Origin of the sequence: Arenibacter troitsensis, assembly GCF_900177645.1 — a bacterium.
Classification (GTDB): Bacteria; Bacteroidota; Bacteroidia; order Flavobacteriales; family Flavobacteriaceae; genus Arenibacter; species Arenibacter troitsensis.
In genome coordinates this window covers 215,124-271,060 of sequence record NZ_FXAO01000004.1, presented here as the reverse complement: position 1 = coordinate 271,060, position 55,937 = coordinate 215,124, and the positions used below count along the sequence as shown (strand labels likewise).

The window sequence follows — 55,937 nt, the reverse complement described above, 5'->3', positions numbered from 1 at the left end:
AATTTTGCAATATGATTGCGGTACGCATTGAAAATATCTTTGGTAAACTGCAGGTTTTGATTGAATATTTCCTCCTTGGCGGAAGGATCCGTAGATAAATTGACAAACCCGGCCGAGTGTATAAAATAATCCAGAGTATTGTTTCCTAAAAAAGAGGGCGGATTTAACAATTCTTCCGCATCTACCGTGACTATTTTTTTTTGTACATCTACAAGGTTCTTCTTTATGAAATCCGTTGCGTATTCACTTGATACGACATTTTTAATACGTTGTTCCGGGCTAACCGAAGTTTTTTTTCGAACAGGGAGGTAAATGGTGTCAATACCTTGAAAGTGTAATTCCAAAAGTGAAAATAATACCCTAGAACCTAAGGTTCCAGTGGCTCCCGTTAAGAGTATGTTCATTAAGTTGATGTAGGAATTAAAAAATCAAAATCCTTATCGGTTTGAGTTTGATAAGGATTTTGATTTTGTATTAAAATGGATTCTTAAATCTTTCCAAACAAGAAAGGAATCTAGTATCTGTAATAATCGGGCTTAAAAGGACCCTCAACGGTTACTCCAATGTATTCTGCCTGTTCAGGTCTTAAAGTTTCCAGTTCCACTCCCAATCGGGCTAAGTGCAAGGCGGCCACCTTTTCGTCCAAATGTTTTGGAAGCATATATACATCGTTGTTGTATTTGTCGCTATGGTTCCAAAGTTCTATTTGTGCCAGGGTTTGGTTGGTGAACGAGTTGCTCATTACAAAACTTGGATGACCGGTAGCACATCCCAAGTTTACCAATCTACCTTCTGCCAAAACAATAATATCTTTTCCGTCCAGGGTATATTTATCTACCTGTGGTTTTATTTCATCCTTGGTATGGCCGTAATTCTTGTTCAGCCATGCCATATCTATTTCATTGTCGAAATGGCCAATATTGCACACTATGACTTTGTCTTTCATGGCTTTAAAATGATGCGACTGTATAATGTCCTTATTTCCAGTAGTAGTTATAACGATATCGGCATTTCCAACAACAGTATCCATTTTCTTCACCTCAAATCCGTCCATAGCTGCCTGTAGTGCACAAATAGGATCAATTTCGGTAACCGTAACAATAGAACCTGCCCCCTTGAAAGATGCGGCTGTACCTTTTCCTACATCGCCATATCCGGCAACTACAACCCTTTTACCTGCAAGCATTGTATCCGTAGCCCTTCTGATGGCATCCACTGCACTCTCCCTACAACCGTACTTGTTGTCGAATTTGGATTTGGTGACAGAATCGTTAACATTGATGGCGGGCATGGGCAAGGTTCCTTTTTTTACCCTCTCATAAAGTCTATGAACACCAGTGGTAGTCTCTTCGGAAAGGCCTTTGATGCCTGAAGCCAATTCTGGGTATTTGTCCAATACCATATTGGTAAGGTCGCCCCCGTCATCCAAGATCATGTTTAAGGGTTGGCGATCTTCACCGAAAAACAAGGTCTGTTCAATGGCCCAATTAAATTCTTCCTCGTTCATTCCCTTCCAAGCGTATACGGGAACTCCGGCAGCGGCAATAGCAGCAGCGGCCTGATCTTGGGTAGAGAATATATTGCAGGAACTCCAGGTTACCTCGGCGCCTAGGGCTACTAAAGTCTCAATGAGTACCGCTGTCTGTATGGTCATATGCAAACATCCGGCTATGCGGGCGCCTTTAAGAGGCTGTTCTTTTCCGTACTCTTCCCTTAAGGACATTAGGCCGGGCATTTCGGCTTCCGCAAGTTCAATTTCTTTTCTTCCCCATTTGGCCAAGCCAATATCTTTTACTTTATAGGGTACGTAAGGAATGGTTTTAGTACTCATAAACTTTTTTTGTTGTAGTTAGCTGTTCGTATTCTAATGCAAATAAATCGGAGGAATGGATCAAAAGCAATATAAATGAAGAATATCTTCGATTAGCCTATTTCTTCTCCTTTTTTATTTTTATTTTAGTAATAGAACAATATTCTTATATTTTGCATTTGCAAAGGTAGTAATAACTTAAATAATCTAATGCCTCTTTACAAAACAATAACAGTTAACGACGGTACTAAAGTGCTGATTTGGAAAGTTGAAGAGTCGGAATCCCAACTTTCTGAAGGGGTTGTGCTTACCTCTCATTGCCAAAAGCGAATGATGGGCATGAAGTCGGAATTGCATAGAAGGGGGTTTTTGAGCATTAGGCATTTAATGGCGATAGAGGGCTATGTTGACCATGATCTATTTTATGACGAGTCGGGCAAACCTCATTTGACCGACGGCAAGTTTATCTCCATTACACACTCCCATGAATTTACGGGCATTATTATTTCAGATAGCAAAGAGGTAGGGATCGACATTGAAATGCAGCGCGATAAGATTCTAAGAATAGCCAACAAATATACCCCTCTGGAGGAATATAAAACCGTTGCAAATGCGGATGCCTTGGTAAGAAAACTTACTATTGTATGGGGTGCCAAAGAATCCTTGTACAAGATATATGCCCAACACGGCCTAAGTTTTTTACATCATATAGATATTACGGATTTTTCCTTGTCCGACTCCGAGACTACCGGTACCATTCTTTACAAAGGTAAAACCTCCCATTACAATATTATATTTTTAGAGTTCGAAGGATATACCTGTGTGTATGCCATTAAAAATTAGTGGTCCGGAATCCAACTTGGGCTGCCCTTTCCTAGCCAATTTTAATGCTTCATAATCTTGGTACAAGTTGATGGTCTTGGGTGTTGATCCATATAATAAAATTGGTAATTGAAAAGTAATTTTCCTGATAAACCTTAAGAGTTTTAAGGGGAAAAGTTATTTTTGATCCATGTCATCAATATTGTATATACATGAAAATCCCGAGAGTAATAATGGGAAATACTTTGGATTGCAAGTTGGAAGGGAAATACGTTCCTCTAAACCGAGGTGTATGGAAGGTAAAGGTTTATTGGGGTTTTTGGCAATGGGGTTTGATAAGGATAACAATTTTATAATCTGACCGCAGTAACTATGAGTCCCATTTTTGATTGGATTTTTGCCCAGTACCAAGATACTCCCACCCTTTTGATAATTTTGGAAATGGTAGGAGTATTTTTCGGGTTTTTAAGTGTTTGGTACTCCATGCGTGAGAATATATTGGTTTTCCCTACGGGTATCATTAGTACGGGGCTGTTCGTATACATTCTTTTTATTTTTGGGTTATTGGGAGATATGCTGATCAATGCTTATTATTTCGCCATGAGTGTCTACGGATGGTATGTATGGACAAGAAAGGTAGATGAGACCCATTTTATTCCTATTACAACAACGACAGCCAAGGAGAAAAAATGGACAGTTGTTTTATTCGGTTCAACTATTTTATTCGTTGTTTTGGTATACCTAGTATTTGATAAGTTGGATAGCTGGACAGCTTATGTGGATACTTTCACCACTGCCGTGTTCTTTATAGGAATGTGGCTCATGGCTAAGAAAAAACTTGAAAATTGGGTATATTGGATCATTGGCGATGTAATATCGGTTCCACTATATCTTTATAAAGGACTTATATTTACATCTCTGCAATATTTATTGTTCACTATTATTGCCATTTTCGGATACCTTGCATGGAAGAAAAATTTAAACAAGAGCCCTCAAGTATTATTAAAGTAGTATTGTTTGGTCCGGAATCTACTGGGAAAACAACTTTGTCCCAGGAATTGGCCAAGCATTACAATACCGCGTGGGTACCTGAATATGCCCGTGAATACCTTCAGGATAAATGGGATAAGGAAGGTAAAACCTGTGAGCCAAAAGATTTGTTGCCCATAGCTGAAGGACAGATGAAATTGGAAAATTCCCTTACCAAAAAGGCCAATGAAATTTTAATATGCGATACGGATCTTTTGGAAACCAAAGTTTATTCCGAAGCCTATTATTTGGGATATTGCGATCCGGTTTTGGAGGAATACGCCTTGAGGAATAGTTACGATCTCTATTTTCTGACCTATATAGACATTCCGTGGGAAAAGGACGATTTAAGGGATAAGCCAAATGACCGTGAACGAATGTTTCTTTATTTCAAGGATACATTGGAAAAATATAACAGGAATTTTATTATCTTAAAGGGTGATAAAAAAACAAGGCTAATAACGGCCCAGAACTACATTAACCAACTACTAAGAAAATAATGGAATTAACGGAAGCAGACAAAAAACAATTAGAAAAGAAGGGTATTTCTAAAGAGAAAGTTCTTGGTCAAATTGAGACATTTAAGGAGGGTATTCCTTTCGTGAGATTGGAAAAGGCCGCGGTAGTATCCGATGGAATTTCTAAATTTTCCGAGGCAGAGGAGCAAAAGCTTATTCAAAAATTTGAGGATGCAAAGAAGAAGATTTCACTTCTGAAATTTGTGCCGGCTTCGGGTGCTGCATCCCGAATGTTCAAGGCTATGTTCAATTTTTTGGATACCTATGATCCCAAAGCCGAAAAGTTCGAGGCCTATTTGGATAGGACTAAGGATAAGGACGTTAAAACCTTTTTTGATGGGTATAAGAAATTTGCCTTTTATGAACTTATTCAAAAAAGGATAGCGGGAAAAACTAGCTCCAAGGATGAGGAAAAGTACCTTTTTGTAAAGGAGATGTTATTGCCGGAAGGCTTGGATTTCGGATTTTACCCAAAAGGTCTTTTGCCCTTTCATGATTATGGCAAATATAGCGCTACGCCTTTTGAGGAACATTTAAAGGAGGCTGTTGCCTATGCGCAGGTGAATAATGAGGCAAATTTACATTTTACCATATCTGAGCAGCATGGAGAAATGTTCAACAAGGAATTCAAGACAGCAGGGGAACGTGTGGCAAAGGACACTAAAACCTCCTTTACGGTAAACTATTCCTTTCAGAAACCATCAACGGACACTATCGCAGTAACATTGGACAATAAACCGTTCCGAAATACCGATGGTTCCCTGTTGTTCAGACCGGCAGGACACGGGTCATTGATAGAGAACCTTAACGAACAGGATGCTGACATTATTTTTATAAAAAATATCGATAATGTGGTGGTTCCAAGATTTTCCGACGATGTTGCCAGAAGCAAAAAGATCTTGGCCGGACTGTTGTTGGAATTACAAAGCAAGGCATTTGAATATGCCAAGGTTTTGGACGGGGATAGTTTAACTTCCGAATTATTGGAAACTATAAAATCGTTTTTGGAAAAGGATTTAAATGTCCGATTCTCAGATAAATTCGGTGGCTTTAGTATAGGACAGCAAATAGAAATATTAAAGGATAAGATCAACCGTCCCATTCGAATATGTGGTATGGTGAAGAATGAAGGCGAACCTGGAGGTGGTCCGTTTTGGATTAGGGATGCCCATGATCATATTTCACTGCAAATCATAGAATCTGCACAAGTCGATATGGATAATCCAGCCCAGCTCGAAATCTTAAAAAACTCTACCCATTTTAATCCGGTAGATTTGGTCTGTGGGGTTAGAAATTATCAGGGAGAGAAATTTAATCTACTCAATTTTGTGGATGCCAAACAGGGTTTTATTACACAAAAGACCAAAGAAGGTAAGGATCTTAAAGCTTTGGAGCTACCGGGTCTATGGAACGGTGCCATGGCCTTTTGGAATACCATATTTGTAGAGGTTCCCTTGGTGACCTTCAATCCAGTAAAAACAGTAAACGACCTACTGAAACCTGCCCATCAGGTAAAATAGATTTGCGATAATCATTTTGGATCATCTTCCGCTTTTTGTCCGGTTGTTTTTCCATTATAAACACATAAAGCAGATATCGTACCCAAAAAGTGTATAAAAATTATACACTTTTTGCGGTACTATACATATTTATACATACCTTATAGATAGTAAAAATTATTTAAACATTTGAATATCAGTATATTGAAGATGTAATCGTGTTAATGTTTATGTTGGCACAATTTTCCTTCTATGTTCTGTGAGAAAAAAAATAGTATTCACACAAAATATTAGAGATATGAAAAATGATATGAAAAGTTTGGTTTTCGCCACAGCATTGGCAATGGGTAGTTTAAGTCCAGTTTTGGCGACCCCTCCTATTTTTCACGATGGAATTATGGAAGTAATTATTGCACAGGATTTTACCGAAATAGACCTTGATAAATTGCCCGAAACTATTTCAAAAGCTTTGGAGAAAGATCATGCCGGTGCCGTTATTAACAAGGCATATGTAAATGAGGAAGCCGAATATAAGTTGGAGGTTACTTTTGCCGATGGAACGAATTCCGAATTGTACGCCGATGCTGAAGGCAACTGGATAGACATGTAATACATTGGTCAAGTGAGTTATAAAAGTTATTTGAATTAGCAGGGCTGCCGTTTGGTGGCCCTTTTGTTTTTTCATGGGAATTAGTCCCAATTCCATTATTGGGATCTTGGTAAGCGAGGGGAACAACTATACTGCTTATGACCCTATTCACAGGTTTTCTGGTTGGTGTTTTGGTCCTGGAATAAGGGAATGTTGTGTAATTTTAACACAATCCAAACGTTGAATACCCATTATTACACAGTTCCAGTACAATAACAAATATTATTTAAATCATTGAAAATCAATTAAATAAATACTTAAATTGAGTTCGGTATCGTTTTTTCATAGGTAATGGTAATAATTATTAAAATTAGGATCATGAGAAAACTATTTTTTGGAATTGCCTTATCAATAACAAGTTTAACCGCCTGTGCACAGGAGAACAAAGTAGTAAAGGGGGCGGTTACGGAAATGAGCGTTGCCCAAGATAAGTTCTCGGAAATAGGGGCAGCAGAATTGCCCGAAGCAGTGACCAAGGCAATAAACACCTATTACCCTTCTGCGGTTATCAATAAAGCATATGTAAACAATTCCCAACAGTTCAGGTTGGATATAATTTTGAAGGAAGGGAATAGTGGTACTATATATGCCGATAAAGACGGGGATTGGATAGAAAGATAAGATGTGTATATATTAATATTATTGGTATGCCCAATGATAATGGGATCGTTTAAACGATCCCATTTTTTGTTTTTGCTATTTCTAATGCGAAGTAATGATGCCCAACTAAATAGTATAATCATTATTATGGCGGCTTTTATTACTTAAAAATTAAGTAAGCTGGAATCTGTCTTTGAAATATTAATGGGATTCAAAGTATGGAGTGTTTAGTTTTTACCCATTAAATGGGTTTGATACACAAAAATACACAGTTCAATTTTTTACATACGTTTTGTAACCCATACGTTTACAGCGAGTTATGCTCATAATGGGTGTTATTTGAATTTTGGTATCATATTTTCAATAGATATAACAAGTTTAACTATTAAAATGAAAATCATGAAAAAATTATTTTTTGTAGCAGTATTATCATTCGGAAGTCTAACCGCATTTGCCCAAGGTGAAGATGTAGCCCTAGAAACTACTCAAACCGCAATAGCTCAGGACGACTTCTCTGAAATAGAAACAAGTGATTTGCCAGAAGCGGTTTCAACAGCGGTTTCAACTGACTATCCTTCCGGTAGTATCAGCAAGGCTTATGTGAATAAGCAAGAGCAATATAAGTTGGAAGTAACCTTGGAGGACGGTACTACAGGTACTTTGTATGCCGATAAAGACGGTAATTGGATAGAACTATAGTAAAACTTGAATTATTTGTTTTGTATCAAGTTGGTTTGGTAAGAGGGGGATTGTTTTATACAATCCCCCTCTTTTTTTATGAAAATTTTTAAAGGCAACTAACTTTCTTATGGTATTTTTACTATCTATAGAAAATTGTAATAGAAAGGTATGCCCAAACTCCTTATCATTGAAGATGACGCCGCTTTTTGTCAAATGCTTCAAAAGTTTTTGATTAGAAACGGTTACGATGTCGAAGTTAGTTTTACGGCTCAGGATGCCAAAACCAAATTCAAGGCAACCACCTATAATCTGGTATTGACAGATTTGCGTCTCCCCAATTATGATGGGCTGCAATTGTTGTCTGATATAAAGGAAGTAAACCCAAAGACCCAGGTTATTGTAATGACGGGTTATGCTGAGGTAGGTTCTGCCGTGGAAGCCATGAAAAAAGGTGCCTACGACTATATTTCCAAACCTTTTACTCCTGAGGAAATTTTAATGCAGATCAAGAGTGCCTTAAACCAAGAGGCCGATAGGCAATTGGTTAGAGGGACACAGGAAAGCCATGAGTTTAAAAATACGGTAGTTGAGCCCCAGGACAATAGGGTTGTTATTGGAATAAGTGAGGCTTCCAAAAAATTACACGAGTATATTAAGCTGGTGGCCCCAACGGACATGTCCGTTTTAATTACCGGGGAAAGTGGTACAGGGAAAGAGGTAACGGCAAGGGCAATACACGATAATAGTAAGCGGAAAGAACACAGTTTTGTGGCTGTAGATTGCGGGGCCATTCCCAAGGAAATTGCCACGAGTGAATTTTTTGGACATGTTAAGGGTAGTTTTACCGGAGCCGTGGAGGACAAGAAGGGGCATTTTGAAGCAGCCAATGGGGGTACCCTGTTTTTGGACGAAATTGGGAACCTTTCTTATGAAAACCAAATACAGTTATTAAGGGCCTTACAGGAAAGGAAAATTAAAAGAGTGGGTAGCAACAAGGAGATAGAGGTAGATATTCGAATTGTAACCGCCACAAACGAAGACCTTACAGAGGCTCTTGAAAACGGTAGTTTTAGGGAAGATCTTTTTCATAGGATCAACGAATTTTCTGTGGAAATTCCGTCCTTGGAGGAACGCTTTGAAGACCTGCCACTTTTCGCGGACTTCTTTTTGCGAAAGGCCAACCGATCCTTAGGGAAAAATGTAGAGGGTTTTTCAGAAGATGTAAAAGATATATTTAGGCAATATCATTGGCCCGGAAATCTACGGGAATTGCAGAACGTTATTAAAAGGGCCGTATTGTTGACCAGTGGGAATACGGTGGAGAAGGAAGCTCTGCCCAAAGAAGTATATAGAAGTAAGGAAAGCAATGTTAATGTCGATAACTTTTCCAAAGCCGATTATGAGAAGGAACAAATCGTTAAGGCCTTAAAACAATCAAATTTTAATAAGTCCAAAGCGGCCAAATTGCTGCAGATTACCAGGAAAACGCTATACAACAAAATTAATCACTATAATTTGGACTTGTAGCCAAATACGATTTAATTGCCAGGATCAAAACAGTAGACTTGTTTTGGAGGTCCCTATACGTTTGTTTTAAAACCTTAGGTTCCCATTGGTCTATTTCCAAAATCTCCATTTGTTCTAGAATAGGAACTATTTCCTTACTATTTAATTGACGGAACATGGGGAGCATTCTGTGAGACACAACATTCACTTGTTTAATGTCCAAGTCATCTACAGCCACTTTCAATTTTTCCATATTGGTTTTGGTGTCGGTAATAAAGGTTTGCAGAACATCGGCTATACCCTCTTCATCATCGCCTAAAAACGAGGAAATAACGCCAAGGTGGAATAGGTTGGAACCGGAGGTGATGAGAGGTTTCGTTTTACTTTCGGCTTCTTCATGAACTGCCTGTGGGAATAAGTTGGTCAATACTTCCAGGAACATATCTTTGGTAAAAGGCTTCTGTAGGATATCCGAAAAACCTGCTTCCATATACTGCTCTCTTTTTAAATCCTTTCGCCCGGTCATGGCTACTATGGGTTGCCCGGCATAATGGGAATAGGTGCCGCTCTGCAGTTTGCCCAACACTTCAAAACCAGTAATATTGGGCATTTGTATATCGGTCAATACCAAGTTGTACTCCAGTGTCCCTGTTTTTAAAACCTCATAAAAATTATTGTAGGTATGGGAAGAGAGTCCTAAATGCTGACAAACTTCCTTAAGTAGTTTTAACATAGCAGGGTCATCATCTATGATCAGGAGGGACAACTCAATTTTTGGGCTAATTTCTATTTTCTTGGGAGAATTCAATGGTTTTTTTGATATCTCCAATGGAATTTCAACCGTAAATGTACTGCCTTTGTTTTCCTCGCTTAGGAGACTAATTTTTCCGCCTAAGAGTTCGGTGAGTTTTTTGGAAATGGTAAGGCCCAGTCCATAACCGCCATATTTTTTGTCCATATGGTCCTCCGCCTGGGTAAACTCCTTAAAAATATGCTCTTGTTTTTCTTTTTTAATACCTATGCCAGAATCTGTTACCTGAATTGAGGTTAGGTAGTTGCCTTTGTCCCCACCTATTACTTTGGCTTCAACTTTTATGAAACCTTCGTCGGTAAATTTATAGGCGTTGCCGATGAGGTTGGTCAAAATTTGTCTAATCCTAAAAGGATCTCCCAAAACGGGATGATCCAATTGCCTGTCTATTTTTAGCTGGAGATCTATAGGTTTCGTTAAATGTATTTCCTTAAGGTTTTCAGCAGTTTCCCGAATAAGATCGGAAAGAATAAATGCCGTCTGGTCTATCTTGATTTTACCTGCCTCCAATTTGGAAAAATCCAATAGATCGTTCACTAGGCTATCCACATATTTTGATGCGGATTTTACATTCTTTAAATAGGATACCTGCTTGCCCGAGAGCCCTGTGTTTTCCATTAGTTCGGAATAACCTGTAATAGTGTTCAATGGCGTTCGCAGGTCATGGCTAACCGTAGAAATTAATTGTTCCCGACTTCTTAAAAGGGATTCGGAAAATTTCTTTTCTTTCTCCAGCTGCTGTCTGTACAATTGTACCTTCCAATAATCTTTGGTAATCAAAAAAGTAAAGAGACCCACAATGGCTATGCCCAGCAAGCTGGCAAAACCGGCCACACGTAAGCTTCTTTTTAGGGCAGTTTGTTTTTTTAGGTTGTCATTGTAGGACTTTGTTATTACTTCCTGTTCAAAGGCAGAAATAATACTTCGTAGCTGTTGGGAAATTTCCAGATCGGCCCTGCTTAATTGCAATTCTTTCTGTGCTACAGATCGCAAGGCCTTGGTATTGCTCTGTTTGGCCTCTGCCAAAAGCGATTTGGAAACCGTTAAAACAGAATCTACTCGTTGGGAAACAGGAATGTTACTGGTGTCTTTGGGGACGTTTTCACTTAGGTATTCTGCCCATTTTTTTAAGGTATTCTGTGCATCGGGAGGTAAGTCCGAATAATTGGGATTAAGGCTTTCAGGAGTAATTTTTCCAAGGGATTCCTCAATTTTACTAAATTCCTTTAGGGCATTGTCTATAGAATTGTTGGTTTCGCTTTTTCTTTTTAATCGAAGTAGTTCATTGCTATTGAATACCTTTTTTTTAAGAAGTCCCTGCACGCTATCCAACATTTCCTTTTGATAGTCATTAACCGTGAGTAGCTTAAGGGAGTCTATGGTGATAAAAATGGAATCTATCTTTTGGGCATAGGCCGTAAAACTTTTTGGAGTCTTTTTTTGGAGTGCCAGTTTGGAAAGACTTTCCGCCTCATAAAGTTCGGTTAGCAGGGAGCCTGTTTTTAGTAATTTGGCATCGTTTTCCGTTGCTGTGTCTGTAGATACAAATACCTTTATTTCCGAAAATATAAAATAGGCCACGACTAGGGTCAAAATCCCAAGCATTAGGTAGCTGAACATTATTTTAAAGGTGAATTTGTTCTTAGTCTTGTTCATTAATAATTCCAGTTTTTATGGCTGTTATTCTAATTTACGTATTTCAAGGCCCAATGGTCTATAAATTATAGTTAATTATTTATTGCTTTTTATTATGATATTAGAATGGGCGTATGTAAATTTGCGCCCGTCTCAAAGGGGTGCTTGTTAGGTCAGGCTGAGATTATACCCAAGGAACCTGGGCAGGTAATGCTGCCAAGGGATGCGAAAATCGCGTTTTGGAATTTCCAACGTTTTATTTTCGATACAATTTTGTAATCGGAAAAAAACAAAAATCAATTTTTAACAAGAATAATAGCCCCTTTTATTCGTAACAAATGTATTACGGATGAAAACTATGTTCACAACCGTCGCTATCGTAGTGACTACGCTTTTAGCGATTGGCCAAGAGAAACCCAAAGATTCTTTGGAAGGAAAAGAAATTGCCTTGGATGAGGTATTGGTATCCGCCGTTAGGGTTACCAAGCAATCTCCGGTAACCTTTACCAACCTCACCAAAGAACAGATCAAACCCAGAAATTTAGGGCAGGATATTCCTATTCTAATGAATTTTCTTCCAGCCGTGGTTACCACTTCCGATGCCGGTGCAGGTGTTGGCTACACAGGTATCCGGGTTCGTGGAAGTGATGGTACACGCGTAAACGTTACCATTAACGGGATTCCCTACAACGATGCCGAATCGCATGGTTCGTTTTGGGTAAACATGCCCGATTTTGCCTCTTCCACAGAAAGTTTGCAACTGCAACGTGGGGTGGGAACATCAACAAATGGATCGGGAGCCTTTGGAGCCAGTTTAAATTTGTTGACCGATGCCGTTTCTGACGAGGCTTTTGGTCAGATTTCGTCTTCCATAGGTAGTTTTGGAACACTTAGGAACAATTTAAAGTTTAGTACCGGATTGTTGAACGATCATGTGGAAATTGCCGGGCGCTTGTCCCGAATTACCTCTGACGGCTACATTGACAGGGCTTCTTCCGAATTGGATTCCTATTTTTTACAAGGATCCTATGTGGATGACAATACCTTGGTGAAAGCATTGCTCTTTGGTGGGCATGAAATAACCTATCAGGCTTGGAACGGAATAGATGCCGAAACCTTGGAATCTGACAGGACTTTCAATTCCGCGGGAATCTATACCGATGAAAATGGAAATACCCAGTTTTATGACCACGAAGTGGATAATTATAGGCAGAATCATTTTCAATTGCATTGGAACGAACAAATTGCGGATAATTGGAATACCAACCTGGCATTCCATTTTACGAAAGGAAGAGGTTTTTTTGAACAATATAGGGAAGACGATGACTTTAGTACCTATGGAATTGAGCCAATAATGGTAGATGGGGAAGTAGTGGATGCAACCGATCTAATACGCAGACGCTGGCTGGTAAATGATTTTTACGGAACCACTTTTTCCGCAAATTATGATAAAGAGAGTTTGAACTTAATTCTTGGAGGAGGTTGGAACAAATATGAAGGAAGCCATTTTGGTGAAATTATTTGGGCCCGTTTTTCCAACAATAGGGATTATGAGGATAGATATTATGATGACAGTTCCGTTAAAACGGACCTAAACCTTTTTGCCAAGGCCAATTACAAGTTTAACGACCAATGGAGTGCCTATGGTGATATACAGTATAGGACCATTGGTTATGAGGCCAATGGGGAAGACACAGGGCTCGTTGATGATACCTTTAATTTTTTCAACCCCAAGATTGGGATTACCTATGATCTCAATATAAATAATAATTTTTACCTCTCCTATGCCAGGGCCAATCGTGAACCCAACAGAAATGATTATGAAAACGGTAGCCCCAAGCCCGAAAAGTTGAACGATTATGAGTTGGGATGGCGCTATATTTCTCCAGATGTACAATTGAATACCAATGTGTACTTTATGGGGTATAAGGATCAATTGGTGCTCACTGGCGAATTAAATGATGTTGGAGCCCCTTTACGTGCCAACGTTGGGGACAGTTACCGTTTAGGTTTGGAAGTAGACGCTACCATAGCCTTGGGAAATCGGTTTAAAATACGTCCCAATGTGGCCTTGAGCAGAAACAGAAACAAGGATTTTGTGTTTCAAAGGAATGGCGAACTGCAAGAATTGGGGGATACCCATATTTCCTTTTCACCAGATATTATTGTAGGAAACGTTTTAACCTATCAGCCTAAGGAAAATGTCCAATTAAGCTTGTTGACCAAGTTTGTTGGAGAACAATATATGGGTAATATAGATTCCGAAGGATCTAAGTTGGATTCCTATTCTCAAACCGATTTTAATGTGCAATACGAAATAAACACCAGCGGTTTTGTTAAGAGCATAGTTTTATCTGGATTGGTCAATAACATATTCGATTCCTTATATGTGTCCAATGGATACTTTTATACCTTTGATGATGATTATTCAGTTCCCGGAACCGTTACCACCTATGAAGGAGCTGGTTATTATCCGCAGGCAGGAATTAATTTCCTTCTTGGGGCATCTATCAGTTTTTAGGAGGCCATTCTGTTAAATTGCAAAACTTTAAAACCCCTATGTTTGCTTATTCAGCTAACGTTGGGGTTTGTTTTTATATTCCTTTTTATAATAGAACTATACCGTTTAAGAGAACTAATTCTTCGGAAGAAGATTATACATTTTCTGGCACTATATACGGATATCGGTACTTTCTGGTAAGCATTAGATCGGCTTCTTCATTATTAATAAATTTTTCGAACTCTCCATTAAATTTTAAAGTTTCCCCTACACGGTAAGCTATATTGGCAATCAAGGGAAGAACGGTGGACATATGCCCTGTCTCTATATCGCAATTTAAAACATGATGGCTTCCTGAACGCACCCCGTCTATAAAATTTCCATAATGGCCCTTGCTGTCAGGAGCGGTCAAAAAGGAGGTATCGCCTCCAACGGCAGCGCTACCGGCCATTTCAGAACCTGCAAAGGGTTCTGTTTCCTTTCCTCGGTACGCTTTCCAGGTAGAGCCGTTTACTTCCATCCAACCTTCCGTTCCGTAAAACATATTACCAATCTTAATGCCCAAATTGGCCTCATGGTTGGTATATCTGCCGCGGGTTTCAAATTCCAATATTTTTCCATCCTCATATTCAAAAACCGAAGTTTGGGTGTTTGGTGTTTCTTGTGAACATTCCTGGGGTGTAAATCCAAAAATACCTCCCATAGATTGCACTTTAACAGGGTGTACTTTTTTGTTGAGACCCCATCTGGCGATATCAAATTGATGTGGCCCTTGGTTGCCGGTGTCACCATTGCCGGTGTCCCAGTGCCAATGCCAATTATAGTGCCCCTTTTTTTCATTATAAGGCCTATAGGATGCCGGACCCAGCCAAAGATCGTAGTTCAAAGTTGATGGTGATACGCTGTCTGGGGAAATTCCGAAGGAATCCCTAGGTTTAAAACAGGTGCCTCGGGATAAAAATACCTCTCCAATGCCCCCACGATGCAAGAAATCCATGGCCTGCATTATATTGCTTATGGATCTGTTTTGAAACCCTACCTGTACCACTCGATTATATTTTCGTGCAGCCTCTACCATTTTTCTTCCTTCCCAAACGTTATGGGAGCTAGGTTTTTCAACATACACGTGTTTTCCTGCCTGGCAGGCCCATATGGTGGCCAGTGCGTGCCAATGATTGGGAACTGCTACTACTACGGCGTCTATTTCCTTGTCCTCAAATACACGGCGCATATCTTCCTCCGTGCCTGGTTTGTTGCCTTTTTGGTTTTTGGTGGCAGTTTGTACGTTTTCACTCAAAACAGCGGAATCAACATCACAAACAGTTTTAATTCGCACTCCATCATCGTACATCTCGGAAAAATTTTCCAACAAATTACTTCCACGACCCCCAACGCCAATTGATCCCAGAACCACGCGGTCATTGGCACCTAGAATATTTCCGTATGATTTAGCTGAAAAGGCAGATGCACCAACAACAAATCCGGTACTGGCAAGGGTGGTTTTTTTAATAAAGTCTCTTCTATGGTCCATAAATTAAGTTTTATTAATAGAATTTGGGATTTTGATTTAATAGGACTTGTAGCAATTTATTGGCCTGAGAATTTATCAAATTCTGCATCAAGTTCGGACTTTTCCAAATTCTTACTGGCCACTACAATCCGATGTTTAAAGGTTACATCCTCTCCTGGGTTTAGGGTGAGGTTCAGGGATTCCTTACCATCACTAAAGACTTCCTGTCCTAGGGGATTGGCAGCAAAAAGGCCATAGCCCCGAGTATGCCAATAGGTAGGATAACCGGCATTGGCAGTATGGTCCAATATTGCCAAGGAAATTTTTTCGTCACCAATGGTGGATCTTAAATTCACCCAATTGGATCTTTTTCCCCAACAGTCGTTCCCTTCAATATTCTCGCTATTAATGTAATTGCCATTTACGCCTTCATTGTTTAGGACAGGGACACCGGTAGGAATTCCATTGGAATCGGTAAAAATATCGGGCTTGTCGGAAGGGTGCTCCAATTCGCGTGTAACCCTTATGCCCAGAACACCTTCCTTGTTATCCTTAAAAAGTACTTTTTCGTTGGGAGCGGAAAGGTTGGTGATTCGATCTATGGAATATTTATCGTGATCGCCTCTAAAAATAAAAGTGGTGTTTTCCTTTAACAACACCTTTCCTTCGTTCGATATCCAATCCATGGTTACTTTTAGGCTACCTTCCTCATTGCCGTCTTCCACGCCCAATATTTCCTTGTGAATAATGGTGCCATAACTTCCTCTCTTTTCAACCTGAATGGAATCTGAATTGTTCCAAAAATCCAAGCCGTTTACATCACCGTAATTAAACCAGACACCTACGTGATGCGGATGGTCCACCCTTTCTCCCGTGGAGGGTTCCAGAGGATATTTTCTGGTAATCTTGGTGCCCTTTGGGGTAATGAGAGGGTAGAGAACAGGTTTTTTAATATTGCTAGGATAGATATAGGAGGTAAAAAGATTACCGTCAATAAATACATCTACCTTTCTCTCTTGATCGTTACGAACCAGTTTTATTCTTTTTTCCGTAAGGGGTAGTATGTTGGTCTCCACTGTTTTATCTGCTTTGGCCTGCTTGCAGGATACCATAAAGAGTAGGGCTATAAAAGTGCTTAAACCCGATTTAAGAAGTAAATTTGCTGTATTCATTCTGGTTGATCGAAATTGTATTGAATTAATTTGTTCCAAGAGCTAATAATTCCACTACATTTTTCCAATTTTGATGTTTCGGAAGCTAACGGTCATCTCGGTGTTAGGGTGTAGTTGTAAGCCTATAGGTCCCGTTTTAACATAACTGTCGGAAGTGTAGCTCATAACATGTTTGCTGTTGAGCCAAACTTCGTAATATCCGGCAATGGCAATCACTTTTATGGTATTCCAGTCGTTGGGCTTTAGGATGTCTTTGACGTTTTGGGCTTCTACGGGATACTTTTTTCCTACAATGTAGGGCGAGCCGGTCATATCGCGCTTTAAAGAGCCCGAAATACCCATCTGTATCTGTTCTTTGTCGTTTCTGAGGAAAATCCCCGTATCTACCGTTCCTTCGTCATATCTGAAGTCGGTTTCAATTACAAAATCGGTATATTCCTTGTCGGTCCATAAAATAGATCCCTTTTTATCAGGTCCGCTTTTGGCACGTAATATGCCGTTTTCCACGGACCACCAAATATTGTTTTCAGGAACAATCCATCCTTTGAGATTTTTTCCGTTAAAGGCACTTTTAAGTACAGGCTCTTGTGCAAACATGTTTAACGTAATAAAATTAACCAAAAGAAACGTACAAATAATTTTAGCTTTCATGTATATAAGGTTTTAACGGTGATACTCTAAATAGGAATGTGGTCAATGATTAATAAAAACAGTTCTTAAATTAATGGGCAGTACATTAAGTTATTGTTAATACCGTATCGTTTTTTTATAAAACTATTTAAAAACTATGTCATTTTCCAATTTTAATTGCCAAAATTTGAGGATAAGTTTGGTATTGGTAAAATACCATTAAGAAGAGTTAAGAATTGTGAAGTTGGGCATGGTCTTTCAATAAAAAAGGAAAGGAGCTAAGCTGCATATCAGATGATTAAGTTTTTATTTTTCAAGATTCAAATAGATGGACACTTCTGTTCTTTTCAACTTTAATAATTTGGGTAATATTTCAGGGGGTTAAGAAGAATCCTAAATTTTGGGGTATTTTATTCATTTTATAACCGTTATTTTTGTGACTCAAGTAGATAGCCAAAACCTTTAAATTATATATAATGAACAATACTAGTTACAAGAAACCACTGCGATGGGGCATAATTGGTTGTGGAGCGGTTACTGAGGTAAAAAGCGGGCCACCTTATCAGCAGACCAAAGATTTTCAATTGATAGCTGTTATGAGAAGGGATAAAGATAAGGCGGAGGACTATGCCAAAAGACATGGTGTCCCCAAATTTTATTCCAACGCTGAGGATTTGATATCGGATCCAGAGGTAGATGCCGTTTATATTGCCACTCCACCGGATACCCATAAACAGTATGCCTTAATGGTGGCCAAGGTGGGCAAACCTTGTTGTGTGGAGAAACCCATGGCTCCAAGCTATGCGGACAGCCTGGAGATGTACAATGCTTTTAAGGAAAGAAATTTGCCGCTTTTTGTAGCTTATTATAGGCGCTCCTTGCCTAGGTTTCTAAAAATTAAGGAATGGATGGATACTGGTGAGATTGGGGACGTGAGACATATCCGATGGCATCTGTCCAAGCCCCCAAGTGCTGAAGATCTTGAAAAAACATACAATTGGAGGACTGATGGTGAAATTGCACCAGGAGGTTATTTTGATGATTTGGCAAGCCATGGGTTGGACTTGTTTTCGTTTTATCTTGGGGAAATCGAAAATGTCTTTGGGGTAAGCACCAACCAACAAGGACTATATACTGCAAAAGATGCCATTGCGGCTTGTTGGATATACAAAAATGGAGTTACTGGGGAGGGCAGTTGGAATTTTGGAACCTCGGAAAGAGTGGATAAGGTGGAAATTATTGGAAGTACGGGTAAAATATCCTTTCCGGTTTTTGATGAAGGGGAAATTACCCTAAGCAATGAAAATGGAGTTCAAAATCTTTTTATTGATCATCCAAAACACGTGCAGCAGTTTCATGTGGAAAACATACGGGCACATTTGTTGGAAAACAGGGAGCATCCTTCAACAGGAAAATCGGGATTGCATACCAGTTGGATAATGGACAAAATCTTAGGACAGATCTAAGGGTTGCTAATTGGAGATGATTACGGAATTGCCACTGTAGGTGGCACGGTAAAATAGTAGGTCGTGATATCGCTTGCCGTCGTCCGGTCTTTCCAAAAGTTGTCCGGTAAACAAACTGTATTCATAGCCTTCACAGGAGCAGGTAACCAATTGTCCATTTAAAGACATGGTGGAACAGTCATTTGGGGCATGGTTGGGGCAGCTTGCCTCCCAGGCCATGAAGGTGTTAAATCCTGTATTGATGACAAATGCACCTCGGGTGCCTACTGCCGCGTTTCCCACGTATACGGCGCTGCCTGTATTGGTCAAAGCGCTATATGATGGTAGGTTCAAATTAAGATCAAACCTAAAGCTAATTTCCTGAAGGTAAGGGTTTCTATTGGTGGTGTTCTTGTCGCAGGACAATAAAAAAAAGAAAAGTAATATTGCCAATATGCGTTTCATACCTCTATGCCTATTTAAATAACTTAAGCAAAATTGAACAAAATTTATGTATATTTGTCTTAAATCCTCTTTAAAAAAAGAGGATTTTCCTATTTAATTAATGTAGAACTTATGAGTAAGGTATCTTATTATACAGCAGAGGGGCTAAAAAAATTGAGGGATGAGCTTAATTATCTAAAGGATGTTGAGCGTCCAAGGGCTTCACAAGCCATAGGTGAAGCTAGGGATAAAGGGGATTTGTCTGAAAATGCCGAGTATGATGCCGCCAAAGAGGCACAAGGTTTATTGGAGATGAAAATTTCCAAGATGGAAGAGACTTTGGCCAATGCTAGGTTAATAGATGAATCGCAACTGGACACCTCCAAAGTGTTGGTATTGTCTACCGTTAAATTGAAAAACTTAAATAACGGAATGGAAATGAAATACACCCTTGTGGCAGAAAGTGAAGCTGATCTAAAAACGGCAAAAATTTCTGTGAGTTCCCCGATAGGTAAGGGACTTTTGGGTAAGAAAGTAGGGGAAACCGCAGAAATCACCGTTCCCAACGGAACATTGAAATTTGAAATTTTGGAAATCTCCAGATAGATTGTTTTGAAAATATGATGGGCCTCAATTGATGAATTCAATTGAGGCCTTTTTTTTTAGGCAGTTGTATTGGCTTTCATGAATGATATCAATACTGTTTAATCATACAAAATAGCTGTTTAAAGGTGGGTTTTAAGATATTTGTACTATCTTTTATTTTGATTTAAGATCAGCAATATGTCATCAATATTTACTAGAATTATAAACGGTGAGATTCCGTCCTATAAAATTGCCGAGGACGATAATTATTATGCCTTTTTGGATATTAATCCCAATGCCCCTGGGCATACCCTATGTGTCCCTAAAAAAGAGGTGGACAAACTTTTGGACCTGGACGAGGAAACTTATTTGGGGCTTATGGCCTTTTCCAGGAAAATAGGCTTGGCCATAGAAGCTAGTGTGCCGTGTAATAGGGTAGGGCTAACCGTAATTGGCCTCGAGGTTCCCCATGTACACGTACATTTAATTCCGTTAAATGGAATGAGGGATGCCACTTTTCAGCATAAGGCTAAACTGACGCCTAAGGATTTTACGGAGATAGCGGATAAAATCAAGTCCAATATTAAATAATCCCTTCCACGACAATATAAACCCCAGCGGCAACAACGATTATAAGCAAAAGTGTTAAAACATAAAACAGTGTGGTAAATCGTATGGAGACGCGGTCCGGTGCAATCATTTTTTGGTAGTAATCATATACGCGTTCTATATCCTCTGTCCAGGTTACCGGATAGATCATGGAATTGCATTTTTTGCATTTAATTTCATGGGTGATATCCTTAGTGGTCCTGTCATAAAGTTTGCCATAGGTATGCCTTTGATAAAAGGTCAACTTTAATTCCTGATTAAAGCATTCGGGACAATTGTTCGTTAAATCCGCCTCCTTAATTACAACTAATTTCTCCTTTGCCATCACCTTAATTTTTAACTTTAAATGTAATTTGCATTATGGTACCGTCCTTTGTGGAGGTCAGTACTTTAATTTTGCCTTTGTGGTATTCTTCCACAATTCTTTTTACCAAGGAAAGGCCTAGACCCCATCCCCTTTTTTTAGAAGTGACCCCTGGATTAAATATCGTCTGAAAATTCTTTTTTGGTATACCGCTGCCTGTGTCTGAAATTAAGACCTTTACCCAATTTCCATTGGGTACTATTTCAATGGCAATACTGCCTTTGCCCCTCATGGCATCTATACCGTTCTTTACCAAGTTTTCAATGGTCCAGTTGTACAAAGCCCTGTTTAAAAGCACTGGTACATGGTCCACTTGTGAATTAAATGAAAAATGAATGAGTTTGGAACTCCTTAATTTTAAGTAATCAAATGCACTTTTTGTTTCTTCAACAATATCGTACTCGTTGAGGATGGGTAGGGAGCCAATTTTTGAAAAACGTTCCGTTATGGTTTCCAATCGGCTAATATCCTTTTCAATTTCCTTGGTAATTTCTGGATTAATATTTTCGGCCCTCAATAGTTCGTTCCAGCCTAGCAGCGAGGAAAGGGGAGTTCCTATTTGGTGGGCTGTTTCTTTGGCCATCCCGGCCCAAAGTTTATTCTGCTCGGATGTTTTATTGGTCTTGAACAAGAAATAGATTACCGTGCCAAAGAGGAAGATGATCAACAAAAGGGCAATGGGGTAGTACTTTAACTTGGTGAGTACCTCGGAATTTCCATAATATAGGGTGGCCAGGTTTTCTCCCTTGTACTCAATGGAGATAGGTTTGTTTTCCGCCTTAAATTTGTTGATTTTTCCGTGGATAAAAGCAGTGTCCGTTTTCTGGATTCCGGGCATATTGTTCACCTTTATGGTACTGTCCTTATTGACCAGTATCATGGGAGTGGAAGTGTTGTTCTGAAAGATTTTGATATGCAGATTTCCGGGGTCGGCGTCAACGGGAAGTGACAAAAATTCAGATTGTGCCGTGGCCCAAATTTCCATTTTATGGCGTTCTTCTTCCTTAAACTTCTTGAAAAAACTGTTGGTGTTCCACAGTATTAGGCTCACAATAGCAAAGGAAGCTATTAATAACAGAAGGTTCGAAGTTTTCTTTTTAGGACTAAAATCCATCCAACTATAAAATTATACTTAAAGATAACGCAATTTGGACAAAGATATTCTATTTTGATATCTACCACTTTATTTCATTTTGCCTACATTTTATGTACCTTTACCCGCTATGAAAAAAATGGTTTCCATCACTGCCTCAGAAGTGCCTACAGCTAGATTGCATGGGTATTTGTTGGGTGCCATTGGACCAAGACCCATTGCTTTTGCCAGTACCATTGATGGTAGGAATAGGCCTAATTTATCACCTTTTAGTTTTTTTAATGTCTTTAGTTCCAATCCGCCTATTTTAATATTTTCTCCTTCCCGTAGGGTGAGGGATAATAGCACAAAACACACCTTGGAGAACGTGCTAAACAATATGGAGGTGGTCATTAATGTAGTGAATTATAATATGGTGCAACAAATGTCCCTGGCAAGCACGGAGTATGGGCAGGGCGAGAATGAATTTATCAAATCCGGATTAACCATGTTGGCTTCAGATTTGGTGAAGCCTTATAGGGTGGCGGAATCCCCGGTGCAGTTTGAGTGCAAGGTAGTTAAGGTAGAGCCATTGGGAAAGGAGGGCGGTGCAGGTAACCTAATCTTTTCAGAAGTGTTGAAAATACATGTAGATGCCGATATTTTGGATGAAAATGGAACCATTGATCAATATAAAATAGATCAAGTGGCGAGGATGGGGGGCAACTGGTACAGCAGGGCCAACATGGGATTGTTCGAAGTGCCCAAACCAGTTTCCAATTTGGGGATTGGCGTTGACCAAATTCCTGAACATATTAAGTTGAGCAATGTCCTTACCGGTAATGATTTGGGAATGTTGGGAAATGTAGAAAAATTGCCAACCCCGGAAGAAGTGATGCGGTACGTTGATGATAATGTGGATTTAAGATCCATATTGAGTGCAGGTGATGAAGCTTTACTCCATACTAAGGCCCAGGAGTTGCTAAAAAATAAGGATGTGCTCTCTGCATGGAAGGTTTTATTGGCTAAGATACCTGCATAGAAGTATCATCATGGGGTCTATAGGATTACTTTCTTTGGATTGAAATAAGATAAGATAATGCTTGGCATTATCTTAAGGGCTGATCCCCTAAAAACTAAGATGCGATATTTTGTTTTAGGTGTTCCTGATCAAAATGCTTAATATTGACAAAAAAAGAATACAAAGTAGAATTATATAAATAGCAAAATGGAAGTACAAGGGAAAATTAAAATGGTAGGTGAGACCCAAACATTTGGGAGCAACGGATTTAGAAAGAGGGAAGTAGTGGTGACTACGGAGGAGCAGTATCCACAACATATTATGGTAGAATTTGTACAGGATAAATGCGACCTTTTAAATAATTTTGGAGTTGGTCAAGCTGTCAAAATTAGTATTAACCTAAGAGGAAGGGAATGGGTAAACCCGCAGGGGGAGACCAAATATTTTAATTCCATCCAAGGTTGGAGAATAGAAAGTTTACAGGATGAGGCAAATGCTCCAGGGATGCCTCCTGTGCCTCCAATGGATGCTTTTGAACCAGCGGACAATATAAATGACGATGATCATGACGATTTGCCTTTTTAATTAGTGGGCAAAAATTTTATGAAGCAGAATTATGTCTTTTTTTATAGAAGGTGTAATTTCAAATAATAAGAAAACCTATTCAGTTTGTAACCGAATAGGTTTTCTTAATTTTAGGGACCATTAATTAACTTCAAAATGTTTCTCCTTAATCATCGCTTGTTGTTTCCGGATGTAGAAAAAGCCGATGAAGACGGATTATTGGCCGTAGGCGGGGATTTGTCCCCTGAGCGATTGCTTTTGGCTTATAAGAATGGGATATTTCCTTGGTTTAATGAAGATTCCATGATACTTTGGTGGAGTCCCGATCCTCGAATGGTTTTGTTTCCCGAGAAGGTGAAGATTTCGAAAAGTATGGCCCAAGTTATGAAATCCAATAAGTTTAGGATTACTTGGAATACCGAATTTGAAAAAGTAATCAATGCCTGTTCAGCAGTAATACGAAAAGGCCAGCATGGAACCTGGATTACCCCAGAAATGAAAAGTGCCTACTTAAAATTGCATCAAATGGGAATTGCAAAGTCCATTGAAGTATGGGAAAACGACCTTTTGGTAGGAGGGTTATATGGAATAGACCTTGGAAATGTATTTTGTGGAGAAAGCATGTTCAGTAGTACAAGTAATGCATCCAAATTTGCTTTTATATGCCTGGCCAAGGAGTTGCAGCAGAAGAAGTATAAACTTATAGATTGTCAGGTGTACACGGCGCACTTGGAAAGTCTTGGAGCTGAAGAAATCCCCAGAAAACAATTTATGGCAATTTTAAAAGAGTAGCTTTCGTATGCCTTTACATGACTTCAATATAGCACACGATCGTAATTGGCCGGTAAGGCCGTTGTGGTTTTAATCAAATATCCCTCCGCATTAAATATGGCAAAATAATCTTCCCTTTGATCCACCTTTTTACCGCGAAACATTACTTTGTAAGTATTACTGGGCAACATTAGATTTTGAAAGGTGTTTTTTAGGACATTCTCGGAGGACCCCAAATAGCGCTGTTGGATATATTTAATTTTTATTTTTTCGAAATTCGCATTCAATACGGAACGTATCTGGGCATAGGTATCCGTGGGGATATCAATTTCCTTTACTATAAATCCCGTATTTTGAAGAGTTCCCTTTTCGTTGTAATCTAAATGGTAATGCATTTTTCCTTTCCTGAATTTTAAGGTATAGGTAATTTTGGAGGTGTCAATCTCTCTATAATACCTTATGTTTTTGGTGTTCTCCATGGGCAAATGGTCCATGTTAATAGAAGGAAATTGCGATTTTTGAATACGGTGTTCCCGTTCCAACTTTGCTTGGGAATAGCAATTTGGGCCGAGCAGCAATAATAGCATTAAGGTTACATAGCTATACTTCATTATATCTAAAACAGTTTATTTCGTGGTCATTGACCATGCCGGTGGCCTGCATATGGGCGTAAATTACGGTGCTTCCCACAAATTTGAAACCCCGCTTTTTTAAATCTTTACTTATAATGTCGGACAATGGGGTATGTGCCGGGGCTTTTTTATAATCCTTATGATTGTTCTTAATGGGCTGGCCATTGACAAATTCCCAGATATAATTACTAAAACTTCCAAATTCCTTTTGAACGGCAATATAGGCATGGGCGTTGGTAACAGTGGCCCTTATCTTGAGTTTGTTCCTAATAATCCCGGCATCCTGCAACAAGGATTCAATTTTTGATTCCCCGTATTTAGCTATTTTGTGATAATCAAAATGATCAAAGGCCTGTCTAAAATTTTCCCTTTTTCTCAAGATGGTAATCCAGCTTAATCCCGCCTGGAAGGTTTCCAAAATCAAAAATTCGAACAGTAGGTCATCGTCCTTTAGGGGTACGCCCCATTCTTCATCGTGGTACTTTTCATAAAGTGCATCGCCCTTACACCAGCCACATCTATGTTTTTCCATTTTTAATATTCAAACTTTGTTTAAAGATAAAGAAACCTTGATTTTAATAATGGGATTTATCTACTTTTTGTTTTTGGTTTTTTTTACGGGGTTTCGTGGTAAAACTTCTTCCGGGAAGGGAAATAGGATGGTGGAATTTTTTTCTGCCGCTATATTGGATAGGGTTTGATAAAGCCTTAGTTTTATGGCGGAAGGCGATTGATCTATTAATTTTCCAGCTTCCAATAATTTACCTGCGGCCTGTTCTTCCGCAACGGCCAAGATAATTCGAGCCCTTCTGGACCTTTCCGCTTCTGCTTGGTTGGCCATCATACGCTTCATGTTTTCCGGTAATTGAATGTCCTTAATTTTTACGTCGATAATTTCAATTCCCCACTCTTTGGTTTCCAGTTCAACTATGGCCTTGATATTTTTACCCATTTCCTCTCGTTTGGACAGGATGGTATCCAGTTCCACCTTTCCACAAACATCCCTCAAAGCGGCTTGGGCCAATTGGGTAATGGCAAAACGGTATTCTTCTACTTCCAAAACGGCCTTTTCAGGATCGTTTATTTTAAAGAAGACGACACCGTCAATACTGCAGGGAACATTGTCCTCGGTCATTACCTCTTGCGAAACAATATTGATGGTGATAACGCGTATATCCACTACCTGAATGGACTCTACAATGGGAATAATCCACCTGAAACCGGGTTGTAAGGTCTTTACATACTTGCCAAACCTAAATTTTAATGCTCTTTTGTATTCGAAGACTACTCGTATTCCTGCCAATAGGAATAGTATGAGCATTATGCTGAAAATGAAAGGTGGTGCCATGATAATTGCGTTATAAAATTTGAAGTAAACTATTAAAATATTATTTGGACGGAAACGAAAACTAGTTGCATTTTACAATGGTCCATTTTTCAACATCAGAATAGAATTATAAAACTCCAATTCTGTAAAGCGCAGATACACTTAAAGTTACGAAAATTTCAAAGCAGCCAAAAATAAAAGTCAGCTTAAATTGATTTATATAATGGCAAAGATTATTTATTGGTGAAACTTTATTTTGAGAAGTCAGTAAGACGCACTTAAAATTGCAAGTTGAACTAATTCCGCCTTTTTCGGCGGGATCTAGGTTCAATACCTTTCCCCATGTGTCGATTCCTACTATTGGGTTCAGGGCTTGCCCTGAGGTTTAAAACCTTTTACTTATCTTGAAGCTGTTACTATAATATTCGTCTATGGAAAAATGATGGATAATCTTTGTATGTGCATGTTTTTTGTATAAATTTTAATTTATTCTTAAAAAGGATATTAAGTTTTTGGTTGATATAGTATATTTAAGAATTGTATTCAACCAAATACCAAACCAGTACTATGCCACTACTTATTGTTGTTCTAGGGTTATTTCTGCTCTTCTTGCTCATTGCAAAATTTAAACTTAATGCATTTATAGCATTTATAATTGTATCGCTGGCCGTGGGAATCGCGGAAGGAATGGACTTGGACCAGGTGGTAAAATCCATTGAGCACGGAATAGGCAATACCCTTGGATTCTTGGTAATGATTTTGGGATTGGGAGCCATGTTGGGCAAGCTGGTTGCAGATAGCGGGGCAGCCCAACAGATAACCACCAAGTTGGTGGCCAAATTTGGGATTAAAAATATTCAATGGGCCTTAGTACTGACCGGATTCATTGTGGGTATTCCATTGTTCTATGAGGTTGGTTTTGTAATATTGATACCCTTGATTTTTACTATTACCGCCTCAACAGGATTACCACTTTTGTATGTGGGCCTGCCCATGATAGCCTCCTTGTCGGTAACACATGGCTATCTCCCTCCTCACCCTGCCCCAACCGCCATTACCGCCATGTTCAATGCCGATATGGGAAAAACACTTTTATACGGAATTATCATAGCCATTCCGGCCATTACGGTGGCCGGACCATGGTTTTCGCGCACCATTAAAAATGTCAATGCCACTCCCCTAAAGGATTTTGTAAACCCTACCGTTTTAACAGAAGAGGAAATGCCGGGGATAAACATCAGTATTTTTACTGCCCTTCTTCCTATTATTTTAATCATGTTTTCCACTATAGCCGATCTGTTTTTTCCTAAGGATTATGCATTTATGCCTTTTGTAAACTTTCTGGGAAATCCAGTAATTGCAATGTTGATTTCTGTATTAGTGGCCATTTATACCTTGGGCTTGGCCAGGGGTAAACGTATGGCCGATATTATGGGTTCTATGTCCAGCTCAATTTCCGGGATTACCATGGTGCTTCTCATTATCGCGGGAGCAGGGGCACTAAAGGAGGTATTAATAGACAGTGGGGTAAGTTTGTACATAGCCGATAGTCTTAAGGACTCCAGTGTTTCACCATTATTGTTGGCCTGGTTTGTGGCAACGGTTATTAGGGTCTGTGTGGGTTCTGCAACGGTTGCCGGGCTTACCACTGCAGGTATAGTTATGCCACTAATAGGCGCTACAGGGGTGAGTCCGGAATTAATGGTGCTCGCTATAGGCTCCGGCAGTTTAATGCTTTCGCATGTAAACGATGGAGGGTTCTGGTTGTTCAAGGAATATTTTAACCTTTCCATTAAGGATACTTTAAAAACATGGACGGTTATGGAAACCACCGTGGGCGTAATGGGATTGATAGGAGTTATGATTTTGAGTTTATTTGTTTAATTAAAGAATCAATTATGAGTAGTTCACCCATAGAAAAAATTAAGGAATTAGGATTGGTTTTTCCTCCTGCCCCAAAACCGGCAGGGGTGTATAGGCCTATTTTGGTAGTAGATAAGTTTTTATATGTTTCAGGCCAGGGTCCAGTTCAAAACGATGGATCTTTAATGATCGGGATTGCAGGTTTTGATATGAATGCCGATGAGGCCAAATTGGCGGCTCGACAGGTTGGACTTACTATGCTTTCCACCATCATGACACATTTTGGAAGCTTGGATAAAATAAAACGGGTAGTAAAGGTCCTGGGGATGGTAAATTCCACACCAGATTTTGGAAAACAACCCTTTGTAATAAATGGCTTTAGTGAATTGATGGCCGATGTATTTGGAAAGGAAAATGGCATTGGTGTACGCAGCGCTGTTGGGATGATGCTACCCGATAATATTCCCGTTGAGGTTGAGGCGATGTTTGAGCTTTATTGATGTAAAACCCAATGCTGTAATGAACAAGGAGTGGTATAAAATTAAGAACTTAGGGGATATAATTTCCCCGGCACTTATGGTTTATCCGGATCGGATAGAAAAAAACATAAGCACCATGATAGCCATGGCCGGTGGTACCCAAAACCTAAGGCCACATATAAAAACACATAAAACCGCAGAGATTGTTCAACTACAGTTAAATAGAGGTATCCAAAAATTTAAGTGTGCTACCATTGCCGAGGCCGAACTCTTGGGAAATTGCGGTGCAGCGGATATACTACTTGCCTTACAACCTGTGGGCCCCAATATAAACCGATTCTTTAGATTGATTGCGGAATTCCCCAATAGTATATTTTCTACAATTGTTGATGACGCCCAAATTGTTGAAAAAATTGCTAAAACTGCCAAGGAAAAAGGCATTCGTGTGCCACTTTGGTTGGATATAAATAGTGGGATGAATAGATCCGGTATTCTGCCCAATGCCAAGGCTGCGGAGTTGTATAAAAAAATTTATGAAGACCCTAATTTGAAGGCTGCAGGATTGCACGTATACGACGGACATATTCGTGATAAAGACCTGTTTGAAAGAGAGCAAAAATGCAATGAAGAATTTGAAGTGGTTTTGGATTTGAAAAAATCCTTGGAGAATCAGGGTTTTCTTATTCCCACCATTGTGGCCGGTGGTTCGCCAACTTTTCCCATTCATTTAAAGCGCGAAGGGGTGGAAACTAGCCCGGGAACAACACTTTTATGGGATGCTGGTTATGCTACCTCCTATAAGGATATGGAATTTTTACCTGCCGCTGTTTTATTGACCAGGGTAATCAGTAAGCCAAACTCAAATTTGGTATGTTTCGATTTGGGACATAAACACCTGGCTTCAGAGATGAATTTTCCAAGGGTACTGTTGCTGGAAGGCGAAGTTTGTTCCCAAATAGGGCAGAGTGAAGAGCATTTGATGGTGCAATGCCCCAATGATGAAATGTTTACAGTGGGGGACGTGGCCTATGCCATTCCGGTACATATTTGCCCAACTGTTGCCAAATATAAGGAAGTCCTAACAGTAGTTGATGGCTGCTTAAGCGGTGCGTGGCAGGTAGCCGCAAGAAACCTTAAAATAAAAATATAAACTTCTCCTTTAAAAGGATCAATAATTATTGGTTGGGCCTTCAGTTGGGATAAATTTAAAAATATGTTTGTATTTGATGCCCATTTGGATCTAGCTATGAATGCCATGGAATGGAACAGGGACCTAACAAGGACTGTGGCCAATATTAGGGAAAGTGAAAAGGGCATGACCGATAAACCCGATAGGGCCAATAATACGGTGTCTTTTAATGCTATGCGCAATGGGAATATAGGATTGTGTGTAGCTACCCAAATAGCAAGATATGTAAAGAAGGACAACCCCTTGCCCGGATGGAACTCTCCTTACCAGGCCTGGGCACAGACTCAGGGACAGTTGGCTTGGTATAGGGCTATGGAAGATATTGGGGAAATGGTCCAAATTAGGAATACGGAACAATTAAATGCACATTTGAAGCTATGGGAAAATGGTTTGGATAAAAATCCAATTGGTTATATCCTTAGTTTGGAAGGGGCAGATTCCATAATAACCCTAAAGCATTTGGAGCGTTCCTATGAACAAGGACTTAGGGCCATTGGGCCAGCGCATTATGGGCCTGGCACTTATGCACATGGTACGGATTCGGTAGGGGGCATTGGCCATAAAGGTAGGGAACTATTAAAAGAGATAGAGCGGTTAAACTTAATTCTTGATGTTACCCATTTATGTGATGTAAGTTTTTGGGAAACCATGAAGGTATACCAAGGTCCGGTCTGGGCAAGCCACAACAATTGTCGAAAATTTGTGGATCACAACAGGCAGTTTTCTGACGAACAATTAATGGAACTTATTGGTAGGGAAGGAGTTATAGGGATAGCCTTGGACGCATGGATGATGGTCCCCAATTGGGTTAGGGGAATTTCAACCCCAAAAGGAATGGATGTAACCTTGACCCAGATGATCAACAACATAGACCATGTTTGCCAGTTGGCCGGAAATTCCTTGCACGTTGGTATAGGGACCGATCTGGATGGAGGCTTTGGTAAAGAGCAATGTCCAGCCGACCTAAATACGATTGCAGACCTTCAGAAGATACCTGGCCTACTATTGGGAAAAGGTTATTCGGAAACGGATGTTGAAAATATAATGAGTAAAAATTTTATTCGGTTTCTAAGAAAGGTATGGGGTAACTGATTGGTTTATTAGTGAAACTCAATTTTGAGAAGTCAGTAAGACGCACTGAAAATTGAAAGGTGAACTAATCCCGCCTTTTTCGGCGGGATCTAGGTTCAATACCTCAACCTTTGGGTCGATTCCTATTATTGGGTTCAGGACTTGCCCTGAGGTTTAATACCTTTTATTTGCCTAATTTAATATCTCTTTTCCCGAACTACATTGGCTTGATATTCACCAGGGGATACATTTTTCTTTCTCTTGAATACCCGGTTAAAATAGGACCTGCTTTCAAATCCACATTCCATAAAAACTTCTTTTATGGTGCGTTTCGGATCCTGCAAAAGGCTTACGGCCAATTTAATTCGTTCATTATTAATAAATTCTACAGGAGAAATACCAAGTTCATTTTTAAAGACCCTGTAAAAGTGGGATTCGCTCATATGGGCCTTTTTGCTCAATGTTTCTATGCTTAGTGGCTGATATATGTTTTCCCTAATAAAGGAGACTATATACCCTAACCTACTGCTGTTATTGATCTCCAGCGTTTTTTCAGTATATATTTTTCGCTCATTGCTCTGTAAGATCCGCACGATCAATTCGCTTAACATATTGTCCACAAAAAGGTCCTTGGAAGGATGGTTTTCTGTGAAAAGAAAGAGTAATCGCTGTAAAATCTGATAGAGACCAATATCATTGGTGAAATGAAAATTATAATCCATTAAAGCCCATTCCTTGCCATCCAATTTGGGCATGGTTTCATTCATTACCTGCAACATCTGCTTTATTTTATCTTCAGAAATGGCCATGGCTAGGCAACGGGTAGGGTTGCTGGCCTTTGCTTCGGGGAAATCGATACACATTATTTCTTTGGATGGCAGTATGAGCGACTCACCGGGTAAGAAGTTAAATGACTCATGGTCCCTAAGGTGCATAATTTTCTTGCCACTTAGCATACTTGCCAGGACGGGTTGGTCAAACTGGAGCATTATCTGTTCTGCCTGTTGATGGGTTTCAAAAACGTGCATGGCAGCATTGTTCAACGTATAGGTAGTTTGATTCTCTACCAAAGTTTCCAATCTCCTATTATTAAAGTAAGCGTTGGACAGCTGCATTCCGGACATATTTAAATTGTCATTTATTATAATTCAACTAGGATATTTTGATAAAAATACAAAATTTATCACCTCAAATTAAGATATAAACAATTATTGATAGGATAGTTCATGTTATTGATAGGATGGGTCAGAATTTTAACAAAAACGCTTCATACATTTGAAAACAAGCCACTTACACTTGTGATATGGCTCAGCCAATAGCGATTGGCAAAATGAAATTTAATATTAATTAAAAATATACGATCATGGGAGATGTAAAGACCACAACACAGAATAGGGTTGAAAGACCAGTATTTAAAAGTCAGTATGAAAACTTTATTGGGGGAAAATGGGTGTCGCCCACCAGAGGGGAGTATTTTGACAATATTTCACCTGTGGACGGCAATAGTTTTACCAAAATAGCACGTTCTACCGCAGAAGATATTGAGCTGGCGTTGGATGCCGCATGGGCAGCAGCACCGGAATGGAACAATTCCTCAGCGACTTCCAGGAGCAATTTACTGTTAAAGATAGCGGATATCATGGAGCAAAACCTGGAGGTCCTGGCACGCGCCGAAACTTGGGATAATGGGAAGCCCATCAGGGAAACCATGGCAGCCGATCTGCCATTGGCCATAGACCATTTTCGTTATTTTGCTGGAGTTATAAGGGCCGAGGAAGGCACTGCAAGTGAACTAGATGCCAATACCGTTTCGTTAAATATTCCAGAGCCGTTAGGGGTAGTTGGGCAAATTATTCCTTGGAATTTTCCACTGCTAATGGCAGCTTGGAAGGTGGCACCTGCACTGGCTGCTGGAAACTGTGTAGTTTTAAAACCAGCGGAACAAACGCCAGTAGGCATTCTTGTACTAATGGAACTTATAGAAAATGTATTGCCCGCAGGAGTCCTTAACGTGGTGAACGGATTTGGTATTGAGGCAGGCAAACCTTTGGCTTCCAACCCAAGGATTAATAAGATTGCATTTACAGGTGAGACTACTACAGGGCAGTTGATTATGCAGTATGCCTCCAAAAACATAATCCCTGTTACTTTGGAACTGGGGGGCAAATCGCCCAATGTATTTTTTGAAAGTATTATGGAGGCGGATGATGAATTCTTCGACAAATGTTTGGAGGGAGCCGCAATGTTTGCCTTCAATCAGGGCGAAGTTTGTACCTCTCCATCTCGTATTTTGGTACAGGAAAGTATTTATGAGAAATTTATTGAGCGGGTCGTAGCCCGTACCAATAAAATAAAGTTGGGACATCCGCTGGATCCTGAAACCATGATGGGTGCCCAGGCTTCCAATGATCAATATGAAAAAATCCTGAACTATATCAAAATAGGGAAAGAGGAAGGCTGTGAAGTGCTTACGGGTGGTAGTGCCGCCTATAATGAAGGTTTGGAAGGGGGCTACTATATTCAGCCTACCATTTTAAAAGGAAACAATAAAATGAGGGTCTTTCAGGAAGAGATCTTTGGTCCTGTTGTATGCCTAACAACCTTTAAGGATGAGGCAGAGGCCATTGAGATAGCCAATGACACTTTATATGGACTGGGAGCCGGAGTATGGACAAGGGACACCCACCAGGCTTATAAGGTAGCAAGGGCCATTAAAGCCGGTCGCGTATGGGTAAATAGCTATCATACCTATCCGGCACATGCTCCATTTGGTGGGTACAAAAAGTCCGGAATTGGTAGGGAAACCCATAAAATGATGTTGAACCACTATAGGCAAACTAAAAATATGCTTATTTCCTACGACAAAAAAGCTCTGGGATTCTTTTAAGAATTAAAGCAATATAATATGGTCAAGAGGGTATTGATTTCCGAAAATGCACGGCAGGTATTGGAACAGCTAAAGTCCCAACATGGGGAGCTCATGTTCCATCAGTCTGGTGGTTGTTGTGATGGGTCTTCGCCTATGTGTTTTCCAAAAGGGGAATTAATGCTTAATGAAACCGATGTGTATCTGGGAGATATTGCAAATTGTCCCTTCTACATGTCAAAGGATCAATTTGAATATTGGAAACATACCCAATTGACCATAGATGTCACCAAAGGCCGGGGCTCCAGTTTTTCCTTGGAAATACCACTGGGATTGCGCTTTGTTATTAAGTCCCGTTTATTTACAGAGGACGAACTTCTTCAAATGGGTCCCGTAGATACAGTCAAGAATTAGGGGATTTCCCCCTGGATTATCAATGCCGGTTTAAGCTCGCCCTTAAACCGGTTTTTTGTTATCATGCGAATTTAACACCATTTTAGCCACACATGGCAAGGTATTTGATATTTTTGCAACTGATAGGTACCTTAAATGGCCATATGAGAATAGTATTTTTATTTTTCGTTCTATTTCTATTTTCGCAGTTGGGTATGTCCCAAACAGACCTCCCTACCACCAATCCTCTAAAAATAGAGGGGGACAGAGGAATCAACGAAAACCCAAATCAGGGTACTGCTTTAAAAATGCCGTCCATAATTACCTTGAAACCTACTACCAACCTTAGGGATTCCCTTACCGCCAGAAATGTGAAGATGCTTCCGGACAGGGAATTGGTGCAGGCAGGCTATGGTTTAAAAATAGACCCAAAAGTTGGTGAAAAGGAAAAAGAGGGCTCTTCTACGTTTTTTGGGAATATGTATTTGGGCGATATTAAAAGCAATGGGAAATTTGTAGGTATTGTTTGCCGAGACCATGAATATGTAGATGGGGACAGGGTTAGAATATTGCTAAACGATAAGGTGGTGGAACCCAATATTTTTTTAACAGGTTCCTTTAAGGGAATTAACTTAGATTTGCAGAAGGGCTTTAATAGAATTGATTTTGAGGCTCTTAACCAAGGTACGTCAGGTCCCAATACGGCCCAAGTAAATGTTTATGATGATGAAGGTAAATTGATACATTCCAATATGTGGAATCTATCTACAGGGTCCAAGGCCACCATAATTATTATAAAGGAATAACTCAATAAGTAACATAAACACGGACCAAAATGAAAGGATATTACTATCTATTGATTATAAACCTATTGCTTATCCTAATCCCTTATTCTTTAAAATTGCTTCGAAATTCTAGAAGAAATAAGTAATTCACAAGCGCTATTGCGACAAGTTTACCAAATTTTAATTATTAAGGTAACAGCGGTGGTTTAGTTAGTTTTATATTTGATCTTTTTTTAATAGGAGTAAACCTCTTAACCCTTTCTTTCGTACATTATATGAAACACTTTTGATGCGGTTATCATTGTTATTTGTCATTGGCATTGTTTTCTTTGGATGTTCCCAAGAAAGGGAGTTGTCCTCTATGGAACCTTCCGTGGACAATATTTTGGAAACAGGGCCTACTACGAACATTACCAATGAATCGGCCGGACCACATTTAAATGAATCGGGGACCTATAATTATTTGGCCTTGGGGGATAGTTATACCATTGGTGCAAGCGTTACCAGTGCAGAAAGCTTTCCAAACCAATTAAAGGATAGATTGGAGCAGGCATTAAAAGTAACTGTCAATACCGAAATTATTGCCGTTACAGGATGGCGCACAGATAATTTATTGGATGCCATCAACAGAGGAACCTTGTTGCCTAGCTATGACTTGGTAACCCTTTTGATAGGGGTCAATAACCAATACCAAGGTAAAAGATTTAGTATATATACCAAGGAGTTTCCCCTACTTCTGCAACGGGCTATTGACTTGGCTTACGGCAACCCTAAAAATGTTGTTGTTATTTCCATTCCAGATTATGCCTATACCCCTTTTGCGGCTGGTAGAAATACCGATAAAATTTCCCAAGAAATTGATGAATACAATGCCTTTGCAAAGGCTACAGCTTTGCAGAACGGAGTTCCTTTTGTATATATTACGGACATAACACGACATGGATTGACCAATCCTGATTTAGTAGCAGGGGATGGCCTTCATCCTTCAGGGGAGGCCTATAAGCGATTTGTAGATGAATTATACCCCGTAGTACTTCCTATTTTTGATTAGGACTATTCCATTAAATTAAATTTGCGATGAAGTCTTAGGAAATTTTCCCATTTTTAAGGATGGCTGTAGGCTATAATTAAGCAGTACCGAAGGAAGTTTGATGGTTTGCCTACCAATAACTTTACTTACTTTTATACCTTGTAAAACCCCTCGATCAAAATATAATTTCTAATGTCCGATAAAAAAGTTAGTATTCTTACCGCATTTAAAACAATAATTTGGCCACGGCGTAATTTGGTTTTTATAGGGCTGTTCCTGATCGTTATAAGCAATGCTGCAAATTTTGTGGGACCAATCTCCCTAAAATATTTTATGGACGATGTAATTCCAAACAAGGATATGACCATGCTCAAAATATTGGTCGGTTTGGTAATACTGTCCATTTTGGTAAGGGCCGTAACCTCCTTTTTGTTGACAAAAATTTTGAGTGTACAGGCACAATACCTTATTTCCGAGCTAAGGGCACAGGTACAGAAGAAAGTGCTCTCACTGCCCATCCGTTTTTTCGATAATGCAAAATCAGGGGCTTTGGTCTCACGCATAATGTCGGACGTGGAGGGGGTAAGAAACCTTATCGGTACAGGGTTGGTCCAATTGGTAGGAGGAAGTATAACGGCAATAGGTGCCTTGGTTTACATGTTGTGGATTAGTCCGTCTATGACCTTCTTTACCTTTATTCCTTTGGCCATTTTTGCCTTTATAGCCTTAAAGGCCTTTAAGATTATCAGGCCTATTTTTAGAAATAGGGGAAAAATAAATGCCGAGGTTACCGGGAGGCTAACAGAAACCCTGAGTGGAATTAGGGTCATTAAAGGTTTCAATGCAGAGGAACAGGAAACAAAGGTTTTTGAGAATGGAGTGGAGTTGTTGTTTCAAAATGTAAAAAAGAGCCTAACGGCAACGGCTTTTATGACCAGTTCATCCACTTTTCTTATAGGAATTGCCACTACAGGAATTATGGGGATTGGTGGGTATAAAATAATGTACGAAGGCTTGAGCCTTGGGGATTTCTTGTCCTTTACCTTTGTTTTGGGTATCATGATTGCACCTATTGTACAAATGAGCAATATAGGGAGTCAGCTTACAGAGGCACTTGCAGGACTGGACCGTACGGAAGAACTCATGAATATGACCCCGGAGGCCAATGAAGAGGAAAGAACAATTGTTCTGGAAAGCATCAAGGGAGATATAGCCTTTAATGATGTTTCTTTTGCCTATGAGGAGGATAAGGATGTATTGCACAATGTTAGTTTTGAAGTAAAGTCGGGCAATGTGGTAGCCCTAGTGGGTAGCTCCGGTTCAGGAAAATCTACCATAGCCGGTTTGGCGGCTACTTTTTTAAACCCGCTTTCCGGGACCATTACCGTAGATGGCCAGGATCTTTCCAAAGTTGATTTGAGCAGTTATCGTCGGAATTTAGGAGTTGTTCTGCAAGACGAATTTTTGTTTGAGGGTACCATTAGGGAAAATATAATGTTCCCCAGGCCCAATGCAACGGAGAATGAATTGATAAAAGCCGTTAAGGCCGCTTATGTGGATGAATTCACCGATAGGTTTGAAAAAGGGTTGGACACTCTAATTGGGGAACGCGGAGTGAAGCTTTCTGGCGGACAGCGGCAACGTATTGCTATAGCCAGAGCCGTTCTGGCCAATCCAAAAATTTTGATATTGGACGAAGCTACTTCCAATTTGGATACGGAAAGTGAGGCCCTGATTCAAAAAAGTTTGGCCACCCTAACCGCAGGAAGGACTACTTTTGTCATTGCCCACAGATTGAGTACCATAAGGAAAGCCAACCAGATTCTTGTAATAGAAGATGGTAGGATTGCGGAAAAGGGCACTCATGATGAACTAATAGCCAAAGAAGGACGATACTATAACCTATTTACCTATCAGGCGAGGATTTAATTTCTATATTAAATATTTGAAACCTGTGCTGATATTTTTGGGTATTTAAAGTTAACTGCCCACCGCGCTACAATACTTTTAATCATAGGCTGGGGCAAATATAGTGTACAATAATCTTGAAGATTTATGTAAACTATGATTATTAGCTCTCAGGGGCCAACTCCACTTCCAAGCCTTCCAAATCCTCAGTGATATGGATTTGGCAGCCTAGGCGGCTGTTATCCTTTACATGGAAGGCTTCGGCAAGCATGGCGTCCTCATCATCGGACATCTCGGGCAATTGGTGGTCGGACTCTATGTAGCATTGGCAAGAAGCGCACATGGCCATACCGCCACATATCCCAATGGTTCCTTCGGGGGCAAGTTCGTAGGAACGAACTATCTCCATAAGGTTCATATTCATATCCGTGGGTGCATCTACCTCGTGTATAACCCCATCCCTGTCCTTAATTTTTATTTTAACATCATCGCTCATGCCAGAAATATTCTTTTTTGCTAATAGCCAGCAAATTTAAGGGATTTACTTTAGGATTTGGTTGTTTTTTTTAATCAATGGACTTCACTACGGCTTTAGGGGCTTCCTTTTTACTTCCATCAAACCCGGATACACCGCCAACGGTGGTATATTTCATCACATATTTTTTGTCCGGGAAAATACGTTGATAGGCACTTTGGCACATCAGGGTTGCCTCGTGAAAACCGCAAAGGATCAATTTTAGTTTTCCGGGATAGGTATTTACGTCCCCAATGGCATAAATACCAGGAATATTGGTCTGGTAATCGAAAGTATCCACCTTTATGGCATTCTTTTCAATTTCCAATCCCCAATCCGCTATAGGCCCCAGCTTGGGCGATAACCCGAACAAGGGGATGAAATAATCTATATCCTTGGTGATTTCTTCGTCCTCATCGCCGGTTTTGTTGATCACCACGGCCTCTAATTTACCGGATCCCTTTAGGCCCACCACTTCGGCGGGGGTAATAAGGTTTATTTTTCCAAGATTTTTTAAGGATTGTACCTTCTCAACAGAATCCAAAGCACCTCTAAACTCATTTCTTCTGTGTACCAAGGTTACTTCCGAGGCAACATCGGCCAAAAAGATACTCCAGTCCAGGGCAGAATCGCCTCCGCCGGCAATCAGAACTTTTTTATTGCGATAAACTTCTGGATCCTTTATAAAATAGGCCACACCCTTGTCTTCATAATCCTTTATTTTGTCTATTAAGGGTTTTCTTGGTTCAAAACTGCCAAGGCCTCCAGCAATGGCCACGATTGGGGCATTGTGCTTGGTGCCCTTATTGGTGGTTACCAAAAAGGTGCCGTCTTCCAATTTTTCAATAGTATTTGCCCGCTCCCCTAAAGTAAATCCTGGTTGGAAGGCTTTTATCTGCTCCATAAGGTTATTGACCAGATCACCTGCCAGTACTTCTGGGAATCCCGGGATATCGTAAATAGGCTTTTTTGGATATATTTCGGAACATTGGCCACCTGCCTGTGGCAAGGCGTCTATTAGATGGCATTTCAGCTGCAACAGGCCTGCTTCAAAAACCGCAAAAAGACCGGTTGGGCCTGCACCTATAATCAGAATATCTGTTTTAATCATGGAAAAAAGAACTTAAAATAGCTACAAAACTATAAAAGGAATTAGGATTGGATTATGATAATAGTCAGGTTACTGAACCACATTTATGACCTCTTGAATTTGTGGGGCATATTTTTTTATGGTCATTTCCACGCCACTTTTCAGGGTCATTTGGTTTACCGAACAGCCTACACAGGCCCCTTCCAATTTTACCTTGACCGAATTATCATTGTCTATGGAAATTAGGGAAATATCCCCTCCATCACTTTGCAAAAAAGGACGGATTTCCTCCAATGCCTTTTCAACGTTGTTTTTAAGTTCAATAGATGTCATAATTACTTCTTTTTAACAGCCGAACAACCTGCCATTGTAGTTATTTTAATAGCCTCCGTTGGAGGTAAGCTTTTGTTTCTATCCACCACTTCCCGAACTACATTTTTAGTAAGTTCCTCAAAGGCGGTTTCAATTGCCGTTGCAGTTTGCAGTGCCGCCGGCCTTCCTACATCACCTGCCTCCCTAATGCTTTGTACCAAAGGTATCTCTCCCAAAAAAGGAACATTTAAATCTTCTGACAAATGCTTGGCACCTTCTTTTCCAAAAATATAATATTTGTTGTTGGGCAATTCTTCTGGTGTAAAATACGCCATATTTTCTACGATTCCCAGCACCGGTACATTAATGGAATCTTGTTGGAACATGGCCACACCTTTACGGGCATCTGCCAAGGCTACTTCCTGTGGCGTGCTTACTACCACTGCACCTGTAATTGGTAAGGATTGCATAATGCTTAAATGTATATCCCCCGTTCCAGGAGGAAGATCCAGCAACATAAAGTCCAACTCACCCCAATGGGCATCAAAAATCATTTGGTTGAGCGCTTTGGCAGCCATGGGACCCCTCCAGATTACCGCCTGATTGGGTTGGGTGAAAAAACCAATGGATAGGAGTTTTACGCCATAATTTTCTATGGGCTTCATTTTGGATTTTCCTTCAATATTTACTGCCAAGGGTTTTTCTTGGGCAACATCGAACATGATGGGCATGGAAGGACCATAAATGTCCGCATCCAATAGTCCCACCTTAAATCCCATTTTGGCTAAGGTGACGGCCAAATTTGCTGTGACCGTTGACTTTCCTACCCCTCCTTTTCCAGAAGCAACAGCAATAATATTTTTAATGCCTGGAATGGGTTTCCCTTTTATCTCATTGGTTTTGGGCTTGGCAGCGGGAGCATCAACTTTTACGTTCACGGTTATCTTGGCCTTGTTGTACACCTTGTCGTGTATCACCTTCAAAATCTCCACCTCGGTTTTCTTTCGTGCCTGTAAACTTGGGTTGGAAATGGTAATATCAACAACTACCTCGTCTCCAAAAACCATAATATTTTTAACCGCGCCACTTTCTACCATATTCTGTCCTTCTCCTGGGACAGTGATGTTTTCTAGGGCTTTAAGTATGTCTTTCTTGTCTAATTTCATCCTAAACCATTCTTATTCAGTCATTATTAAAACTGATTCTAAATTACAAAGATAGGGCTTAGGAGCGAGATTAGGAAGGAAGGTAATTGAAAAGTAAAATAAGGCGATAAGTATCCTCTATAAGGTGGGAATTATCCATAATTATTGGTAATTGTATTAGAGAAAATTACTGTAATTCCTTCCAAGGATCCCAAAAGAGATTTTCAAAATCCATGATTTGATTATCCACTACTTTTATTCCTTCATTTTCCAATAACTGCTGCATTAAATTGGTACCGTCAAAATGATGTTTTCCAGTTAATAACCCTTTTCGGTTAACCACCCTATGGGCGGGGATATCTCCAATTTTATGGGAGCCGTTCATGGCCCAGCCCACCATTCTCGCACTTCTGGCGGTTCCTAGATATTTGGCAATGGCACCATAAGAGGTAACCCGCCCATATGGTATTTGCCTGGCAACGGCATATACTTTTTCAAAGAAGTTTTCATTTTCGGGTTTCATCAGGTATAAAAAATACGAATTAAGGTAATAACCAATAACAGCATCATTAAGGCACTTAAGATATAATTGGAATTTTTTGAAAATCCATTGTTTTTGGTCTCCAATTTGGTGAAGTAGACCGTGTACAGATAGAGTACCGTAAACGTGCCAAAGCCGGCAGCGAGGATAAATGTAGCTATATCGCGGAATTGGAATTGTATCCATCCCGAAGCGTTCCACATGGCATTCAATCCACTGTAATAAGGGATGGTCAATAAATTTAGTCCGGCTAACAATATCCCTTTAAAGAAACTGTTTTTCTTGCTTACCTTGACAATTTTTGGTCGATTCAGCTTTTTTTTCTTGGCTTTTACAAAGAAGTAGATGGCAAAGAAAGCGAAGACAATAAGGGCAATTTTTAAGAGCAGATCTATAATTTCGGGGTTCTTGAATAGAAATTTGGAAATCAGCACTGAAATATAGGCCTGAATAATGATCATGGTAGATACCCCAAGACTAAAAATAATTCCGTTGGTCTTGCCCTTTTCCACACTTATCTTGGCGGCGTTCATATTCAATAGGCCCGGTGGTACCGTGGCCATAAAGGCCGCTGAAAAAGTAGCAAAAAAAAGGGTAAGCAAATGCTCCATGGTTTACCTTATTCTAAATTTGATATAGGTGATGGGTTTTCCCTTTTCAAGATACTGCTTTTCATAGAAAGTCTGTATTTCCAGCACTTCCCTTGGGCTACCTTCATTTTTGTATATATCGTGATTGGCATAAAGCACTTCATAACTTTTACCGTGTAAAAGGCCCAAGGTATAGCCGTGCATAAATTCGCTATCGGTCTTTAGATTAACCGTACCATCTTCCTTTATGATCAATTTATACTTTTCCAAAAAGACCTCGTTGGTAAGTCTATGCTTGGTGCGCTTATATTTAATTTGGGGGTCTGGAAAGGTGATCCAGATTTCAGAAACTTCATCGGGAGCAAAAAGCCCGTCAATTAATTCTATCTGGGTTCTTAAAAAGGTGGCATTGGTTACATTTTCTTCGATTCCTGTTTTGGCCCCACGCCAAAATCGGGCCCCCTTGATATCTATTCCAATAAAGTTTTTGTTCTTATTTTGCTTGGCCATCCCAATGGTATATTCGCCTTTACCACAGCCCAATTCCAAAACAAGGGGATTGTCATTGCCGAAGAATTCATTCCATTTCCCCTTAAGGGCAAACGAACCATTCGTGATTTCTTCCCTAGTAGGTTGAATTACATTCCTAAAAGTTTCATTCTCCTTGAATCGCTTCAGCTTATTCTTACTTCCCACTGTTGATTTGTAATTTAAATTTTGGCAAAGCTAATGAAATCTAAATTTGTTTCTTAGGAAGTGGTCGTTCGTTGTTTAATGTTATCCTTAATTAAATGGGAAGAAGGAATTATAAAGGTCAGGCCCAACATTTTACAGATGTTATGCAGCTAATTTTTAAAAAGAGCGGGAAAAGAAGTAAATTAGGGCTATAATCTATGGTTAATGCAAAAATTAGGACTTTTATTCTTATCGTTAATACAACTGGAGTGCAGTGGCCAGACAATGGAGAAATTTAATGGCGTAAGCTTTGTTGCCTCTCGGGACAAGGTAGCTCAAGAGCATGTGGATGCAGTTAGGAATGTTAATGCCAAGTGTGCGGCGGTTATGCCTTTTGGGTTTATTAGGGATATGGATTCACCAGAAATAATTTTTGATACCTCAAGGCAATGGTTCGGGGAAACAAGGACCGGAGCCAGACAATATATAGATATCTTGCACCAGAATGGCTTAAAGGTAATGTTGAAACCCCAGATTTGGATTTCCAGAGGAGCATTTACAGGGGCTTTAAAAATGAAATCCGAAGAAAACTGGAAAGCCTTGGAGGCCTCTTATGATAAATTTATACTTGCCTACGCTACTTTGGCCCAAGAAACAAATGCGGACGCATTTTGTATTGGGACCGAGCTGGAGCAATTTGTAAGTCACAGACCGGAATATTGGACCCAATTGATTCAGAAAATCAGAGGTGTTTACAAGGGAAAACTCACCTATGCGGCCAATTGGGACGAATATGGAAGGACCCCTTTTTGGGAGGATCTGGATTTTATAGGGATAGATGCCTACTTTCCGTTAAGCGATGAGAAAACTCCTACCGTGGAACAATTAAGAAAAGGTTGGCAGCCACACAAAGAGAAAATAAAGGCGTTGTCCAAGGCCAAGAATAAACCCATTATCTTCACTGAATACGGATATAGGAGCAATGATTATACTGCCAAGAAACCTTGGTTGGTAGACCATAGTCAGGACGATGTTAATCTTGAGGCCCAAACCAACGCAACCAAAGCCATTTTTGAAGAATTTTGGAAAGAGGAGTGGTTTGCAGGCGGATTTGTTTGGAAATGGTTTATAGATCACGAAAAGGCGGGCGGCAAAAATGACAATCGCTTTACCCCTCAAAATAAACCGGCACAAGAAGTAATAAAGAATTATTACAATATTTACTAAGCCCTTTATTCATTCTAGTTCGGTCCCAGTTTAATGTAAGGGGGTACCCTTGGTGCTGGAATGGAATCGATCAAGAATTGTTTCAATTTGGATTGTTTTTGGAATTCGGCAGTATTTTTGATAATCTTTGTACAAAATACACATCGTGTCTGCCAGAAGAACTTTTATTTTATCGTGGATGGGGGCCTTGATTTGGTTTCCATCAATTTCCCAAACGTCGGTTAAGACTGTAATCGCCGAAAAGGGAGATGGTATCTATTCCCTACTCAGAAAGCAGGGGATGAATCCGGTGAGGCACTACGGACATTTTGTGGATCTTAACCAAGATAATTTACGGGACAGCATGCATCTTTATGAGGGTAGGGAGTATATTATACCACAAGTACCCGCAGATACTATTGCCATAGAGGAATCCGTTGCAAAAAAAGCAACCGAAATTAAAACAGTATCCAATATCCTTAGCGATGATATTTTTGGCAAGGATTACGCTTCCACGGAAATAAAGAGCAATAAGCTACAGGGTGCAGTGTACTATTTAATATCAGGTCACGGCGGGCCGGATCCCGGTGCCATTGAAAAATATGAGGGAAAAATTATAGCGGAGGACGAGTATGCCTATGATATTACGTTGCGTTTGGCCAAGGAGCTCATTTCCCATGGGGCAAAGACCTATATCATCATTAGGGATCCCAATGACGGTATAAGGGATCAGCGCGTTCTGGAAATAGATAGGGATGAGGTGGCCTATCCCAACGAAGAAATACCCTTGAATCAATTGTTGCGATTAAAGCAGCGTGTAGATATAGTAAACAAACTGTATTTGGAAAATTCGGGTAAGTATCAGCGGTTAATAGTAACCCATGTGGATAGCCGAAGTAGGGGGCAGAATATAGACGTGTTTTTCTATCATCATGAGAACAGTAAAAACGGCAAGCGTTTGGCGGAAAGTATCCATGAAACTTTTTTGAAAAAATATAGGCAATATCAACCTAACAGGAATTATGAGGGCACTTTCGCAGATCGCAGTGGTCTGTATTTGGTTAAAAATACCTTGCCTGCCATGGCCTATATAGAAATTGGGAATATTAAAAACAAAAAGGACCAAAAACGTATCCTGGATCCGGACAATAGACAGGCCCTTGCCAAATGGATTTCGGAAGGGGTATTGTTGGATTTTGACAATGGAAATTAGCGATATTTAAGGGGCGATATTTTTCTTGTAATACTTATACAATTGATCGGGGCCAAAACCCAATAAATTCTTCAAGTGAATTATTCCGAAGTGATATTGTAGTTTATAAGAGCCATACTTTTCATATTTTCTTGCGGAGGTTATTACACTTTGTGGCAGAACTGCAAAATTTGATATTTTGTAAAGACGCCCAATAAATTCGGTATCCTCGTATATGATATAGTTTTCATCAAAGCCACCCGATTTATGAAATAGTTCCTTAATGATAAACAAGGATTGGTCTCCACCCCTACATAACTTGTGGTTAATTCTGCTGAACCAGGCGAAGAATTGTAAAAACTTCTTGGAGGTATCGAACTTCATCCTGAAGCAGCCCGATAGTATATTTTGATGAATGGCCTTTAGAATATAAAGGTCAAAGTCTTTTGGCGGATAGGTGTCGGCATGCAAAAAGTAAAGGACCTTACCGGTGGCCAATTCCGCTCCCTTGTTCATTTGTTTGGCACGCCCCATATCTGAGATAACAATTCTTGCTCCCAAAGTTTTTGCCAAGCTTGGGGTGCCATCCGCACTGCCTCCATCCACTACAATTATTTCCCTGATATTCTTAGGATTGCTGTTTGCTTTTAAATACCGCAACAAATTGCCAATATGGGCAGCCTCATTTAGGGTCGGGATTATTATGCTTAGAGTTATAGTTTTACTCCATTTCATTTAATCCCCAGTTATAGTTCAAATAACTTATTTTGGTATTGGAAGTCAATTTTTGAGCCGCATATTGGTTGAGGTAATCTATCAAGGAACCATTTTTTGTGAAATCTTTTTTGTACCAGTTAAAAATTTCGGATAGGGAAGCTTTTTCCTTGGTAAGGACGTTTCTTTTCGGGTCGTTGATAAAATCTTTTGCAGTTTGTTCCAGTAGTTTCTCTAGATTGGTGGCAGTAAAAGCTGTGTTCAATAATTTGGGACAGGAATAAGAGGCACAGTTAATGGCAAAATGAATTCGCGGCTCATCCATTTTACGTAGTATGTTATGTTCCAGATCGCCCAAAGAAATCTTTTCATCTCCCATTTGCACGATATCTTTCCCCCATGGATTTTTGATATCCTTAATACTTTTGGTAGGGTAATTGTCCAAAATAAGTTTTACGGTAGCGGCATTATATAGGTTAATATAATAGGCAAGTTTTTGGGGTTTGGCTGCCCCATCCGTTGGAAGGTTCATGGCCAAATAATCCAAGTAATTTTGTAGTACCTTAATATCTTTGGCAAAGCTTTTATAGTTGACATTTCCTGCATCGTCTACATGCCTTTTAAGTAAAATATCCCATTTGGAATGATCTATTTGGAATTCAATTTCAGGCTTGCTATTTGGTGTATACCTTGAGGCAAGGGAAACACTATGAACACTGCCCATTAAAAGTAGTATCGGAAATATTGATAATTTAAGGCCCATGGAATATTATTTACCTTATAATTAGTGTGCCCAAGTACTTAAACCTTACATCTAATGGATGATTAACAACAGCCTCCGCCATTATAATGCCATGTACTTTTGCTAATATGGATTTCAGTGTTGCTTTTTTCCAGGGCGGCTGCGGTTTTGTCACATACGGCCAAAGGCTGGTTTTGCATTAGAACATGACCATTTTTATCATCAAAATATTCCTCATTCCCGTAGTATATGGCTGTCTTTCCAGTAAAAACGCAGGGGCCATCTTTGGGCATAGGGTCTTTTATTGCAGCTATTTCAATAGATTCAATAAAGATCAATTCGTCTGTAGGATAGTGATTGGGAGAGAGAACACGGTATGATTTTCGTGCCCTAATTTCAATGGTTCCAAAACCGGCATCGGTCAATACTTTTATGTAGTCCTTCAGGGGGATACTCCCGCTTAAGCAAAGGGCCCGTAGTCGGTCATCGTTACGTAGGGTTTTGTTCATGGGCTGTTCACAAATGGGGTCGCTCATAACCAATCTCCCATGAGGTTTTAATACGCGATACATTTCCGAAACTGCCTTCTTCAAGTCTTCTGACTTAAAGATGTTGAACAGACAGTTCTGAGCCGCAACATCAATACTTTCGTCTTCAATAGGCAGGTTTAGGGCATCCCCCTTTACCAGATTTACAAACTCGCTCTTAAACCAAGGGTTTTCCTGCTCCGCAATTTTGAAGTTTTCTTTGGAAGCCTCCAACATCTCATCCACAACATCAACTCCGGTTACCCCGCCCAGCTGCCTGGAAAAGTAGGAAAACTGCAACAACTCCATTCCACCCCCGACCCCTACATAGAGCACTTTTGGATTGTTGACCAAGTCCTGGGCAGAAACCGTACTTCCACAACCGTAGTTCATCTCCTGCATAATTTTGGGGATGGACAATCCTGGGAATTGCCAAATAGGATTTGTGGTACAGCACAGTCCAACATCAGGGGTCAATGCGGCATTTCTATATAATTCATTTGTTGCTTCTAAATAGCTCATGTCTTTATGTTTAAATGTTTGTCATTGGGCTCGTGATTTCCTTTCTTCACCGCTCACAATTAAATTTCCTTGATCAATTCCCTAAATAATTGAATCATTTTTGGTTCCGTTCTTCCTGCAATTTCAATTATTTCGGAAATGTTGACGGGTTTTAGGTTGTCAGGGTCGCATTCGTCCGTTAAGACAGATACGGCCACTACCGGCAATTTTAAGTGATTGGCTACGATGACCTCTGGCACGGTACTCATGCCAACGGCATCGGCGCCAATAATTTTCAACATTCTATATTCTGCCTTAGTTTCCAGTTGAGGCCCTACGACAGAGGCGTAAACCCCCTTCTGCAGGGTAATGTTTTTCTTTTTGGCTATTTTTTCCAAACATTTACGCATAGGGATGTCATATGGTTCGCTCATATCTGTAAAGCGATCTCCAAATTGACTTACGTTTTTAAATGCTAGGGGTGAACCACCTTGAAGGTTAATGTGGTCCTCGATGAGCATGAGGTCGCCTTTTTTGAAATTGGGGTTAATGGCCCCGGCAGCATTGGAGATAAACAGTTTTTTTATTCCCAACATTTGCATTACCCGAATAGGGTAGGTAACGTCCAAAAGGTCATATCCTTCGTAAAAGTGAAACCTGCCCTGCATCACTACCACTTTTTTGCCTTCTAAGGTACCGTAGATCAATTTGCCCGAATGGAATTCCACGGTAGCCAAGGGAAAATAGGGAATATGGTTGTAATGCGCTTCTATCGGATTCTCAATTTCATCTGCCAGTTTGCCTAGGCCAGTTCCCAGTACTATGCCAATTTCAGGGGTTTCAAAGCCTTTTCCTATTAAATAATCAGTAGATTCTTTAAGTATTTTGCCGGTCATATAATTTTAATTTTTTAAAAAGGTTCGGAAGATTTCTATGTCCTTAATATCTTCAAAGTAATCAATATCATTTTTGGGTGCTAACAAACCGTAGTCCATATTTCTTAGATCCTGTACTGTGGCCTGAAAAACGGTATTCGAGCCCCAGATTTTATTATTAAACAGCGCTGGGTTAAAGATTTTCATCCCCAGTAAATAATAGCCGCCGTCAATAGCTGGGCCTATTATATAATCATGTTGATCCAAGAGATTAAAAGCTTCCAATAGATCATTTTCGGTTAAATCGTACATATCACTGCCAATAATAATAATTTTTTCGTAGCCGGCATTAAATCCGTCAATAAAGGCATTGGACATACGCTCGCCCAAATCATTACCGGACTGTACTTTTTTTGCATAATCGGAACTATCCCAAATGTCATTTTCCCAAATATCATCGGAATAGTACAGCCATTTTCCAATATTTAAGCCTTGGGTAATATTCTTGGTGTGGTCAAGTAAAAATTTATATATATTAAGGGCAGTCTCATCGCCCACAGTTGCCGCCAATCTGGTTTTGCACTTACCAAGTTCGGGGTTGCGTGTAAATATGATAAGTAAGTCTTTGGGGAGGGTCATATGGACTGTTGAATATTTTTTAATTTAATGGTCGTTATAGGTTTGTATTCATTACTTAATTCCAAGCTGGAAATTGAGAATTGCATTTGTTACTACTAGGGCAGATTGGTGTCGTTTGGTGATGTAGGCATTAGTTGTTATGTTTTTTATGTCCGTATACTTTGGTGGCATTGTTCAACATTTTGCCCCAGTGTCTGTTATAGGCATGCACTCTATCTGTCTCTTGTTCAATGGAATCATACACTGGAAAACCCTTATTTTTCCATTCAAAAATACCGCCATAAAGGTTGTAGACTTCTTTATAACCATTTTTTAGGAGCTTTTCCCCGACTTTTTCTGATCGGACCCCTATGGAGCAATAAACCACGATAGGCCTATTTTTGTCAGGAACAATGGCTAAAATAGTATCTTTATCGAAGTTTTTATTGCCTAGCCAGATGGCCTTGGCAATATGGCTTACCTCAAATTCCTCTTTTTCCCTGGTGTCCAAGATTAGAAACCGGGTATGTCCTGTTAAACTTTCCGCTGTTATATATGGCACACTGTTATTATTGAACTTCTTTAATGCCTGGTCTATCTTGCTTTGACCGTGTAGTCCGTAAAGGCAAAAAAGGCTTATAAGTATATGGAAGGGATATTTCATTTGAAGTATAATCGAATGGTAAAGATAGTATATTGGCAAGATAACCTTAAGGGTTGGCCAATGGAGCACAAATTAATTTTATTTATGGCTTAAGGGAACTCCATTATTAAAATTTGATTTTTTAATTTCACCGTTCGGTAACTACGCAATTTGTTTTTTTGTAAAACTTTAAAATGTTTTGTTGGCTGTTGTCTTTATATTATGTCTTTGCTATTGATAAATCTCATTTTAATATTGTTATATGCCCGATAAAAAGAAAAAGAGTCATGACTTTAAATCCAACCTTTATTCCTATTGGAAGAAATCCCGAAGGTTTAGGGTGGGGATTTTTGCTGACATACATGATGCCTTGTTTATAATAGCAGGGATTTTTTCTGCTGCCTTTGGCTTGGAAAGTTTTCTATTGCCCAATAGTTTTATTGATGGTGGGGCAACGGGAATCTCACTTTTGATTTCCGAAATCTCGTCTATACCCTTATATATATTGATTATTCTTGTCAATATCCCATTTATATTTCTTGGTTATAAGGTGATAGGCAAACAATTTGCCGTTAAGGCCTCTTTGGCAATTATTGGCCTGGCCATAGTTTTGGCCACGGTACACTTTCCGGAAGTTACTGAAGACAAGCTTTTAGTAGCTGTTTTTGGAGGTTTTTTTCTAGGTGCTGGTATTGGTCTGTCCATTAGGGGTGGTGGTGTCTTGGATGGCACCGAGGTACTTGCCATTTATCTGAGCAGGAAATTAAGGACCAAAATTGGGGATAATATAATTGTAATAAATATTATAATTTTCTTGGCTGCTGCCTATTTCCTTTCTCTGGAAACGGCCCTATATTCCATGTTGACCTATTTATCGGCTTCCAAAACCTTGGATTTTGTGGTGGATGGGATCGAGGAGTACACTGGGGTTACCATTATATCTGCCCGTAGTGAGGAGATCAGGCTTATGATTACGGAGAAACTCGGAAGGGGTCTCACCATCTATAAGGGTCATGGAGGTTACGGTAAGAGCGGTGTACACAATGAGTACGACATTATTTATGCGGTTATCACCAGGTTGGAGATTAGTAAACTAAATACCGAACTGGAAAAGATAGATCCCAATGCCTTTGTTGTGATGAACAGTATAAATGATACCAAAGGAGGGATGATCAAAAAGCGGGCCTTGAACCACTAAAATTCCAATTATTCCACAAATATGTAAGTATTACGGGAGTATTGCTACCAATGTAACTATTGTTACCGATGGCTGCTTGGATAAGGGCTAATTTTGGGAGCAAATAGGATTACATTTTTATGGAACAAGCGGTACAGAATACAAAAGCTGAATTAATTCGTGATAGTTTAAGGTCGTCCATGGATTATGTGGATTACAGGTTAATGGTTTCCAGATTGGCTTTAGAGGGAAAATCCACGGGATCGATGGAAAGTCGGGAATATGTTGATTTTACACGTCTGAACGATCAACGAATGAAACGTTTGGACAAGACCATTAAGATCGATGCTGACTCTCAAGCTAAAATTAAACAGCTGAACAAAAAAACGACCTGGTTGGTGCTAACTGAAAGTTGGTGTGGCGATTCTGCCCAAACCCTACCGGTAATGAATAAGATTGCCGATTTAAATGGGAATATTTCGTTAAGGCTTGTATTGCGCGATGACAACCTAGAACTAATGGAGCAGTTTTTGTCCAATGGCGCTATGGCTATTCCAAAATTGATCGCCATAGATGAAAATACGGGCAAGGTGACAGGGGAATGGGGTTCCCGACCTTCCATTGCTGCCAAAATGGTGCAAGACTACAAAAGTAAATACGGGAAGTTAACGGCAGAGTTTAAGCAGGATCTGCAGCTGTGGTATAATAAGGATAAGGGGCAGAATACGGTGAGCGACCTATTATCTTTGCTTTTCTTGAAATAGATAGGTAATGGTGCCCATTTGTTCGGCCTTTTCTCCGGTATTAAATTTGGACTTTAAGGCATATTCAATGGCGTTATCCACAAGGCAGCCATTTAGGGTGCTGGAACTTTTTTTGTTTACATCGGCCTCAATGACCTTTCCCAACGGGTCAACCTTAATATTAATGACTACCTTACCTCCTTCTATACAAGTATAAATAGGTATGGGAAGGCTGGTATGCCTTCTGTCTACCAAGGAATAGGAAATAGAAGTCCGTCTTTTGGCCAAATTGTTGGTCATTACTTCTTTACTGGCTTCCTTTTCTCCCAAAAGTTCTTGTTTTTCCCTTCTTCTCCTAGCCAACTCCTTTACTCTTGCGGCATATTCCGAGTCAGAACTTAGATAGTCGGTAGGATCGTCACTATCGGCGGAAAGTTCCTGTTCCTCCAATATTTCCTCCAATGTTTTGAGCGGCTCGGGGTTACCAAAACTGGGTTTATTGGCCTCGTTATAGGCCATATGGCTTTTAACGGGATCTGCCTTGGCCATTTCCTCCATTTCCTTTATTTCTTCTTCAATTTGCTTTTCCAGATCCTCCTCTTCCAACAGACTTAATTCAATAACATATTCTTCCTTTTCTTTTTGTCCCAAGTGGATGTTGTATAAACCTAGCACCACCAAGGCCATGGAAAAGAATGTTATTATTAAAGAAAGTTGTTTACGGTTTAAATTCATAGTGATATAACCACGTTTTATCAAAAATATTTCAAATTATCGACGAACGGTTAGGTTACCACTTTTTATATCGAGTTTTAACTGTCTATTTGCAGTAAGTTACCAAATTCCTCGGGGGTTATGGCTTTATTTACGTTGTAATCCCCTATTTTGGTTCTTTTCAACGAGGATAAATGCGCTCCGGATTGCAGTGCCTTACCGAAATCATGGGCCAAAGACCTAATATAAGTACCTTTGCTACAGACCACCCTAAACTGTACCATGGGCAGCGAAATGGAGGTAATTTCAAACTCGGTAATAGTGACCTTTCTCTTTTTAATCTCCACTTCCTTGCCTTCCCTGGCATATTCATAAAGTCTTTTGCCGTCTTTTTTGAGAGCAGAAAAAACGGGCGGAATTTGTTCTATATCCCCAATAAATTGGGTAGTGGTACTGTGGATCATTTCATTGGTAATATGATCCATGGGGTATTTTTCGTTTATTTCGGTTTCCAGATCATAGGAAGGGGTAGTGCCTCCAAGGGTAATAGTGCCTGTATACTCCTTTTCCTGACCCTGCAGTTCGTTTATGGTTTTGGTGGCTTTTCCTGTACAGATAAGTAATAGGCCTGTTGCCAAAGGGTCAAGGGTTCCGGCGTGGCCTATCTTAATTTTCTTTAGCTGGAATTTCTTTCTAATTTTCCATTTTAAGGAATTAACAGCCTGAAAAGATGACCAACCAAGTGGTTTGTCTATTAGTAAAACCTGTCCGTCTAAAAAGTCGTCCTTTGTCATTAGATAACCGTTAGCGGACTTATAAAATAATGTATAATAATGATTGCGATACCCACAACGATTCTATAGTAGCCAAAAATCTTGAAGCCGTGTTTGCTTAAATATCCAATAAAAGTCTTAATTGCGAAAAGGGCCACTATAAAACCAACCACGTTTCCTATTATCAATAAATTTATTTGTTCGGAAGTTAGGGTAAACCCAGCGTTGTAATAGTCGTAACTCTTTTTAAGGGTAGCCCCCAACATGGTGGGCAAGGCCAGAAAGAATGAAAATTCTGCCGCTGCGGTCCTAGAGAGTTTTTGGGTCATCCCTCCAACAATACTGGCACCACTTCTGGAAACGCCCGGAATCATTGCCAAACACTGGAAGAGTCCTATCTTAAAAGCCGTGGCATATGAAATATCGGTGTTCTCCGAGTTTCCAAATAAATCGTCGACCCTTAACAATATTAAACCTCCGACCACCAAAGAAAAGGCAACTACAAGTGGGCTTTCCAACAGTGAATCTATTAGATTGCTAAAAAGTAAACCAAAGACCACTGCAGGAATAAAGGCGACCAGGAGTTTATAATAGAAATCGATGCTTTGGAAAAAGCGTTTAAAATAGAGTACTACAACAGAAAGTATGGTGCCCAGTTGTATAACGATAGTAAACAATTTCGTAAAATCTTCCTGTGCAATACCAAAAAAGGAAGATGTAATAATCATGTGTCCAGTTGAAGAAACCGGTAAATACTCGGTTATACCTTCAATAATGGCAAGAATAATAGCCTCAAATATGTCCAAAATTTATTTCTTCTTATGCGGATTCAACAGAATGGCGTAAACTTCTATCCCTAGGCCGATCAAAACCAATGTTGGGGCCAAGCGTATTCTTCTGAAATTATAAATTTCAGGATTAAAGACATTGGGGTCGTCACTGCCTCCACCGCTCATAAGGATAAAACCTAGGCTTATAAATGCCAAGCCAACAAACATAAAGAGGTAATTTTTTTTCTGAAAAATAAATTCCCGTTTAGGCTTTTGTGGTTGATTGTTGTTTTGTTTTTTACTCATGCCGCAAAGTTAATAATATAAATCGTCCGTTCTAAGATTTAGGAAACGTTGTGTTGCAAAAAATGTACTGATAAAAGAAATCAAGACCCCTAAAAAGAAAACGCTTCCAAATAGAAAAATGAGAATCGTAGGATCCTGAAACAGATTGAGTTCCGGAAAATTTATATCCACATAATAAATTACAAAGCCTAAGGCAATTAATGCCAGGACAGCACCAAGGACCCCCAATTTAATGTTGGTCCATATAAAGGGTCTTCGGATAAAAGTTTTGGTGGCTCCAACCATCTGCATGGTCTTTATGATAAAGCGCTTGGAGTAAATGGATAGTCGGATGGAACTATTTATCAATAGCACAGCGATAAAGGTAAAAATACCACTGGCGACCAGAATCCAGAAACTTATTTTTTTTACGTTATCGTTTAAAAGTGTAATCAGGGGTTTGTCGTAGCTCACTTCTTCAATATAGTCCCGGCTCGAAATTTCCTCTGCTATTTCCGCAATCTTCTCTGTAGAAACATAATCGGCCTTAAGTTGCACATCTATGGAATTCTTAAGGGGGTTATATCCCAAGAAATCCAAAAAATTCTCTCCAATTTCCTCACTGTGTTGTTCTGCCGCCTGTTCCTTGGAAACATAGGTGGCCTTTTTGGTGTATTCGGCCATGGCCAAACTTTTTTGCAATTGGTCAACCTCCACCTCTTTGGCATTGTCCTTAAGAAAGACAGATATGGTGATCTGTTCCTTGAAATGATCGGCCAACTTTTTAGTATTCAATACCAATAGTCCCAAAATCCCCAATAGAAAAAGGACCAGGCCAATACTTAGGACCACTGAAAAATAAGAGGAGATAAGCTTTCTTTTTTGAAAACGTTCAAAAGATGTACTCATAGTTGAAAATCAATATGTAAAAATAGGAAAGTAAATTGAAATAGGAATAGTTGAGGCATGTTTCATAAACAATTTCAAAATAAAGTGATACACAAAGTTATATCGGTGTTGAAGATATTCAATTGAAATTATTGTGATTGCCCGCAGAAGGTCAAAGTTGTGGCATTGGGAATATTGTTTACTAGGGTGTGATGGCACTGCCTTTGGCTACTTTTTACAGGGTTCCATTCATAATGGTGTTATGGCATGGGTAGGTTAGTGGATAATATCTTTTTGCTTTCATAGATTAAACTTATTTTTGCGCTGCATAAAATAAATGGAGCGTTGACCCTTAGTGCGCTGGATTTAAAGACAAATAATAAAGGATGACTTACGATTTCAGGAAGATTGAAGAAAAGTGGCAGAAATTTTGGGCGGAAAACCAAACTTTTAAGGCAGAAAACAACTCCCAAAAAGAGAAGTTTTATGTATTGGATATGTTTCCATATCCTTCCGGTGCCGGTTTGCATGTTGGGCATCCTTTAGGGTACATTGCCAGTGATATCTATGCGCGTTACAAAAGGCATAAAGGGTTTAATGTATTGCATCCTATGGGATACGATTCCTTTGGATTGCCTGCGGAGCAATATGCCATTCAGACCGGGCAACATCCTGCCATTACCACAGAGACCAATATCAGCAGATATAGGGAGCAGTTGGATAAAATAGGCTTTTCTTTCGATTGGAGCAGGGAAGTTCGTACCTCCGATCCCAGTTATTACAAATGGACACAATGGATCTTTATCCAGCTTTTTAATTCCTGGTACAATAAGGATTCCGATAAGGCTGAAGATATTTCAAGTCTGATCGCCATTTTCGAAAAAGAGGGCAACCAAAGTGTAAATGCGGTAT

General features: G+C 39.7%; 60 protein-coding genes (2 of these 60 cut by a window edge). 29 read left to right on the top strand and 31 right to left on the bottom strand.

What is annotated here, in order from left to right; genetic code table 11:
• A protein-coding gene (locus B9Y87_RS10775) for an SDR family oxidoreductase (RefSeq protein WP_085498912.1) crosses the window boundary here: on the bottom strand, window positions 1–404 show its start. Its footprint begins 700 nt before the window's first position; 404 of the gene's 1,104 nt are visible here — the first part of the coding sequence; it begins with the start codon at window positions 402–404; its stop codon lies off the left edge, out of view.
• A gap of 110 nt (window positions 405–514) precedes the next feature.
• Window positions 515–1,831: an adenosylhomocysteinase gene (gene ahcY, locus B9Y87_RS10770; RefSeq protein ID WP_085498910.1), complete on the bottom strand. Its 1,317-nt coding sequence runs from the start codon at window positions 1,829–1,831 to the stop codon at window positions 515–517.
• A 189-nt stretch (window positions 1,832–2,020) separates the two neighbouring features.
• On the opposite strand from ahcY, the gene B9Y87_RS10765 reads away from it, so the two are divergent.
• From B9Y87_RS10765 to B9Y87_RS10730, 8 genes are all read left to right on the top strand, one after another.
• Window positions 2,021–2,653: a 4'-phosphopantetheinyl transferase family protein gene (locus B9Y87_RS10765; RefSeq protein ID WP_085498908.1), complete on the top strand. Its 633-nt coding sequence runs from the start codon at window positions 2,021–2,023 to the stop codon at window positions 2,651–2,653.
• A 351-nt stretch (window positions 2,654–3,004) separates the two neighbouring features.
• Complete coding sequence (gene pnuC / locus B9Y87_RS10760) at window positions 3,005–3,643, top strand: nicotinamide riboside transporter PnuC (RefSeq protein WP_085498907.1); 639 nt, start codon at window positions 3,005–3,007, stop codon at window positions 3,641–3,643.
• On the top strand, window positions 3,598–4,161 hold the full coding sequence (locus B9Y87_RS10755) for an AAA family ATPase (RefSeq protein ID WP_085498905.1): 564 nt from the start codon (window positions 3,598–3,600) through the stop codon (window positions 4,159–4,161). The genes pnuC and B9Y87_RS10755 overlap by 46 nt, the downstream gene beginning before the upstream one ends.
• Window positions 4,161–5,699: a DUF4301 family protein gene (locus tag B9Y87_RS10750; RefSeq protein WP_139827210.1), complete on the top strand. Its 1,539-nt coding sequence runs from the start codon at window positions 4,161–4,163 to the stop codon at window positions 5,697–5,699. Before B9Y87_RS10755 ends, B9Y87_RS10750 begins: the two co-directional genes overlap by 1 nt.
• A 277-nt stretch (window positions 5,700–5,976) precedes the next feature.
• Complete coding sequence (locus B9Y87_RS10745; protein ID WP_245808692.1) at window positions 5,977–6,288, top strand: hypothetical protein; 312 nt, start codon at window positions 5,977–5,979, stop codon at window positions 6,286–6,288.
• A 357-nt stretch (window positions 6,289–6,645) separates the two neighbouring features.
• On the top strand, window positions 6,646–6,948 hold the full coding sequence (locus B9Y87_RS10740; protein WP_139827209.1) for a hypothetical protein: 303 nt from the start codon (window positions 6,646–6,648) through the stop codon (window positions 6,946–6,948).
• Between the two features lie 378 nt (window positions 6,949–7,326).
• On the top strand, window positions 7,327–7,626 hold the full coding sequence (locus tag B9Y87_RS10735) for a hypothetical protein (protein WP_085499246.1): 300 nt from the start codon (window positions 7,327–7,329) through the stop codon (window positions 7,624–7,626).
• Window positions 7,627–7,776: 150 nt separating this feature from the next.
• On the top strand, window positions 7,777–9,135 hold the full coding sequence (locus B9Y87_RS10730) for a sigma-54-dependent transcriptional regulator (RefSeq protein ID WP_085498898.1): 1,359 nt from the start codon (window positions 7,777–7,779) through the stop codon (window positions 9,133–9,135).
• Here the strand turns inward: B9Y87_RS10730 and B9Y87_RS10725 are convergent.
• Window positions 9,110–11,581 (bottom strand): hybrid sensor histidine kinase/response regulator, encoded by a 2,472-nt coding sequence (locus tag B9Y87_RS10725; protein ID WP_085498896.1) that lies wholly within the window; start codon window positions 11,579–11,581, stop codon window positions 9,110–9,112. The genes B9Y87_RS10730 and B9Y87_RS10725 overlap by 26 nt on opposite strands.
• A 328-nt stretch (window positions 11,582–11,909) precedes the next feature.
• On the opposite strand from B9Y87_RS10725, the gene B9Y87_RS10720 reads away from it, so the two are divergent.
• Window positions 11,910–14,081, top strand: coding sequence for a TonB-dependent receptor (locus B9Y87_RS10720; protein WP_085498894.1), 2,172 nt, complete (start codon window positions 11,910–11,912; stop codon window positions 14,079–14,081).
• A gap of 133 nt (window positions 14,082–14,214) precedes the next feature.
• On the opposite strand, the gene B9Y87_RS10715 is transcribed toward B9Y87_RS10720, so the two are convergent.
• From B9Y87_RS10715 to B9Y87_RS10705, 3 genes are read right to left on the bottom strand one after another with little or no spacing between them, the layout of a single operon-like run.
• Entirely contained in the window at window positions 14,215–15,591 is a 1,377-nt protein-coding gene (locus tag B9Y87_RS10715) for a Gfo/Idh/MocA family protein (RefSeq protein WP_085498892.1), read from the bottom strand.
• Between the two features lie 56 nt (window positions 15,592–15,647).
• Complete coding sequence (locus B9Y87_RS10710) at window positions 15,648–16,742, bottom strand: DUF6807 domain-containing protein (protein WP_217807509.1); 1,095 nt, start codon at window positions 16,740–16,742, stop codon at window positions 15,648–15,650.
• A gap of 54 nt (window positions 16,743–16,796) precedes the next feature.
• Window positions 16,797–17,393 (bottom strand): 3-keto-disaccharide hydrolase, encoded by a 597-nt coding sequence (locus B9Y87_RS10705; protein WP_085498890.1) that lies wholly within the window; start codon window positions 17,391–17,393, stop codon window positions 16,797–16,799.
• Between the two features lie 455 nt (window positions 17,394–17,848).
• On the opposite strand from B9Y87_RS10705, the gene B9Y87_RS10700 reads away from it, so the two are divergent.
• The gene (locus tag B9Y87_RS10700) at window positions 17,849–18,838 is read left to right on the top strand and encodes a Gfo/Idh/MocA family protein (RefSeq protein ID WP_085498888.1); all 990 of its coding nucleotides are present in this window, start codon (window positions 17,849–17,851) and stop codon (window positions 18,836–18,838) included.
• A gap of 6 nt (window positions 18,839–18,844) precedes the next feature.
• Here the strand turns inward: B9Y87_RS10700 and B9Y87_RS10695 are convergent, their stop codons facing one another.
• Window positions 18,845–19,282 carry a Rieske (2Fe-2S) protein gene (locus B9Y87_RS10695; RefSeq protein WP_085498886.1) on the bottom strand — a complete coding sequence of 146 codons (438 nt, stop codon included), beginning with the start codon at window positions 19,280–19,282 and terminating at the stop codon, window positions 18,845–18,847.
• A gap of 111 nt (window positions 19,283–19,393) precedes the next feature.
• Here B9Y87_RS10695 and greA point away from each other — a divergent pair, with 111 nt between their 5' ends.
• Both greA and B9Y87_RS10685 read left to right on the top strand, forming a co-directional pair.
• The gene (greA, locus tag B9Y87_RS10690) at window positions 19,394–19,867 is read left to right on the top strand and encodes a transcription elongation factor GreA (protein ID WP_085498884.1); all 474 of its coding nucleotides are present in this window, start codon (window positions 19,394–19,396) and stop codon (window positions 19,865–19,867) included.
• Window positions 19,868–20,044: 177 nt separating this feature from the next.
• Entirely contained in the window at window positions 20,045–20,437 is a 393-nt protein-coding gene (locus tag B9Y87_RS10685; protein ID WP_085498882.1) for an HIT family protein, read from the top strand.
• Here the strand turns inward: B9Y87_RS10685 and B9Y87_RS10680 are convergent.
• On the bottom strand, window positions 20,430–20,780 hold the full coding sequence (locus B9Y87_RS10680; protein ID WP_085498880.1) for a hypothetical protein: 351 nt from the start codon (window positions 20,778–20,780) through the stop codon (window positions 20,430–20,432). The two genes, B9Y87_RS10685 and B9Y87_RS10680, sit on opposite strands and share 8 nt — an antisense overlap.
• A 4-nt stretch (window positions 20,781–20,784) precedes the next feature.
• Window positions 20,785–21,933: a sensor histidine kinase gene (locus tag B9Y87_RS10675; protein WP_085498878.1), complete on the bottom strand. Its 1,149-nt coding sequence runs from the start codon at window positions 21,931–21,933 to the stop codon at window positions 20,785–20,787.
• Between the two features lie 118 nt (window positions 21,934–22,051).
• Between B9Y87_RS10675 and B9Y87_RS10670 the strand changes: the two genes are divergently transcribed.
• The 3 genes from B9Y87_RS10670 to aat all read left to right on the top strand — a co-directional run bounded on the left by B9Y87_RS10670 (window position 22,052) and on the right by aat (window position 24,268).
• Complete coding sequence (locus B9Y87_RS10670; RefSeq protein WP_085499244.1) at window positions 22,052–22,933, top strand: flavin reductase family protein; 882 nt, start codon at window positions 22,052–22,054, stop codon at window positions 22,931–22,933.
• Between the two features lie 186 nt (window positions 22,934–23,119).
• Window positions 23,120–23,497 (top strand): DUF3127 domain-containing protein, encoded by a 378-nt coding sequence (locus tag B9Y87_RS10665; protein ID WP_072860486.1) that lies wholly within the window; start codon window positions 23,120–23,122, stop codon window positions 23,495–23,497.
• A 135-nt stretch (window positions 23,498–23,632) separates the two neighbouring features.
• A complete protein-coding gene (gene aat / locus B9Y87_RS10660) occupies window positions 23,633–24,268 on the top strand; it encodes a leucyl/phenylalanyl-tRNA--protein transferase (RefSeq protein ID WP_085498875.1) in 636 nt (211 codons plus the stop codon).
• Between the two features lie 23 nt (window positions 24,269–24,291).
• On the opposite strand, the gene B9Y87_RS10655 is transcribed toward aat, so the two are convergent.
• The 3 genes from B9Y87_RS10655 to B9Y87_RS10645 are packed head-to-tail and all read right to left on the bottom strand — an operon-like array spanning window position 24,292 to window position 26,227.
• Window positions 24,292–24,858, bottom strand: coding sequence for a hypothetical protein (locus tag B9Y87_RS10655; protein WP_085498874.1), 567 nt, complete (start codon window positions 24,856–24,858; stop codon window positions 24,292–24,294).
• On the bottom strand, window positions 24,848–25,411 hold the full coding sequence (locus B9Y87_RS10650; RefSeq protein ID WP_085498872.1) for a DNA-3-methyladenine glycosylase I: 564 nt from the start codon (window positions 25,409–25,411) through the stop codon (window positions 24,848–24,850). The genes B9Y87_RS10655 and B9Y87_RS10650 overlap by 11 nt, the downstream gene beginning before the upstream one ends.
• 60 nt (window positions 25,412–25,471) lie before the next feature.
• Window positions 25,472–26,227 carry a slipin family protein gene (locus B9Y87_RS10645; protein WP_085498870.1) on the bottom strand — a complete coding sequence of 252 codons (756 nt, stop codon included), beginning with the start codon at window positions 26,225–26,227 and terminating at the stop codon, window positions 25,472–25,474.
• A gap of 546 nt (window positions 26,228–26,773) precedes the next feature.
• Here B9Y87_RS10645 and B9Y87_RS10640 point away from each other — a divergent pair.
• From B9Y87_RS10640 to B9Y87_RS10625, 4 genes are all read left to right on the top strand, one after another.
• Window positions 26,774–28,090 (top strand): gluconate:H+ symporter, encoded by a 1,317-nt coding sequence (locus tag B9Y87_RS10640; RefSeq protein WP_085499243.1) that lies wholly within the window; start codon window positions 26,774–26,776, stop codon window positions 28,088–28,090.
• Window positions 28,091–28,104: 14 nt separating this feature from the next.
• A complete protein-coding gene (locus B9Y87_RS10635) occupies window positions 28,105–28,569 on the top strand; it encodes a RidA family protein (protein WP_085498868.1) in 465 nt (154 codons plus the stop codon).
• A 19-nt stretch (window positions 28,570–28,588) separates the two neighbouring features.
• Window positions 28,589–29,698, top strand: a complete 1,110-nt coding sequence (locus B9Y87_RS10630; RefSeq protein WP_085498866.1) for a D-TA family PLP-dependent enzyme — start codon at window positions 28,589–28,591, stop codon at window positions 29,696–29,698.
• A 63-nt stretch (window positions 29,699–29,761) separates the two neighbouring features.
• Window positions 29,762–30,829 carry a dipeptidase gene (locus B9Y87_RS10625; protein ID WP_085498864.1) on the top strand — a complete coding sequence of 356 codons (1,068 nt, stop codon included), beginning with the start codon at window positions 29,762–29,764 and terminating at the stop codon, window positions 30,827–30,829.
• Window positions 30,830–31,005: 176 nt separating this feature from the next.
• Here B9Y87_RS10625 and B9Y87_RS10620 read toward each other — a convergent pair whose 3' ends face one another.
• On the bottom strand, window positions 31,006–31,923 hold the full coding sequence (locus B9Y87_RS10620) for an AraC family transcriptional regulator (protein ID WP_085499242.1): 918 nt from the start codon (window positions 31,921–31,923) through the stop codon (window positions 31,006–31,008).
• A gap of 248 nt (window positions 31,924–32,171) precedes the next feature.
• On the opposite strand from B9Y87_RS10620, the gene B9Y87_RS10615 reads away from it, so the two are divergent.
• From B9Y87_RS10615 to B9Y87_RS10595, 5 genes are all read left to right on the top strand, one after another.
• Window positions 32,172–33,695 (top strand): aldehyde dehydrogenase family protein, encoded by a 1,524-nt coding sequence (locus B9Y87_RS10615; RefSeq protein WP_085498863.1) that lies wholly within the window; start codon window positions 32,172–32,174, stop codon window positions 33,693–33,695.
• A gap of 18 nt (window positions 33,696–33,713) precedes the next feature.
• A complete protein-coding gene (locus B9Y87_RS10610; protein WP_072860495.1) occupies window positions 33,714–34,088 on the top strand; it encodes a DUF779 domain-containing protein in 375 nt (124 codons plus the stop codon).
• A gap of 143 nt (window positions 34,089–34,231) precedes the next feature.
• Window positions 34,232–34,873, top strand: a complete 642-nt coding sequence (locus B9Y87_RS10605; RefSeq protein ID WP_085499241.1) for a hypothetical protein — start codon at window positions 34,232–34,234, stop codon at window positions 34,871–34,873.
• 268 nt (window positions 34,874–35,141) lie between these two features.
• Window positions 35,142–35,903: an SGNH/GDSL hydrolase family protein gene (locus B9Y87_RS10600; protein ID WP_245808691.1), complete on the top strand. Its 762-nt coding sequence runs from the start codon at window positions 35,142–35,144 to the stop codon at window positions 35,901–35,903.
• Window positions 35,904–36,074: 171 nt separating this feature from the next.
• On the top strand, window positions 36,075–37,811 hold the full coding sequence (locus B9Y87_RS10595) for an ABC transporter ATP-binding protein (RefSeq protein WP_085498860.1): 1,737 nt from the start codon (window positions 36,075–36,077) through the stop codon (window positions 37,809–37,811).
• A gap of 142 nt (window positions 37,812–37,953) precedes the next feature.
• On the opposite strand, the gene B9Y87_RS10590 is transcribed toward B9Y87_RS10595, so the two are convergent.
• The 7 genes from B9Y87_RS10590 to trmB form a co-directional block, all read right to left on the bottom strand.
• Window positions 37,954–38,286, bottom strand: coding sequence for a 2Fe-2S iron-sulfur cluster-binding family protein (locus tag B9Y87_RS10590; RefSeq protein ID WP_085498858.1), 333 nt, complete (start codon window positions 38,284–38,286; stop codon window positions 37,954–37,956).
• Between the two features lie 70 nt (window positions 38,287–38,356).
• Window positions 38,357–39,415: an NAD(P)/FAD-dependent oxidoreductase gene (locus tag B9Y87_RS10585; protein ID WP_085498856.1), complete on the bottom strand. Its 1,059-nt coding sequence runs from the start codon at window positions 39,413–39,415 to the stop codon at window positions 38,357–38,359.
• 69 nt (window positions 39,416–39,484) lie between these two features.
• Entirely contained in the window at window positions 39,485–39,727 is a 243-nt protein-coding gene (locus B9Y87_RS10580; RefSeq protein WP_072860500.1) for a NifU family protein, read from the bottom strand.
• Between the two features lie 2 nt (window positions 39,728–39,729).
• Window positions 39,730–40,872 carry an Mrp/NBP35 family ATP-binding protein gene (locus B9Y87_RS10575; RefSeq protein ID WP_085498854.1) on the bottom strand — a complete coding sequence of 381 codons (1,143 nt, stop codon included), beginning with the start codon at window positions 40,870–40,872 and terminating at the stop codon, window positions 39,730–39,732.
• A 166-nt stretch (window positions 40,873–41,038) separates the two neighbouring features.
• Window positions 41,039–41,374: an MGMT family protein gene (locus B9Y87_RS10570; protein ID WP_072860502.1), complete on the bottom strand. Its 336-nt coding sequence runs from the start codon at window positions 41,372–41,374 to the stop codon at window positions 41,039–41,041.
• A complete protein-coding gene (locus tag B9Y87_RS10565) occupies window positions 41,374–42,003 on the bottom strand; it encodes a LysE family transporter (RefSeq protein WP_085498852.1) in 630 nt (209 codons plus the stop codon). The genes B9Y87_RS10570 and B9Y87_RS10565 overlap by 1 nt, the downstream gene beginning before the upstream one ends.
• A 3-nt stretch (window positions 42,004–42,006) precedes the next feature.
• Window positions 42,007–42,678, bottom strand: coding sequence for a tRNA (guanosine(46)-N7)-methyltransferase TrmB (trmB, locus tag B9Y87_RS10560; protein WP_085498850.1), 672 nt, complete (start codon window positions 42,676–42,678; stop codon window positions 42,007–42,009).
• Between the two features lie 204 nt (window positions 42,679–42,882).
• Between trmB and B9Y87_RS10555 the strand changes: the two genes are divergently transcribed.
• Together B9Y87_RS10555 and B9Y87_RS10550 are read left to right on the top strand one after the other, a co-directional pair.
• A complete protein-coding gene (locus B9Y87_RS10555; protein ID WP_085498848.1) occupies window positions 42,883–43,884 on the top strand; it encodes a glycoside hydrolase family 113 in 1,002 nt (333 codons plus the stop codon).
• Between the two features lie 178 nt (window positions 43,885–44,062).
• Entirely contained in the window at window positions 44,063–45,076 is a 1,014-nt protein-coding gene (locus tag B9Y87_RS10550) for an N-acetylmuramoyl-L-alanine amidase family protein (RefSeq protein ID WP_085498847.1), read from the top strand.
• Between the two features lie 6 nt (window positions 45,077–45,082).
• On the opposite strand, the gene B9Y87_RS10545 is transcribed toward B9Y87_RS10550, so the two are convergent.
• The 6 genes from B9Y87_RS10545 to B9Y87_RS10520 form a co-directional block, all read right to left on the bottom strand.
• Window positions 45,083–45,790 (bottom strand): TIGR04283 family arsenosugar biosynthesis glycosyltransferase, encoded by a 708-nt coding sequence (locus B9Y87_RS10545; RefSeq protein WP_085498845.1) that lies wholly within the window; start codon window positions 45,788–45,790, stop codon window positions 45,083–45,085.
• Window positions 45,777–46,532, bottom strand: a complete 756-nt coding sequence (locus B9Y87_RS10540) for a DUF547 domain-containing protein (RefSeq protein ID WP_085498843.1) — start codon at window positions 46,530–46,532, stop codon at window positions 45,777–45,779. Before B9Y87_RS10540 ends, B9Y87_RS10545 begins: the two co-directional genes overlap by 14 nt.
• A gap of 62 nt (window positions 46,533–46,594) precedes the next feature.
• On the bottom strand, window positions 46,595–47,560 hold the full coding sequence (arsM, locus tag B9Y87_RS10535) for an arsenosugar biosynthesis arsenite methyltransferase ArsM (RefSeq protein ID WP_085498842.1): 966 nt from the start codon (window positions 47,558–47,560) through the stop codon (window positions 46,595–46,597).
• Between the two features lie 59 nt (window positions 47,561–47,619).
• Complete coding sequence (locus B9Y87_RS10530; protein ID WP_085498840.1) at window positions 47,620–48,435, bottom strand: purine-nucleoside phosphorylase; 816 nt, start codon at window positions 48,433–48,435, stop codon at window positions 47,620–47,622.
• A gap of 6 nt (window positions 48,436–48,441) precedes the next feature.
• Complete coding sequence (locus tag B9Y87_RS10525; protein ID WP_085498838.1) at window positions 48,442–49,053, bottom strand: TIGR04282 family arsenosugar biosynthesis glycosyltransferase; 612 nt, start codon at window positions 49,051–49,053, stop codon at window positions 48,442–48,444.
• A 130-nt stretch (window positions 49,054–49,183) separates the two neighbouring features.
• Window positions 49,184–49,696, bottom strand: coding sequence for a rhodanese-like domain-containing protein (locus B9Y87_RS10520; RefSeq protein ID WP_085498837.1), 513 nt, complete (start codon window positions 49,694–49,696; stop codon window positions 49,184–49,186).
• A gap of 241 nt (window positions 49,697–49,937) precedes the next feature.
• Here B9Y87_RS10520 and B9Y87_RS10515 point away from each other — a divergent pair, with 241 nt between their 5' ends.
• Together B9Y87_RS10515 and B9Y87_RS10510 are read left to right on the top strand one after the other, a co-directional pair.
• Window positions 49,938–50,873 carry a YitT family protein gene (locus B9Y87_RS10515; protein ID WP_085498835.1) on the top strand — a complete coding sequence of 312 codons (936 nt, stop codon included), beginning with the start codon at window positions 49,938–49,940 and terminating at the stop codon, window positions 50,871–50,873.
• 119 nt (window positions 50,874–50,992) lie between these two features.
• The gene (locus tag B9Y87_RS10510) at window positions 50,993–51,616 is read left to right on the top strand and encodes a thioredoxin family protein (protein WP_085498833.1); all 624 of its coding nucleotides are present in this window, start codon (window positions 50,993–50,995) and stop codon (window positions 51,614–51,616) included.
• Here B9Y87_RS10510 and B9Y87_RS10505 read toward each other — a convergent pair.
• The 5 genes from B9Y87_RS10505 to B9Y87_RS10485 all read right to left on the bottom strand — a co-directional run bounded on the left by B9Y87_RS10505 (window position 51,593) and on the right by B9Y87_RS10485 (window position 55,046).
• Window positions 51,593–52,330, bottom strand: a complete 738-nt coding sequence (locus B9Y87_RS10505; protein WP_085498831.1) for a hypothetical protein — start codon at window positions 52,328–52,330, stop codon at window positions 51,593–51,595. The genes B9Y87_RS10510 and B9Y87_RS10505 overlap by 24 nt on opposite strands.
• Before the next feature lie 77 nt (window positions 52,331–52,407).
• The gene (gene truB / locus B9Y87_RS10500) at window positions 52,408–53,103 is read right to left on the bottom strand and encodes a tRNA pseudouridine(55) synthase TruB (protein WP_085498829.1); all 696 of its coding nucleotides are present in this window, start codon (window positions 53,101–53,103) and stop codon (window positions 52,408–52,410) included.
• Window positions 53,103–53,888, bottom strand: a complete 786-nt coding sequence (locus tag B9Y87_RS10495; protein WP_085498827.1) for an undecaprenyl-diphosphate phosphatase — start codon at window positions 53,886–53,888, stop codon at window positions 53,103–53,105. The genes truB and B9Y87_RS10495 overlap by 1 nt, the downstream gene beginning before the upstream one ends.
• A 3-nt stretch (window positions 53,889–53,891) precedes the next feature.
• The gene (locus B9Y87_RS10490) at window positions 53,892–54,158 is read right to left on the bottom strand and encodes a DUF3098 domain-containing protein (RefSeq protein ID WP_085498825.1); all 267 of its coding nucleotides are present in this window, start codon (window positions 54,156–54,158) and stop codon (window positions 53,892–53,894) included.
• 9 nt (window positions 54,159–54,167) lie between these two features.
• Window positions 54,168–55,046 (bottom strand): cell division protein FtsX, encoded by an 879-nt coding sequence (locus tag B9Y87_RS10485; RefSeq protein WP_085498823.1) that lies wholly within the window; start codon window positions 55,044–55,046, stop codon window positions 54,168–54,170.
• Between the two features lie 365 nt (window positions 55,047–55,411).
• On the opposite strand from B9Y87_RS10485, the gene B9Y87_RS10480 reads away from it, so the two are divergent.
• Window positions 55,412–55,937, top strand: the beginning of a protein-coding gene (locus B9Y87_RS10480) for a leucine--tRNA ligase (RefSeq protein WP_085498820.1). 2,738 nt of this gene lie beyond the right edge of the window; 526 of the gene's 3,264 nt are visible here — the first part of the coding sequence; it begins with the start codon at window positions 55,412–55,414; its stop codon lies beyond the right edge, outside the window.

Bases quoted from the DNA above. Each gene is read 5' to 3' on its own strand.
- B9Y87_RS10725 (WP_085498896.1), bottom strand. From the start codon at position 11,581: ATGAACAAGACTAAGAACAAATTCACCTTTAAAATAATGTTCAGCTAC.
- B9Y87_RS10525 (WP_085498838.1), bottom strand. From the start codon at position 49,053: ATGACCCTCCCCAAAGACTTACTTATCATATTTACACGCAACCCCGAA.
- B9Y87_RS10600 (WP_245808691.1), top strand. From the start codon at position 35,142: ATGCGGTTATCATTGTTATTTGTCATTGGCATTGTTTTCTTTGGATGT.
- B9Y87_RS10680 (WP_085498880.1), bottom strand. From the start codon at position 20,780: ATGGCAAAGGAGAAATTAGTTGTAATTAAGGAGGCGGATTTAACGAAC.
- B9Y87_RS10765 (WP_085498908.1), top strand. From the start codon at position 2,021: ATGCCTCTTTACAAAACAATAACAGTTAACGACGGTACTAAAGTGCTG.
- B9Y87_RS10630 (WP_085498866.1), top strand. From the start codon at position 28,589: ATGAACAAGGAGTGGTATAAAATTAAGAACTTAGGGGATATAATTTCC.
- B9Y87_RS10555 (WP_085498848.1), top strand. From the start codon at position 42,883: ATGCAAAAATTAGGACTTTTATTCTTATCGTTAATACAACTGGAGTGC.
- B9Y87_RS10580 (WP_072860500.1), bottom strand. From the start codon at position 39,727: ATGACATCTATTGAACTTAAAAACAACGTTGAAAAGGCATTGGAGGAA.
- greA (WP_085498884.1), top strand. From the start codon at position 19,394: ATGAGTAAGGTATCTTATTATACAGCAGAGGGGCTAAAAAAATTGAGG.
- B9Y87_RS10755 (WP_085498905.1), top strand. From the start codon at position 3,598: ATGGAAGAAAAATTTAAACAAGAGCCCTCAAGTATTATTAAAGTAGTA.
- B9Y87_RS10650 (WP_085498872.1), bottom strand. From the start codon at position 25,411: ATGGAAAAACATAGATGTGGCTGGTGTAAGGGCGATGCACTTTATGAA.
- B9Y87_RS10635 (WP_085498868.1), top strand. From the start codon at position 28,105: ATGAGTAGTTCACCCATAGAAAAAATTAAGGAATTAGGATTGGTTTTT.
- B9Y87_RS10700 (WP_085498888.1), top strand. From the start codon at position 17,849: ATGAACAATACTAGTTACAAGAAACCACTGCGATGGGGCATAATTGGT.
- B9Y87_RS10645 (WP_085498870.1), bottom strand. From the start codon at position 26,227: ATGGCACCACCTTTCATTTTCAGCATAATGCTCATACTATTCCTATTG.
- B9Y87_RS10550 (WP_085498847.1), top strand. From the start codon at position 44,063: ATGGGGGCCTTGATTTGGTTTCCATCAATTTCCCAAACGTCGGTTAAG.
- B9Y87_RS10625 (WP_085498864.1), top strand. From the start codon at position 29,762: ATGTTTGTATTTGATGCCCATTTGGATCTAGCTATGAATGCCATGGAA.
- B9Y87_RS10595 (WP_085498860.1), top strand. From the start codon at position 36,075: ATGTCCGATAAAAAAGTTAGTATTCTTACCGCATTTAAAACAATAATT.
- B9Y87_RS10615 (WP_085498863.1), top strand. From the start codon at position 32,172: ATGGGAGATGTAAAGACCACAACACAGAATAGGGTTGAAAGACCAGTA.
- B9Y87_RS10520 (WP_085498837.1), bottom strand. From the start codon at position 49,696: ATGAAATATCCCTTCCATATACTTATAAGCCTTTTTTGCCTTTACGGA.
- B9Y87_RS10730 (WP_085498898.1), top strand. From the start codon at position 7,777: ATGCCCAAACTCCTTATCATTGAAGATGACGCCGCTTTTTGTCAAATG.
- B9Y87_RS10750 (WP_139827210.1), top strand. From the start codon at position 4,161: ATGGAATTAACGGAAGCAGACAAAAAACAATTAGAAAAGAAGGGTATT.
- B9Y87_RS10670 (WP_085499244.1), top strand. From the start codon at position 22,052: ATGGTTTCCATCACTGCCTCAGAAGTGCCTACAGCTAGATTGCATGGG.
- B9Y87_RS10510 (WP_085498833.1), top strand. From the start codon at position 50,993: ATGGAACAAGCGGTACAGAATACAAAAGCTGAATTAATTCGTGATAGT.
- B9Y87_RS10540 (WP_085498843.1), bottom strand. From the start codon at position 46,532: ATGGGCCTTAAATTATCAATATTTCCGATACTACTTTTAATGGGCAGT.
- B9Y87_RS10705 (WP_085498890.1), bottom strand. From the start codon at position 17,393: ATGAAAGCTAAAATTATTTGTACGTTTCTTTTGGTTAATTTTATTACG.
- B9Y87_RS10675 (WP_085498878.1), bottom strand. From the start codon at position 21,933: ATGGATTTTAGTCCTAAAAAGAAAACTTCGAACCTTCTGTTATTAATA.
- B9Y87_RS10565 (WP_085498852.1), bottom strand. From the start codon at position 42,003: ATGGAGCATTTGCTTACCCTTTTTTTTGCTACTTTTTCAGCGGCCTTT.
- truB (WP_085498829.1), bottom strand. From the start codon at position 53,103: ATGACAAAGGACGACTTTTTAGACGGACAGGTTTTACTAATAGACAAA.
- B9Y87_RS10695 (WP_085498886.1), bottom strand. From the start codon at position 19,282: ATGAAACGCATATTGGCAATATTACTTTTCTTTTTTTTATTGTCCTGC.
- B9Y87_RS10685 (WP_085498882.1), top strand. From the start codon at position 20,045: ATGTCATCAATATTTACTAGAATTATAAACGGTGAGATTCCGTCCTAT.
- B9Y87_RS10710 (WP_217807509.1), bottom strand. From the start codon at position 16,742: ATGAATACAGCAAATTTACTTCTTAAATCGGGTTTAAGCACTTTTATA.
- B9Y87_RS10665 (WP_072860486.1), top strand. From the start codon at position 23,120: ATGGAAGTACAAGGGAAAATTAAAATGGTAGGTGAGACCCAAACATTT.
- B9Y87_RS10585 (WP_085498856.1), bottom strand. From the start codon at position 39,415: ATGATTAAAACAGATATTCTGATTATAGGTGCAGGCCCAACCGGTCTT.
- aat (WP_085498875.1), top strand. From the start codon at position 23,633: ATGTTTCTCCTTAATCATCGCTTGTTGTTTCCGGATGTAGAAAAAGCC.
- B9Y87_RS10485 (WP_085498823.1), bottom strand. From the start codon at position 55,046: ATGAGTACATCTTTTGAACGTTTTCAAAAAAGAAAGCTTATCTCCTCT.
- B9Y87_RS10735 (WP_085499246.1), top strand. From the start codon at position 7,327: ATGAAAAAATTATTTTTTGTAGCAGTATTATCATTCGGAAGTCTAACC.
- B9Y87_RS10570 (WP_072860502.1), bottom strand. From the start codon at position 41,374: ATGAAACCCGAAAATGAAAACTTCTTTGAAAAAGTATATGCCGTTGCC.
- pnuC (WP_085498907.1), top strand. From the start codon at position 3,005: ATGAGTCCCATTTTTGATTGGATTTTTGCCCAGTACCAAGATACTCCC.
- B9Y87_RS10530 (WP_085498840.1), bottom strand. From the start codon at position 48,435: ATGACCGGCAAAATACTTAAAGAATCTACTGATTATTTAATAGGAAAA.
- B9Y87_RS10715 (WP_085498892.1), bottom strand. From the start codon at position 15,591: ATGGACCATAGAAGAGACTTTATTAAAAAAACCACCCTTGCCAGTACC.
- B9Y87_RS10745 (WP_245808692.1), top strand. From the start codon at position 5,977: ATGAAAAATGATATGAAAAGTTTGGTTTTCGCCACAGCATTGGCAATG.
- B9Y87_RS10620 (WP_085499242.1), bottom strand. From the start codon at position 31,923: ATGCAGCTGTCCAACGCTTACTTTAATAATAGGAGATTGGAAACTTTG.
- B9Y87_RS10515 (WP_085498835.1), top strand. From the start codon at position 49,938: ATGCCCGATAAAAAGAAAAAGAGTCATGACTTTAAATCCAACCTTTAT.
- B9Y87_RS10505 (WP_085498831.1), bottom strand. From the start codon at position 52,330: ATGAATTTAAACCGTAAACAACTTTCTTTAATAATAACATTCTTTTCC.
- B9Y87_RS10610 (WP_072860495.1), top strand. From the start codon at position 33,714: ATGGTCAAGAGGGTATTGATTTCCGAAAATGCACGGCAGGTATTGGAA.
- B9Y87_RS10545 (WP_085498845.1), bottom strand. From the start codon at position 45,790: ATGAAATGGAGTAAAACTATAACTCTAAGCATAATAATCCCGACCCTA.
- B9Y87_RS10605 (WP_085499241.1), top strand. From the start codon at position 34,232: ATGAGAATAGTATTTTTATTTTTCGTTCTATTTCTATTTTCGCAGTTG.
- B9Y87_RS10740 (WP_139827209.1), top strand. From the start codon at position 6,646: ATGAGAAAACTATTTTTTGGAATTGCCTTATCAATAACAAGTTTAACC.
- B9Y87_RS10590 (WP_085498858.1), bottom strand. From the start codon at position 38,286: ATGAGCGATGATGTTAAAATAAAAATTAAGGACAGGGATGGGGTTATA.
- ahcY (WP_085498910.1), bottom strand. From the start codon at position 1,831: ATGAGTACTAAAACCATTCCTTACGTACCCTATAAAGTAAAAGATATT.
- arsM (WP_085498842.1), bottom strand. From the start codon at position 47,560: ATGAGCTATTTAGAAGCAACAAATGAATTATATAGAAATGCCGCATTG.
- B9Y87_RS10720 (WP_085498894.1), top strand. From the start codon at position 11,910: ATGAAAACTATGTTCACAACCGTCGCTATCGTAGTGACTACGCTTTTA.
- B9Y87_RS10640 (WP_085499243.1), top strand. From the start codon at position 26,774: ATGCCACTACTTATTGTTGTTCTAGGGTTATTTCTGCTCTTCTTGCTC.
- B9Y87_RS10655 (WP_085498874.1), bottom strand. From the start codon at position 24,858: ATGAAGTATAGCTATGTAACCTTAATGCTATTATTGCTGCTCGGCCCA.
- B9Y87_RS10575 (WP_085498854.1), bottom strand. From the start codon at position 40,872: ATGAAATTAGACAAGAAAGACATACTTAAAGCCCTAGAAAACATCACT.
- B9Y87_RS10490 (WP_085498825.1), bottom strand. From the start codon at position 54,158: ATGAGTAAAAAACAAAACAACAATCAACCACAAAAGCCTAAACGGGAA.